Consider the following 55,695-nt stretch of genomic DNA (forward strand, 5'->3'; position numbering starts at 1 on the left):
GTAACCGGCCGATTGTTACCGCGGAGATTTCGCTTTGATGCGGGCGATGAGTTCTTTGTCGTCGACAAAGCTGTCGAGGAAGTCGTTCCACTCGTCGGTTGAGCGGCGAGCGTGGGAGAGCATCTGCTCCAGCTCTTCCATACCGTCGTCCGTCAGTGCGGTCATGGATTCATCGTCCCCGGTGTAGACGGAGATGATGCTGCCGTAGCTTAGATTATCATCGTTGGAGACGATGGCCTGAAGAAGCTCCACGTCCTCTTCGAGGATTTCGGCAACAAATTTGATCGTACGGACGTGGGTAACTGTCGCCATCACGCTGCCTTTGCGTCGATTGTGGTGATCTCCGACCAGTTCCACGGAAGCAATTCGTCTAACCGATTGATCTTGTGATCGTGGATACGATCGAGCACGTCAGCCAGATAGGCTTGCGGGTCAAGACCATTCATCTTGGCCGTCTCGATGATCGTCATGGCGCGTGCCAACGTTTCCGCTCCCGTGTCGGCTCCCGCAAAGAGCCAGTTGCGTCTTCCAACGCCTATCGGACGCAGGGCCCGCTCAGCGGCATTGTTGTCGATCGCAACGCGACCGTCTTCGAGGAACAGGCAGAGCGAAGCCCAGCGGCTCAAACCGTATCGGAAAGCTGTCGCCAGATCGCCTTTGCCTGGAATGCGGGTTAGTTGAGCTTCAGCCCAGTGGCGGAATGCATCGACCTTGGGCTTGCTCTGGACCTGACGCGCGGCAAGACGGATATCAGGAGGCTGGCCGTTGATGCCACGCTCTATGTCATAAAGAGCACCAATACGATCGAGAGCCTCCCGTGCGATCTCTGACTTGTTTGATGTCCAGATGTCGTGGAAGTCTCGTCGCCAATGGGCCCAGCAGGCCGCCTCTTTAAAGCGAGACGTTCCATTCTCTCCAGGTGAGTACAGCTTGCCGTATCCTTTGTAGCCGTCAGCCTGAAGGATGCCGCTTGATTGCCTGAGGTGAAGATGAACGTGCTCTTCTTTCCAGTCAGGAGCAAAATAGTAGACTGCACCGGGCGGGGAAGCGCCAGACCAGGGACGTTGATCGCGAACATACGTCCAGAGCCTGCCCTTCTTCACGCCTTTGCCCAATCCCTTGTCTCGCAGCGAGCGATCCAGCACCCGGATTGGCGTGTCGTCAGCATGAAGGAGATCACTTGCCATGATCGCCGTTTCGATCCGCTCGATGAGAGGCTGAAGCACCTGCATCGCACGACCACACCAATCGACCATCGTGCTGTCGGGAATGTCGGCACCCATGCGGGCAAAAATCTCGTTCAGACGGTATAGCGGCAAATGGTCGTCGAACTTCGAGACCAGAATGTACGCCAAGAGCCTAGCGCCGGCCATGCTGCCCGGGATCGGACGGCTGGGTGCTGCCACCTGCACCATCTTCTCGCAGCAGCGGCAGGACTTCTTCAACCGAGCAACCTCGATGACTTTCATCTGCGCGGCGATCATATCGAGGATTTCGCTGGTGTCCTCGCCGACAAGACGCAACTCTCCTCCGCAATCCGGGCAGCAGGAGCCGGGATCGAGTTCTCGGCGCTCGCGGACCGCCGTGTCCGACACGCGGGGGCGTCGGCGCATGGTCTTTTCGGACGGATCCGCCAGGGGCACTGTCGACGCCGCCTCATCAACTTCATCGATTGGGGCAGTAATGGCCTCAGCGGCGGCGATCAACAGATCCTCAAGCGCCAGTTCCAACTGCTCGATTTCACGCTCAATCTTCTCAGACGACTTGCCGAAGACCTGTTTCTTCAGCTTGGCGATGCGCAGCCGCAGTGTTTGGATTAACTGGTCATGCGCTTGCAATGTGGCCGACATCTTCGCATTTTCCGCCAGCAAAGCGGCAATCATTGCCTTGAGAAAGGCTGGATCGTCCGGAAGATTTGTCGTCGCGCGAGACATGATCCTGACTACCACACGCTAGGAGAAATTGCCATAAAAACCAGTGGTTTCAGTGGGATAAAATCACCCGACACGGGCCGGTGGTGCCCCCCAATCAGGACGACGCCAATCGATCCCTTCCCACAACATCGCCAGTTGGGCAGACGTAAGCCGGGCTGCCCCGTCGGCCGCAGAAGGCCATGGGAACCGCCCTTTCTGCAAGATCTTGTAATACAGGCAGAAGCCCTGGCCATCAAAATACAGCAGCTTCAAACGATCGCCACGTTTGCCGCGAAAGGCAAAGACCGCACCGCTCGTCGGCTTCTGGCGCAGGATATCCTGCGCAAGCGCAGCCAGGCCTTCTATTCCTTTGCGCATGTCCGTGATCCCGCACGCAAGATAGACCCGAACGCCGGTCCCAGGCCCGATCATGCTGCTTCCACCGCCCGGATAAGCTTCGTCAGGGCGCCAGTGTCCACCGCGCTCCCAAAGCGAAGGGTGCGGCCGCAGCTCAATCGCAGTTCGATCGTCCCGCAGCAGTTCTTCTTGTCTTCGGGGACATCGGCCTGCACGGCATTCATGTCGACGGGAACGAACAATGCATTCGCAGACGTCGAGAGCAGCCCCTTCTTTTTCAACTCGCTACGCCAAGCGTAAATCTGCTGTCGCGTAATATCGTGCTGATGAGCAACTTCGGTGATGGTGGTTCCGGCAACCTCAACCGACATCACAATCGCGAGCTTCTCATCATCGCGCCATCGACGCCGCCGTTCCTGCCCAAGAATCTCAACGCGCATCGCAATCTCCACCTAAGACACGTCGCTAACGACGTCGTTAAACACGTGTCTTAGGCCATCACGACGATGGCTGGCAGGCGGTAGCAATCGGGCGGTTACGGCGGCTCTTGCCCACTTCCATGGTTGTAAAGGAATCCGGATTTTCCTCGAGGACTGCTCACGACACCATCGATCTTGAAGTGGCCGAATAATTTTCGGAAATGGCAGCAGTTGCCGCTTAAGCGAGGCTTTAGAAACGCAGCATTTCCTGGCGCACCTTCTCAAGAAACCGCCCTCTGGTCTCGTCAGTCGAGCGGTTCATGTCGTAATGGGCGAGGAAGACGACCGGGGCGAAAGGCTTGATCTGCGCGCGCAGCACGCGTTTGACGATCTTCTTCGGCGGGTTGCCGGCAATGAAGGCACGGAATGGGTCGGCGCCATAGGTCAATACCGCGCCGAGCTTGCGGATATGCTGCAGCTTTGAGCGCACCTTGCCATCGACGAGTTCGAAGGAGACGCCCGGAAGCCAGACGCGGTCGAAATAGCCTTTGAGGATGGCCGGAAAGCCGAAGTTCCAGACCGGGGTGACGATCACCAGCGCCTCGGTGCGCTCAAGCCTTTCGACATAGAATTTGACCGCCTCGGTATTGTCGGGATAGTCGTGGTAGATCATGCGATCGCGACGTGAGAGCACGGGATCGAAGCCTTCCGCGTAAAGATTGCAATCATCGACCTCGTGGCCGGCGCTCTTCAGGCTCTCAATGGTTTGCCGGTGCAATGCTGCGCCGTAACTTTCCTCGACTGGATGAGAATGAAGGAGGAGAACCTTCATGAAGCCTCCATCAGCGCCGCAAGGCCGGGGAAGAGGTAGTTCTTGCCGGATTTGAAATCGAAATTCGGGTCGTCCCAGGCGATCATCTTGCCGGGATTGAGCAGGCCCTTCGGATCGGTCTCCTTCTTGAAGGCAAGCTGGATCGCATCGGTCTGCTTCATGCCGCCTTCCTCGAGCGTATAGCGATGCGGATTGAAGATCGGGCAGCCATGGTCCTGATGGATCTTGATGATCTCTTCAAGCCGCGCCTCGGAGGTATAGCGCACCAGCGGCAGGCCCGAACATTGAATCTGCCCGTCGAATTTGATGAATTCGAGATGGCCGGGCACCTCGTCTCCGAAGATTTCCACCATCTTCTGGACCTTGGCGACATGGTCCGGACCCGGATACTGCACCTGCAGATAGGTGATGGACGGATCGACTTTGAGGGCGCGCAGCGTCGTGTGGTTCCAGGCGAGTTCATAGGCGTGCGGGATGCCCTTCATGCTCTCCACCTTATCGGAGCGGAAGGTGATTTCACCCTTCTGCTGCATGGTAAAGGCGACGAAGGGGGCCATCGAATGCGGCGCGATCATCAGCGCCACGATCGACTGCCCCTGGCGGATATAGGGCCTGTGGCGGGTGAAATATTCGTACGGAATGGGGGCGGCGATCGGGGCGATTTCCTTGACCAGAATGCCGTTACACTTGGCGAGCGCATCGGAGAAGCGCACGGCATCCATGAAATCATCGTAGCCAACCAGCACGTCGACCCAGTCATAGGCCGGCGCCAGCGGCAGTTCGATTTCGGTGATGATGCCGTTGGTGCCATAAGCATGGCTGACCTTGGTCAGGTCCCATCCGGTGAGATCGAGAATGCGGGGTTCTGCTTCCATCGTCACGACGCGCAGGCGTAGGATATTGCCGAGATCGCGCAAGCCGCCCCAGGTAATCGAGCCGACACCGCCCGAGCCGCCGGCGATGAAGCCGCCGATCGTTGCCGTCTGCGCGGTCGAGGGATGGAAGCGCAGTTCCTGGCCTGAATGTGCTTTGGTCTGGCGGTCGAGTTCGGCAATGACGATACCAGGTTCGCAGATGACGCGGCCCGGATGGATCTCCTTGATCTTGTTCATGGCGGCAAGGTTGAGCACGATGCCGCCGGAGAGCGGCATCGCCTGACCGTAATTGCCGGTGCCGGCGCCGCGTGGCGTGACGGGAACGTCATGCGCATAGGCGACCTTCAGCGTGCGGATCACCTCTTCCTCGGTCTTTGGGGTGACGACGAGATCGGCGGTGACATTGTCGAGCTGGGCTTTCAGGATTGGCGAGTACCAGTAGAAGTCCCGGCTCTTCTGGCGCACGAGTGCTGGATTATCTTCGACGGCGATACCTTCGAGTTCTTTCTTGATGCGCTGGTAATCCGGCATGTCAGGCTCCAATGACGCTGTCGAGTTCACGATAGTCCGGCAGGCTGCGGTCGATCACCTTGCCCTTGCGAAGGACGACGCGGTCGGACTGCGGACGGGAAAGGAATTCGCTCCAGCGCCGGGCGCTGAAAAGCACGAGATCGGCCGGGTTGCCGACCGCTATACGCCCCATATCCGGGCAGCCGAGAATGTCGGCGGGAGAGGTGGTGACGACCCTTGCGGCCGTATCCAGCGGGTGATCAAGATGCAGGATACGTACGGCCTCGCGGAACACTTCGACGGGGTCGAGATCGCCATAGGCATAGAAGGGGTCGCGGGTATTGTCGGAGGCGACAGCGGTCGGCACGCCGGCGGCGGCAAGCTCATGCAGGAGGGTGACGCCACGCCAGCGCGGCGTGCGGCCTGGATGGCGGTCCTGCAGGTACATATTGCACATCGGCAGCGAGACGACCGAAATCCCCGCCCTGGCGACGAGATCGATGGTGGCAGCGGCGGCATCCTCGTCCTGACGCGCAAGAGAGCAGCAATGGCCTGCGGTGACCTTGCCAGTGAAGCCGTTGCGCAGAACTGCCTCGGCAATCGCCTTCAGCGTGAGAACCTGTCTGTCCTCTGTCTCGTCGACATGCAGGTCGATGTCCAGGCCGTTGTCCGACGCGGCGCGGATCAGCTTGTCGAGCTGACGGTCGACATCGGGGTTCATCTGCGTGACACCACCGATCAGGCCGCCGGCGTCGCGGATCACCATGAGGAGGTCGGCGAAGAAGGCGTCCTCGGCCATGGCATCCAGCGGAAAGAGGGCGACGGCCTGCAGCGCGATCTTGTCTTTCCAGGCTTCGCGCACCGCCGAGAACACCTCGAAAGAAATGCGGTGCTGCGGCGCCAGCGAATCGAGATGGGTGCGGATGAGGCTGGTGCCGTGGGCGTAGGCAGAGCGCAACGAAAATTCCATGCGCTTCCTGACATCGTCAGCCGACCAGTTGGCCTCGCGATCGGCTCGCACGGCGTCGAGAGCGCCCATGAAGCTGCCATCCGGATTGGCTCGGCGCTGCCAGATATGGCCCTTGTCGAGATGGGTGTGCATGTCGACGAAAGTCGGCCAGACCATGCCGTCCCTCATGTCGGCCTTGGCGAATTCCGCCGGCGCGCTGCCCGCCGGCAGGATATCCTTGATGAGGCCATCCGCAACGACGATGTCGGCCTTCATAAGGCCCTCGCTTGACGGGCCGGTGAAGCCGGCCACGGTCACGCCGGGAATGGTGGCGTTGCTCAGCACGAAGCGCGCGGCGTTCGGCGGGGACATGAAGGAGTAGGACATCAGTTCTCCCGCTTGAGGCTGCTTTCATGCCAGCGATGCAGGCTCAGCCATGAGATGAAGGAGGTGAGGGCGAAGATGGCAACGCCGAGTGCCGAGAGCAGCAGCAGGGCGGCGAACAGGCGCGGCATGTTCTGGCGGTATTGCGCCTCCAGCAGCCGGAAGGCGAGGCCGGAATTGGGGCCGCCGGAGCCGGCAGCGAATTCGGCGACGACCGATGCGATCAGCGACAGGCCGCCGCCGATCCTCAGCCCAGTCATGAAATAGGGTTGGGCGGCCGGCAGCTTCAGATGCAGCAATGCCTGCCAGCGCGAGGCGCCATAAAGGTCGAAGAGGTCGAGCAGATTGTGGTCGACGCTCTTCAAGCCCTGCACCATGTTGGAGAGGATCGGAAAGAAGGCGACGAGAAAGCCGCAGATCAAGAGCGCCGCCTCGCGCGTCGGCGCGTAGATCAGGATCAACGGTGCGATCGCGACGATCGGCGTCACCTGGAGGATGACGGCCAGCGGATAGAAAGCCAGCTCGATCCAACGGGACTGCACGAGGAAGATCGCGAAACCGACGCCGCCGATCAGCGCCAGGATCAGCGATATGAAGGTGATTTCGGTCGTCACCCACAGAGCCGGCCAAAGGATGCCCCAATCGGAAACCAGCGCCTTGGCGACGGCGATCGGGCTCGGCAGGATATATTGCGGAATGTCGGCTCCGACGACGAGAAGCTGCCAGAGGATGAGAAGCGCGATGACGGTCAGGATCGGCACAGATATGCCGAGCAGGCGTTCCTGACTGCGTTTCCTGCTGGCTGCGGCAGCGGGCACATCGGCGGATTCAACGGAAAGCTTGACGGGCAGGCTGGTGCTGTCGCTCATCAATGCGCCTCCCGCCAGCCAATGGCCTCGATCAGCGAACGAGATACCTGCTCGCAGACCTGCCGATATTCTTCCGATGAGCGGTAAAGGGGGTCGCGCTCGCCGCTGGTTTCCAAAGGAAAGTCGGTATGAACCCGGCCCGGCCGCGCCTTCATGACGACGATACGGTTGGAGAGATAGGCGGATTCGTAGACGGAGTGCGTGACGAAGATGACCGTGATGCCCGTCGTCTGCCAGAGGCGCAGGACGTCGTCATTGAGCTTCTGGCGGGTGATTTCGTCAAGCGCGGCAAAGGGTTCGTCCATCAGCAGCAACTTCGGTTTCGTTACCAGCGCGCGGGCGATCGAAACCCGCATCTTCATGCCGCCGGACAATTCGCGCGGATAGGCTTCGGCGAAATCTCTGAGGCCGACTGTTGCCAGTGTCTCCATGATCTGCTCGTAAGCTTCGACCTTCGACACTCCTCGCAATTTCAGCGGCAGATGGACGTTGCCGAAAACTGTCTTCCAGGGAAGCAGCGTCGGCTCCTGGAAGACGAAGCTGATATCGCCTTCCGGCAGACCCTTGGCGTTGATGCGCGAACTCGGCCAGTCGATCCTGCCGCTCGAAGCACCGCCAAGGCCGGCGATGATGCGCAAGGCCGTCGACTTGCCGCAGCCGGAAGGGCCAAGCAAGCTGATGAACTCGCCGCTCTCCACATCGAGCGACATGCCGGAAAGCGCCAGCGTGCCATTGGAGAAGACCTTGGAGACCTGCTCCATGACGACAAGCGGCCGCTTGCGCATTTCTGCGGGAGGGACAGTGGTCGCGTTGGATAAGGTCATGTCAAGCTCTCTGTCGATGTCGGCAATTGGGTTTGGAGCAAGAAGTGCCCCTCACCCTAGCCCTCTCCCCGCTTGCGGGGAGAGGGGATGATCGTGCTCGTGGTTGCCAACTACGATCGCAATAGCCTAGGCAGTTGCTGCTTTCGTGGTTTGGCGGTGGCGCTTCTTGCTCCGTCGTTCCCTCTCCCTGCGTGTGGGCAGAGGGCTAGGGTGAGGGGCTGCCTTGCTCGAATGTTACTTCTTCAACGTCATTCCAAAGCCTTTGCAGACGAATTGCGGATCGAAGGCCTTCTTGTAGTCGATGTCGGCATCGAAGACCTTGATCTGCACCATTTCATCGAAGAACTTCTTGTAATGGGCATCGGTGATGCAGCCGATACCCTTGTCGAGGGCGTCGCCGGATTCGACGATGCCATGTTCCTTTATCTGGGCGATGGAATAGGCGATCTGGCCATCCGTCATATCGGGATTATCCTTCTTGATCAGCTCATTGGCCGCCTTGTTGTCGCCGTAGAGATAGTTGTACCAACCCTCGATCGAGGCGTTGACGAAGCGCTGCACGAGATCCGGGTTCTTGTCGACCAGTGATTTCTGCGTGGTGATCATCGTCGAGTAGGGCGAATAGCCGGCATCGGCGATCAGGAAGATTTTCGGCTTCCAGCCGGCCTGCTTCTCGATCTCATAGGGTTCCGAGGTCACGTAGCCCTGCTGCGCGGACTGCTTGTCGGCGAGGAATGGCGCCGGACTGAAATTATAAGGCTTGAACTGTTCATCCTTGAAGCCCGGGAAGTTCGCCTTCATCCATTCGAAATAAGTGACGTAGCCGTCCTTGCTCAGGAAGAGCGTCGGCAGCTTGGCGAGATCCTCGAACTTCTCGACGCCGGCGTCCGGATGGGCGATCAGCACCTGTGGGTCCTTCTGGAAGATCGCTGCGACATCGACGATCGGAATGCCCTGCTTGACCGAATCGATCTCCTGCTGCGGGCTGCCCATGTAGAAATCCAGCTTGCCCGAGATCAGCAGTGCCTGGTTGGCAGCGTTGGGGCCACCCTGCACGATGGTGACGTCAAGGCCGTATTTTTTATAGGTGCCATCGGCGATGGCTTGATAGAAGCCGCCGTGTTCGGCCTCCGCAAGCCAGTTGGTGCCATAGGTGACTTTGTCGAGCGCATTTGCGGGCCCGGCCGCCATGATCGCGGCGGCGAGACCCATGGCGGCGAGGAATGTTTTTGTTTTCAATGCATTGATATACATGGCTGACTGTTCCCTTTATCTGCCATGGGACGCCATTGTTGGCGCCCATTTCCTGTATTTGAGCGGTTGCCTTGCGCTTTGAAAAGCATCAAAATTCGTGCGCATTGATGCCTTTTTGGCATCTCTTCCAGGGTCTGTGCCTAAATTGTGCGGTCTGGACAAAAATTAAGCAATGGGAACGTCGATGTTGCACTCGAGACGACTTCTTTACATCAACGAGATTGCCCGCTGCGGCTCGATCCGCAAGGCAGCGGCACGGCTCAATGTCGCATCATCGGCGATCAACCGCCAGATTCTGGCGCTGGAGGAGGAGATGGGGGCGCCGCTTTTTGAGCGTTTGCCGCGTGGTCTGCGGCTGACGGCGGCGGGCGAGCTCTGCATCGAACATATCCGCGAGGTATTGAAGAATTACGAGCGGTTGGAGGGCCGCATCCGCAGCCTCAAGATGCAGCAAGCCGGTAAGGTCCGTATCGTGGCGACGGTTGGGTTGGCGTCGGGACCTTTGCCCGAGATCATCGCGCGCTTTCTCTCCGAGCATCCGCGTGTTTTCATTCAGCTTCGCAACGATTCAGGCACGACGACCATGGCGCCGGTGGTCTCGGGTGAGGTCGATATCGGCCTCGGTTTCAACATACCGGCGACACCAGGCATCCGCTCGCTCGGCAATTTCGACATACCGATCGGCATCGTGCTGCCACCTGGTCATCCCCTGATCGGACCGGGTCCGATCAATCTTGCCGATGTCGTGGAGGAGCGGCTGCTGTTGGCGCAGCCCGGCACGAGCCTCAGGGAGGTTATCAATCTGACGCTGGCGCGTCTTGCGGTTCAGGTCGAACCGGTGCTTGAGAGTAACGCATCGGAAATGCTGAAGCAATTGGTCAAATGCGGAGCGGGGCTGACGCTACTCAATCCGCTTGATGTCATTACCGAATGTCGCCGTGGAGAGCTGGTATTCCGGCCGATCGCCGAGCCGCATTCGCGACCTCAGCCGATGAAGCTGTTTGCCCGCACGCGAGCGCCGCTCGACGCCGCCACCAGCCTCTTCGTCGAGTACCTGCTCGCAGAACTGGCCGGGATGGTCGAGGAACTGCAGGCGAAAGGGCATATCATCCTGCCTTCCGAACGCCGGCGTTCTGACGCCTATTTCGAATAAAGGTTGGAGAGCGGATAGTCGCTGAGGTCGCGCAGCATCTCGATGAAGCCGGCGATCTGGTGGCGGCAGATGAGCGCACCCTTCTCCGCCGTACCGTTGGCGGCATTGCCGACGACACCGTGCGGATTGAGGTCGTGGGCAATCCAGGCGAGCGAATGCGGCGGCAGCGGCTGCAGATACTTGGAATGCTCCTTCATCCATTCCGCCTTGGAGGCGAAATTCTCAGCCTTGTCCATCCGCACAAGCTCAGGCCGGAAATGCAGCATGAGCGAGGTTTCGACATCGCCGCCATGAATGCCGAAGCGCTGTTCATGCTCGTCGATCATCCCGTCCGGCGTGCCGAAGCGAGTCCATTGCGTGGCGACGACGGCCATCTGATGGCGCACGCGCAACTCGCGCGCGACAATGCCCATGATGTCGAGATTGCCGCCATGGGAATTGACGATCACCATCTTGCGGATACCGGCCTCGGCGACCTTCGCACCGATTGCGGTCCAGACCGGGATCAGCAGCTCCGCACCGAGCGATAGCGTGCCGGGACCGTAGATATGTTCGTTGGCCTTGCCGATTTCCTGCGTCGGCAGCACAAGGAAGTCGAGATCGTCTGGGCGCTGGACCTTCAGCTCCGCCAGCATGCCTGCTGCGATGGCGACGTCCGTTGCAATCGGCAGATGGGGGCCATGCTGTTCCGTCGAGGCGATTGGCAGGATCGCGATCGTGGTCTCGGGCGAGAGCTCGGCGAAATCATGCGTATTGAGTTCGTTCCAATAGAAGGGCTTTGCCATTGCCGTGTCTTCCCGTCTGCAATTCATCGATCAACGGATACGGCAAGGATGGTGGCGGTGGAAAGCATCAATTTGCGGGCGCGCCGCTGCCTTTTTGCGAGCGCTGACAATGCCGGCCCTTGCGAATTGGTAATACGGGATCCATGGTGTGCCATACTTCGCGGGCAGTTCTTTTCGACTGCGAATTCAGATCCCATCAAGAGCATCCATCTACAGCTTCTGTCAGGATTGAACGAATCTCGCCCGCCGTCTCCACCGCTCGCGAGCAAGAGCCTTCGACTACACGCGTTTGCTATCGCTCAAACGGCTCACCGAGCGAGGCGACACCATTGAGCTTGAGCAGGCGGCGATCCGCGGAGATGATGCCCAGGACGATAATCGTCACGAGATAAGGAAGGCATGCAAGCAGTTGCGAGGGCACAGCAAGTCCAGTCGCCTGGGCGGCAAGCCCCATAAGCGACACGGCACCAAACAGGCAGGCGCCCAGGAAAATCCTCGCTGTCAGCCAAGTCCCGAATACAACAAGGGCAATGGCAATCCAGCCGCGGCCGGCGATCATGCCGTCCGCCCAAAGCGGTGTGTATATCGTCGCGGCGTAGGCGCCGGCAAAGCCTGCCATCATGCCGCCGAATGCAACTGCGGCAAACCGGATCGCGATGATGGGATAGCCGATGGCGTGAGCGGCCTTCGGATTTTCACCGACGGCGCGAAGGACCAGGCCGATCTTGCCGTAGGCAAAGAGTACCCATATGCCAATCGTCACAACAAGTGAAATCCAGACCACAAGATCCTGATTGAACATCCCACCGATGACCGGAATTTGCGAAAGCCCGGGGACCGCAATCTTTGGCAGCGTGGTGACGGTCAGGCTTTCGTAGCTCTTGCCAAACAGCGCCGAGAGGCCCTGGCCGAGAATTCCGAGGGCAAGGCCGGTTGCGACCTGATTTGCGTTAAAGCCCAGAATGATCCCGGCAAAAATCATCGAAAGAAGAGCGCTCCCGAGCCCGGCCGCGATGAAAGCGAGCAAATGGCCGCCGCCGTGATAAACGACAATGAAAGCGATGACTGCGCCAAGTGCCATCAACCCCTCAACGCCGAGATTGAGGACGCCAGCGCGCTCGGCAACGAGCTCGCCTAAAGCAGCCAGCAGAAACGGCGTTGCGGCTGCCAGCATGCCAGCAAGAATGAACTCGATAGCGCTCATAGTGCGCTCCGGGCGGAAATGGGGCGCCATACGATGCGATAGCGCACGAAAGCCACAGCGATGAGATAGACGAGGAGCAAGCTGCCTTGGAATACGCGAACGGCGGCGATGGGCAGATTGGCAGAAACCATGGCATTATCGCCGCCGATGTAGAGTGCTGCCATGACGATCGAGGACACGACGATGCCGATGGGATTGAGACCACCAAGATAGGCAACGATAATTGCCGAGTAGCCATAGCCGGTCGAGATGGAACGCTGCAACTGACCAAGTGGTCCGGCAACTTCGGCAGCACCGGCAAGGCCTGCGGCGGCGCCTCCAATGATCAACGAGAGCCAAATTGCCCAACTCTCCTTGAAGCCGGCGTAGCTTGCTGCCCGGGGGGCCAGTCCGCCAACCTGCAATTTATATCCGATGAAGCTCCTCTGCATGAAGATCCACGCCGCGATGGACAGGCCGACGGCGAGGAGGAGCGAGATGTTGACGCGCGTTCCCTCGAACAGGATCGGCACCATCGCATCGTATTGGAACATCACCGACTGGGGGAAATTGTAGCCGTTCGGATCTTTCCAAGGGCCCAGAAGCAGATAATTGAGCAATTGTGCGGCGACGAAGCTCAGCATTAGCGAAACGAGGATTTCGTTGGCATTGAGCCTGACACGCCAGAAGGCGGTCAGAGAGGCCCATAACGCGCCACCGATGATGCCGAGCAACAGCATTGCCGGCCAGATCCATTGGCCCGTTGCCTGCGGCATCCAGATAGGTATGGCGGAGGCGAAAATTGCACCGAGGACGAATTGGCCCTCGGCACCAATGTTGAAGACCTTCGCACGAAAGCCGATCGCCAGGCCTTGTGCGATCAGAAGCAGGGGCCCGGTCTTCAGCAATACTTCGGAGAATGAGGCCCATGAGAAGAACGGCTCGATCAGCATGGCGTAGATCACGGCGACAGGATCGCGACCCATGGCGATATAGAGACTCAGATTGAGAGCGATGGTGACGATGAGGGCGATCGGCGGCGCGAGCAGCTTCGCGGCGAACGAGGCTCGATCGCGGCGGACTAACGTAGGCAAAGTGACGGAAAAGGAACTGCTCATGCGAATGCCTTCTCGCGTTGGGACTGTGCGCCGATCATGTATCGACCAACTTCTTCCGGTTGGGTGTCGCGTGTGACGAGTGGCGGGCTCAGCGTGCCGTGGTGCAGGACCTGAATGAAGTCGCTGAGTTCGAACAATTCCTCGAGTTCTTCCGATATGACGAGAATTGCCATACCTTGATTGCGCAGCTCGATCAGCCGCTTGCGTATTGCAGAGGCCGCGCCGACATCGACACCCCAGGTAGGCTGTGCAAGGAAGAGCAGTTTCGGTGCCAGCATGATTTCACGTCCGACGATGAATTTCTGCAGGTTTCCCCCGGAAAGCGAGCCTGCTTCCGCATCCGGACCGTGCGTGCGCACGTCGTAGTCCCGGATGCATTCGTTTGCGAAGGCTGTGGCCTTGGCGCCGTCGAGGAAACCATGTCTCACAAGCTTCTTGGGGTGGGCCGTCAGCAGGCCGTTGAGGGTTAGCGACATTTCCGGGACTGCGCCGTGCCCGAGCCGGTCTTCCGGGACAAAGGCAAAGCCCAGCCTTCGACGGCTAGCGGCATCGAGGCCACCCACATCCTGCCCCATCATGAAGAGCTGATCGCGCTGGTCCCGGGGCAGCCTCGTTTCCCCTGAGATCAGCGAGGCAAGTTCCTTTTGACCATTCCCGGAAATACCGGCAATGCCAAGAATCTCGCCGCTGCGCACGCTCAAGCTAATCGTGGAGAGCGGTACGGCGAAAGGATCGTCCGGCCGGTAGTCGAGGCCTATGATCTCGAGGCGCTTTTCGCCTTCGGCCAAGGGCATTGCGGGTATCGCTTCCGGCATGTCGCGGCCGATCATCATGCGCGCGAGATCGTGGGCGTCATGCTCGCGCGGATCCACGTGTCCGGTTACGCGCCCGCGGCGCAAGATCGTGGCACGGTCACACAATGACTGAATCTCCTCCAGCTTGTGCGAGATGAAAAGGATCGATACGCCGCCGTCGCGCAGCCGGCGCAGTGTCTCAAACAGCTTCTCGACAGCTTGCAGCGGCAGGACCGATGTCGGCTCATCGAGGATCAGCAGTTTCGGGTCGGTCATCAGGCATCGGATGATTTCCACCCGCTGCCGCTCGCCGACCGACAGCTCATGCACATGGGCCAGCGGATCGACTTCAAGCCCAAATTCATTCCCGAGGATGCGAATTCGCTCCGCAAGTTCAGCCCGTCGTCCGGGCACGATCAGGCAGATGTTTTCAACTACCGTCAGGCTTTCGAATAGGGAGAAGTGCTGAAAGACCATCCCGATACCGGTACGCCTCGCCGCCGCGGGGGAGGCAAGGCTTAGGGACTGCCCATTCCAGGCGACAGTTCCGTCGTCCGGCCGCTCGACGCCGTAGATCAACTTCATCAGTGTCGATTTGCCAGCGCCGTTCTCTCCGAGGATGGCATGGATCGACCGGGGAGCTACGTCCAAATCGATATGCTGGTTGGCATGGACCTGGCCGTAGCTTTTGGAAATGCCGCGCAGCGACAGCAGCGGGATGGTCATGGCTTACTTCGGCAGAGGTGTCTTTACACCTTTGACATGCCAGTCCATCGCGACGATCTGGGCATCGCTCAGCGTCGCGCCGGAAGCAGCGCCTTCGCTACCATCCGCCTTGGCGATCGGGCCGGTGAATGGCGAAAAGCCGCCGCTTGCGATCTTTGCCTCGATCTCTTTGATCTTGGCCATGGTGTCGGCCGGGATCGCCGGGCTCCAGTCGACGACTTCGACGACCTTGTCCGCAACGCCGAGGAAAGCGTTGGCGCCTTTGAAAGCGCCAGCAAAATGGGCATCGACGGACGCCTTGAAGAACGGCGACCAGTCCGTTGATACGCAGCCAAGGTAGGTCTTAGGCGCGTATTTCTTCATCGAGGAATTCAGGTTGAAGGCGTGAACACCGGCTTCCTCGCAGGCGGAAATGACAGAGGGTGTATCCTGAGCGTTCGAAAAGATCACGTCGCAGCCCTGCGAGATCAAGGCCTTGGCCGCCTCCTGCTCCTTGGCCGGATCGAACCAGGAATTGACCCAGACGACTGATACCTCGATGTCGGGCTTCACGGCCTGTGCGCCGAGTGTGAAGGCATTGATGGACGTGATCAGTTCGGGAATGGCAAAGGCGGAGACTGAACCGAGCTTACCCGTCTTGGAGACTGCGGCCGCCGCCATGCCGAGCAGGTACGTTCCTTGAAAGTACTTTGCGGCAAAGGGCGAGAAATTCGGTGCTACCTGGAAACCGGAGGCATGAAGGACTGTGACCTTGGGATTGCGCCGGGCAATCTGGAGCGCGCCGTTCTGATAACCGAACGAGCCGGCGATCAGGAAGTGGTTTCCATCGGCGACCGTCTTGTTCATGATACGGTCCGCATCCGGGCCTTCTGCGATGTTCTCGATGACGGTCACCTTGACCTTGTCGCCATAGGCACTCTTGATCGGATCCAGTCCGGCGGCCAGGGCGTGCCCCCAGCCGACATCGCCGATCGGCGAGGGTACGACAAGCGTTATGCCGAGCGGTTCGTTAGCGGCAAACGCGCGGCCGGTAAAGGCCGTTGCGAGGCCTGCTGCGGCCGCGCTCTTCATCAATGTTCTGCGGGTCAGATTCTTCTGCATCCCAGTTCCCCTTTTTTTGGTTTTCAGAATTCTACAGTTGCAAGAGCAGCCTCGGCCGCCGCAAACAGCGCGGCCTCATCCAGCCCGGTGAATTCACCGCCTTGCCAGACGATGCGTCCGTTAATCATGGTCATATCGGTGGGCATGCCGATCCCGACCTTGGCGATGAGGCTCAGCGGGTCATGCCGCGTCCCGACATAGTCCATCCGTCGCGTATCGATTGCGAAGAGGTCGGCCGCCATGCCCGGAGCAAGACGGCCGATATCGGTGCGCCCGAGCAGGCTCGCGCCTCCGTTTGTCGCATATTTCAGAAAGTCGAGCGGGGCGGGAACGGGGTGCACACGCGTGGAAGCCGTCAAGCACTGCAGCATGTAGGCGGAATGGATGCAATGCATGAGGTTCGAGTTGTCGTTCGATGCGGCTCCGTCGCAACCAAGGCCAATACGCAGGCCGAAGGCCTGCATCGCCGGGATGTCGGTCACTTCCGCGCCGACCAGGTAAACCGGCTCGGGGCAATGGGAGACGCCGGTACCGCTTGCCGCCATTTTGCGCAATTCGTCATGCGTCAGCTCCCAGCAATGGGCATAGAAGGTGTCGGGGCCTGCAAAACCCAATTCGGCGCAGTAGTCGACCGTGCGCATTCCATGCCGCGCCTTGATGACAGGGCTTTCACCTTCGCCGACATGCGTGTGCAACTGCACGCCACGATCCCGCGCCAACGAGACCGACTCGACGAAGGTTTCGCGATAACAATTGACCGGCTGGCAGGGAGCGACCACCACTTGGCGCATGCTGAAAGAGCCGGCATCGTGATAGCTATCGATCAATCGCGCGCAATCGGCGATGAATTCGTCCGTGGTTTCGAGCATGGCATCCGGGATCGTCGACCCCTCGGACTTCGGCAAGGTGTTGCCGCCGCGTCCTGCGTGAAAGCGCATCCCTAGAACTTCCGCCGCCTCGAATTGACGATCGATCAGCCGTTTTCCCGCATGTCTTGGAAAGCAATATTGATGGTCGAAGGCTGTAGTGCATCCATGCTTGATCATTTCCGCCATCGCGGTGACCGAGGTGTGATAGAAGCAGTCCTCCGTCAGCCGTGAGAAGATTGGATAGATACGGTCGAGCCATTCGATGACGGACAGCTTCGTCCAGTCAAGGTCGGCCCGATTGCGCACGAAGCACTGAAAGAAGTGGTGATGGGTGTTGACGAGCCCCGGATAGACGAACCAGCCGGAGGCATCCTGGACAACGGTGCCCTCGGGCAACAGGTTTAGCGACAGGTTCTCCCCAATCGCCTGGATCGCCGGACCTTTGGTCAGCAGGTCCACGTTTCGGCGCACGCTCGGTCCATTGCCCTCATCGACGATAACAGCCGCACAGTTTTTCAGAAGATAACCGGTCATCCCATCATTTCTCCCCTGCAAGGAGAGGATCGGGTTTCAACTCGTGCAGGCGGTGAATGCCGGGCATTTCGATGAAACCGTTCAGGCTGCGGATGGCGCGCAGCCAGAGCCTGATTAAGGGATAGGGATCAAGTGAGAGGCCACCATCGGGCGCAAGGGCCACATAGGGGAAGCAGGCGATGTCCGCGATGGTTGCCTGGTTTGCCGCAAGGAAACGCATGCCGCGCTCGCCCCGTTCGAATAGGCCTGCTTCCAGCTCGCGCAACGCCGCGATCCCTTGAGCCTGCAAAGCCTTTATGTCTCCGGGGCGCAGGAGCATCTCGTGGAGCCGCGCACCGCCAAGATTCGCCGTCAGGCGATGCGAAAAGGAAAGCCATTGCTGCACGCGCGCCGTCTCCTGCGGCGAACCGTGGCCCAGCCATTCCGGCGCATTGTTGGCGGCGAGATAGGCAAGCATTGCCGACGACTCGGTAAGCACAAGATCGCCATCCTCGAGGATCGGGATGGATCCCGCCGGATTGAGCGCGAGAAGCTCCGGGCCCCGATGCTCCGCACCGGGATGGAAGTCGACCGACCGGATGTCGAGCTTAATGCCCAGGATTGCGGCCATGAGCCGTACCTTGTAGCAGCTCGGCGATAAAATATAATCGTAGAGCTTCATTGTGCGACCAATTGTGCGCCGTAGGTATAGTTATGTCGCTTGAGCCACCGCCTATAGGCGACCGATGTCAGGTCCGCCCTTGTCGGAATTTCCATGCCGGGATCAAGCGGAAGAAGGGTGGGTATCTGGTTTTCGAGGATCGAACGATCCTGCAGGAAGATCATCTGTTGAAAGTGGATGAGATCGGTCATTGGCGTATCATCGTCGAAGAGAGCCATCCACGGCCAAACGTCGCAAAGGTCTTCCGCGAGAGGCTGCACGAACAGCGTAATGACGTCCCATTCACCCGGTCGCGGAGGGCACGTCTTATAAAGCACCGAACAGGTAGGTGCCGGCACACGGTACATATATTCGGTCGTAATGCCGCCAGTCGCCGACTTTGCGGCCTGCGGCTGGTAGAATTTCACTTGCGTTGCCCAGACTTCATCTTCGTTCTCGCGGATCTCGACCTTGTAATTTTCGACCTCCGTATGCGGTTCCGCACCGAGGATGTCGGTGTGAACGAAGGGAAAATGAGCGATGTCGAGAAAATTCTCGACGGCACGGAGCGGCGAGCAGCGCACGCGGATCACGCCGACATCGACGAAACGGCGACCTGGCTGATCGGCCTCTGGAATGGCAAAAAGCTCCTTATCCGGGTTCCCGAGGGAAGACCAGACATGGCCATACCGGACGCGGACGGGGAGGGTTTGCCCATTGCCTGTCACCACCTGCGCATTTCCATTGTGATCGCGCGCGACCTCGATCGCTTCGCCCATTAGATAGGTGTTGCTCCCTTTTTCGCTGAGCTGGCTGAAGAGGCCGACTGGATACCATTCGTCGATCATTGCGCCGCCTGTCATTATGCATTCTCCCTTTGGCGCTCTTCCGCCTGGCGACGGAGGGATTCGGCAATGCGGGAAGCCGTCAGGCGGTCTGCCGAGCCGCGGTCTGGTTCGATCATGAGATGAATGAGCGTACGCTTTTCCTGTGGTGCCAGCAGCAGCCTGATCCATGGGAATTCAAGCACGCGGATGAGCCCGTTCGCGTCGGTCTTTGCTCTCGCCGCCCGCTCGACCGCCGTAACATCTGTTTCCGCAGTCAACGAGCGTAGCGGTATAAGCCTGTCAAATCGTGGGGGCTGCATCGCCGGTTGCCCAACTGCGACCCACAAAATACCGCCGGATTCTTCGACCTGCTGAACAGCGACACGGATGGTTTCCGGAGGCGTCAGATCTGGATGAGCCGGAATGCGAATGCATCCGCCCGATGGAGAATAGCTCCATCCGTGATAGATGCAGGACAGCGCTTCGCCACGCACGAAGCCGTGCGACAGCCTCATTCCGCGATGCGGACAGCGATCTGATGATGCCGTCACGCCGCCCGACTGACTGCGCCATAGAGCAATCGGGCCGACCGATGTCCGGGCCGGTATGACGGTTCCTGGTGGTAGATCAGAAGAAAGGGCAACTGGCACCCATGATCCGGCCCCATCAGATGGCATAGCCTTGACTCTCTTAATTTTACCAATGACTTGGCGTCATTGGACATGAGCAGGTGCTGATCCCTGCATCCCCTCAGCTTTTAGAGGTTTGCATAAATAATTCGCATTGGCAACATTGATGAAATAAAAGGCAATATATCAGAGATTTCTAAGATGCGATGATTCCGGACCATCCATGATCCTGCGCTGAATCTCTTCGACCCAGACATCAATCGGACCGAGCGAGCAGGCCATTTCCAACATGTCGATCAGTTCCATGGGGCCTGTTACTTCAAGCTCGATCCGGTCGGTATCAGAATAGAAGAAGGTCTGGGAGAGTCCGAGCTTGTTAGCATGGCGCCGAATCCACGGAACGAATGAGGCCGAGTTGACATTGCCCAGGATTGTCATGCGTTCTCGAAACTCGCCCTGCTGCAACTGCATCTGTAAATGCCTCTTGTTTCAAATCGGGGTGAAAGAATAGCTGTATGGCGAGTTTGCGAAAGAGCCTGAGCCAATTAAACATATCATTCGTCAATGTTGCCTGGGAATTGCCTCAAGATTCAAGTTGCATCATTGGCTTGGGTTTAGAGGTATATTCCATACCAACGCTTCAGCCTTGACCCCCTCCTTGGATTTGCTCAACGCGAGTCGGCAGGTCGAACTTGCTTTTCCCGGCAATCCCGATTGTTCATTCCATCGTCATCTTTCACTGAGCGATGCCCACAGAGCATTCCGGTTCGAGTGGTTTGTTCCAACCCTGACGTGTTGATTCCGCCAGGAAATGGTCCTCCGATGATGGATGCTGATAGCTTCGAAATAGACATGAGAATGTGTCAGTCGCTGAGGTACGGAAGTTGGCGAAGTTTTGGCCCTTTCGATAGCAACGGTGAGGTGGTCACCATCTCGATATGTAGAGGAAATCTCATTCCGTCGACACGCCAAGGTGACGTGTCGATCCTGCATCGCGCGAAAATGATCAAACCGTTGTCAGCATTCTTAAAGCGACGCCACCGGCCGGCATCGTCGGAGAGGATCGCCATGCGATGGCAGAGACACGAAGATCTGACGATCTGGCTTTAGCATGGTCGGAGGCGTGGGGAAGAGGTGACGCGTGGCGTGAAGCACTCGCGAAGGGTTTAGAGATGATGCTGAAAAAGTTCGCCGCGGTCGTGCACGGTGCCCTCTTGGGCGGCTTCGGTCGGATAAAGGAGACTCCGAAAAAATTCGGGTTCTACTGAAAGGATTTTAAGCGAAAATAGGCCCCATAATAGTCTAACAGGCCACACAGTCTGAGTGAAATCAGATGCCTGTCCAATTTCCCGCACATGCCGGCGGTTCAAATCCCATCAAGACCAACATTTGCGGCCCACCGGAAATTTCGTGGGGCAATAACATGGCGGGTCTGAAGTTAAGCCCGTTTTTAACGAGCCATGCTCTCAGATATCGGTACTGCATCCTTCGATGCGAGCTAGGACCCGATCCAATGCCGACACCAGCGTGGCGCGCCCACCCTTCGTCTCAAAATCCGACAGGACCTGCGCATTCAGCCCGCCCTTCGTTGCGAATTCTTCGCTGAGCGTATGAAACGAATGGACGTGTCCTTCATTGGCCCGCCGTGCGAGGCTTTCAAACAGCGGCGCAATATAAGCTTGCCCCTTTGATCGATCGAGCCCGTTGTTTTCCAGCCAGTCGGTCGTGAACTCCATGACCCCGAAGAAGGTCGACATCATGGCGCTGGCAGCAGCAAGAAGATCATATTCCTTTCGGGATTCGCATTGAACAGCCGTGCCAAGCGCATCGAAGAGGGCAGCTATTTCAGGATTGGGAGGGTAGATGGCGGTCACGCCCCGGCGATCTGCGACGAAAGGCAAGGGGATTGCCTGCACGAGGTCTATCTCGGCCCGGATCCAGTCGAGCAAGTTTTGGCGCTCCATCGTTGCGACGACGCTGACGACGCTCTGTTCATTCCTGAAACGAAGCCCGCGTATGACCTCTTCGGCGATCTGCGGACGTATGGCCAGGACCGCAATGTCGCTGCGATCGACCACCGTCTGGTTGTCCGCCGCCACAGTTACCCTGTCGAATTTGGCGGCAAGTCTTGCTGCGATGTCCGCGTTGCGAGGCGAGACATAAACCTCAGATATATGCGCTGGTTCGGCAAGGAGGCCTTGCACCATGGCTTCGGTGATCGCACCGGTTCCGACAAAGCCGATAGTCTTCATATCTGCCATCTACTCTGCGGCTCGTGCGGGTCCGAGCGGGACATCGGTTGTATAGTTCTCGCGCATGAAATTGATGAAGTTATCCTGGAACTGGCGCGTGTGAGCATGGGCGAGCTCATCTGCCAAGTCGACATTCTTATCCCGAATTGCCTCCAGCATCAGGCTATGCTCGTCCGTGAGGAGATATCCCTCGTGGGTGCGTTCCAGATATTCGAAATGCAGGTGCAGCATGCGCTGGCCCTGCGACAGGAGCTTCTCATAGAAAGATGCGAGATAGTGGTTCTTTCCGGCATAGGCGATCGCCATGTGGAATTCCTTGTTCGCCTCCGACATCGCCAGATGATTTCCGACTTTCACGGCGGTCGCGAATGCCTTTTCCCGTTTGGCAATTAATTTGAGGTCGGTATCGGTTCGAAGCGCTGCCGCCAGGCGAGTGTTCATCCGCTGCGCGATGTCGAGCGCCTCCACATACTTCGGAAAGCTTCCCACTTCGATGGGTGCGACGATCGTGCTGCGGTTGGACAATGTGACGACGAGTTCGTCCGCGCCCAGGCGGATCAAGGCTTCGCGCACCGGCGATCGCGACATGTCGAAGCGCTCGGCCAGGGTTGTTTCATCGAGAAGCTGCCCCGGCGGCAGAGTGAGAGCCAGGATCTCGTTCCGCAGCGTTTCATAGACGCTTTTCCAGCCGGTTCCCCGGACCCGTTTCACTTCAGTCTCGTCAGACACTTAAGTCCCTTTCATTCGCACATATGACATTGGGCCAGAAAAACAGTGCATCGGCAATGTAATTTTTTCGCTTGACTTTGTCGACACGCTGTTGACATAAATTTGCTAGTCGACACGTAGCCGACAGAAAAATCGAAAAGAAACGGCCAAAGCCGACGAGTGGAACCGCGCTTCGCGCACAGCAAAAGAGGAATGCCGATGCTTTCGAAGTTGATCACGTCCGCCTTGCGGGCGTTGCCTGCGCTCGCCCTTATGGCAAGCGTTTCCGCAACCAGCACCTATGCCCAGACCGCTGATGGCTATTGGCAAGGCGTGCAGAAGGCCGGTGTACTGAGATGCGGCGCGGCGGTCGCTCCGCCCTACGTTATGCGCGACCCGGCAACCGGCGAATACTCGGGTTTCTTTGCCGATCTCTGCAAGGAGTTCGCCGACGTTCTCAAGGTGAAGCCGCAATTCGTCGACACGACCTGGGACAATATCGTTGCCGGTCTTCAAGCCGGAAAATGGGATGTGTCACTGGCGCTGAACCGGACGGCGGCCCGCGCCATGGCGGTCCAATTCTCGATCCCGGCGATGGAGTATCAGATCTCGCTCGCCTACAATAAGAACAATCCGAAGATCCCGGCGACTGCAGTCTCCGTCTCCGACATCGATAAGGCTGGCGTCACGATCGCAGTCATGTCCGGCACGGCTCAGGACAAGGCGATCTCTGCAGCCGTGAAGAGCGCAACCATCATGCGCCTTCCGGGCAATGACGAGACGCGGCTGGCCCTTACCTCGAAGCGAGCCGACATTCTGGTCGACGCATCCGATACCAACCAGCTTCTCACCCAGGCAAATCCCGATTGGGCGGTGGCCCTGAACCCGAAGCCTGCGCTTGCCAAGCAAGGCGTCTCCTTCGGACTGCCGCACAACATGTCGGCCTCGGATGTCGAAGTCGCTAACATCTTTCTCGAGGAGAAGGTTGCCACCGGTCATGTCGAAGAACTTATCCGCAAGGCCGTCGGCGAAGTTCTCAAGGGAGCAAAATAAGTCCCGCCCGGCGTCGGCGCTTTTCCGCCGACGCACTCTCTCGCTGTTCAGACAAACCGAGATCGGCCATGACCATGTCCTTCAGCCTTCCCCTCGTCAAAATGCAGGCGCTCCACAAGAGCTATGGCAATGGAGCCATCCAGGTGCTGAAAGGCATCGACATCGAAATGAAGCCCGGCGAACGCGTCGTGGTCATCGGCCCGAGCGGCGGTGGCAAGAGCACGCTGCTCAGGGTGATGATGGGTCTCGAGCAGGTTGACAGCGGGTCGATCAGCTTTGATGGGAAAGCCTATATTTCGTCCGAAAGCCTCGGCAAAAAAACCCTCATCGATACGGAAGTCCGCCGGTCGATCGGCATGGTCTTTCAGCACTACACGCTCTTTCCGCATCTGAATGTGATGCAAAACCTCGTTCTTGCGCCATGCAAGGTGCGTGGGGAAGCCAAGGCGCATGCGGTGAACCGCGCCCAGGCTCTCCTCGAGCGGTTTGGTTTGGGAGCAAAGGCCAAAGCCTATCCGGCCCAGCTCTCCGGCGGTCAGAAGCAGCGCGTCGCCATCGCCCGCGCCTTGATGCTGGACCCCAAGCTGATGCTTTTCGACGAGGTCACGTCGGCACTGGATCCCGAGCTTGTCAGCGAGGTCGAGCAGGTGATCCTTCAGCTGGCATCACAGAACATGCCGATGATGATCGTGACGCACGACATGTGGTTTGCGAAGAATATTGCCTCGCGCGTGATTTTCTGTGCGGGTGGCGTCGTCGTCGAGGACGGTCCTCCCGAGCAGGTGCTCGGCTCCCCCAGGGAAGAACGCACCAAGGAATTCATCGATCGCGTCTTCCACATCAAGCAGCAGGGGGCGGTTGCGTGAATTACACGTTCGACTTCAACGCTGTATCGATCGCGCCGCTGCTGCAGGGGTTGTGGGTTTCTCTGGAGCTGACGGCGGCGGCTAATGTCATCGGCATCGTTATGGGCTTTGGCCTGGCTCTTCTGATCATGAGTCCGTACAGGCCAGTTCGCTTGCCGTTTATGCTGTTTGTCGAATTTTTTCGCTGCACGCCGGCCATCGTTCAGATCGTCTGGATATTCTACTGCGTTCCGATGATCTTCGATGTCTTCCTGGACCCGATCACCATGGGTGTGCTGGCGCTCGGGCTGAACCTCATGGCCTTCAACGCCGAGGCCTATCGAGCAGCGATCCAGGCGGTTCCGCGCGAGCAGCTCGATGCTGGCATCGCGCTCGGCCTGTCGCCGTTGCAACGCGTACTCTACATCGTCTTTCCAACTGCATTCCGTGCCTCGATCCCCGTCCTGCTAACGAACGGCATCGTTATCTTCCAGCAGAGTGCGCTGGTAGCGATCGTCGCAATCCAGGACCTCATGTACCAGGGAAAGACGCTCGCGACCGAAACGTACCGACCGATCGAGACATTCACGGTCGTGGCGCTGATCTATTTCGCCGTATCCTTTCCGATCACGCAGATCGTCGGCTTCCTTGAACGCCGCCGGCAGCTTCTCGTCAGCTAGGAGGCCACGATGGCCCTCGATTTCTCGATCCTTCTCCGTTTCGAGCATGCGCTTTTGCTCGGTCTCTGGATGACCGTCAAATTGACTGTCATGTGCGTCCTGCTCGGATGCTCTCTCGGCTTTATGGTGGGTCTTGCCAGAACCTCCCGCAATGTCGCGATGCGGGCCATCTCCGGCGTCTATGTCGAATTCTTTCGCGGAACGCCGGTGCTCATCCAGCTCTTCTGGATCTTTTTCTGCCTGCCTCTGCTGCTCGGTGTCGAGCTGTCGAACCTCGCATCAGGCGTTATTGCCCTGACCCTTTATATGGGGGCGATCACCAGCGAAACGTTCCGGGCGAGCCTGAAGTCGATTGGATCGGAGCAACTGGATGCCTGCGTTGCGCTCGGGCTTCCGCGAAGCGTTCAGATTGTCAATGTCGTGCTTCCGCAGGCCGTGCTGCGCGCGATCCCGACATTGCTGTCGAACTGCGTTAGCCTGTTCAAGGAAAGCGCCCTGGTTTCGGCCGTCGGCATGGCCGATCTGATGTTCGTTGGTCAGAACATCTCGAACAATACCGCGCGTCCCGTTGAGGTGCTGACCGTCGTCGCGCTGATCTATTTCGTCATCGCATTTCCGCTGACGCGAGCCGTCTCGCTCGTCGAGGTGCGCATACTCAAGAAACTCGCCATCTAAACGCAATTGCCTCACATACAGGAGACTTCCATGAAACTGTCCGGCGTCATGCCCGCGCTCATCACCCCCTTTGATGCGAACGGCAGGGTCGATTTCAAGGCCTTCGAAAAGCATCTCATCGCGTTGCGCGCTGCCGGCGTGACCGGATGGGTGCCCATGGGCTCGACGGGTGAATACTCGGCAATGTCGAACGCCGAGCGCGACGACGTGTTGAGGTTCGTCAGGGATTTCGCAAGAGAAGGCGAAGCGCTGATTGCCGGCACGAATGCGCCTGCAAGCCGGGAGGTCATCGAGAATACGCTACGGGCGAAGGAGATCGGCTACGATACCGTTCTGCTGGCGACGCCCTTCTACACGCGCCCGACGCAGGACGAACTGCTTGCGCATTTTCGCAACGTGCTCGATGCCACCAATATCAACCTCGTACTCTACAGCTATCCCTATAAGGACGGCGTCGAGATCGGTTTCGGCATCCTCGACGCGCTTGCTGACGACCCTCGTGTTTTGGGCATCAAGGAAAGCTCCGGCTCCCTCCAGCGTGCGATCGATATCCACTCACGCTACAAGGGCCGCATCGACTTGATCTCCGGGTCGGACGACATCGCTCTCGACTTCATGTTCTGGGGTGCTGACGCCTGGATCTGCGGGCCGGCCAACTGCATGGCAAAGGCATGCGTCGATCTTGATCGAACCTTCCGCTCCGGTGATCTTGCAAGCGCACGAGAGAAGATGATCGTGCTTTATCGCGCGATGAACATTCTCGAGAGCGGCAAGTTCGTGCAGAAGGTCAAGTATGGCTGCGAGCTACAAGGCCTGCCGGTCGGCAACTGCCGCGCGCCGCTGGGCGAACTGACGGCTGATGAAAAAGCTGAATTCAAGGTCGCGATGCAACCCATCCTGAATTGGTAACCAAATTGGTATCGAGGTGCGGTGGTGCCTCGATGCACATTTTCTGAGGAAGTGAAGTGGCTTCAATCATCGTTGTCGGCGCCGGCATAATCGGAACCAGCCTTGCTTATGAGTTGCAGCGCCGCGGCCAAACCGTCATGCTCATCGATAAGAGTGCGCCGGGGCAGGGTGCTTCCTATGGGAATATGGCCAGCATCGCTGTGACGGAATTCATGCCCGCCTCGCGTCCCGGTATCTGGGCGCAGATGCCCAAATGGCTTCTTGATCCCGAAGGACCTGTTCGCATCCGGCCCGCCTATGTGCCGCGGCTGATCCCCTGGTTTCTGCGTTTCATGGCCGCAAGTCGCCCATCGAAGTTGAGAGAGCTCGAGGAAGCCGGTGCGACGCTGTGCGCGCGCGTTCACGAGGATCTGGAGGCGTTCCTCAGGACGACCGGCCTTCAGCACATGCTGAGTACCGAAGGGTGTCTCAGCCTCTATGCAGACGAGGCGGAGTTTCGGGCCGATCGCGAGCATATCGAAATTCTGGAACGCTTTGGCTTCCGACACGAAATCCTTGGCAACAACGCGATCCGCGATCTTGAACCGGCACTGACGACGAAGATCGGCAAAGCTGTCCTGTTCCCAGACAATCGTTCGATCGCGGACCCCTATAAGTTCGTGCTTGCTATTGCCGACAGGTTCAAGGCTTTGGGGGGCGTCATCGAGCAAGGGGCAGTAATTGGCTTCGAACATCGCGAAGACCGCATATCTGCCCTTCGGCTGAACGATGGCCGAGTGTTCGCCGCAGACAGGTTTGTTCTCGCCGCGGGAGCCTTTACGGCAAGGCTCTCGATCATGCTGAGGGAGCATATCCCGCTTGAAACCGAGCGCGGTTACCACACCCAAATCATGGATCCCGGTGTTTCGATGCGTCATTCGATCATATGGCCTGCACGCGCCTTTATGGTCACGCCGACAGCCGGTGGCATCAGGGTCGGCGGGACGGTCGAGATGGCCGGCCTTGATGCGCCGCCCGACTACCGTCGGGCAAAAGTGCTGGTGAAGCGAGCGAAGGAAGCGTTGCCCGATCTGCAAGTGCGTCAGGCAACAGAGTGGATGGGACACCGCCCGGCGCTTCCCGACACGGTTCCCGTAATGGGGCCGTCAGCCAAGCGAAGAAACGTCTGGTACGCGACCGGTCACGGCCATTTGGGCCTGACCTACGCGGCAACGACCGCCCGGCTGATGGGAGATATCATTACGGGCCTCAAACCACCCGTGGACATGAAACCTTATCGCGTCGACCGGTTCTAGAACCGAGGCGACCTGTGGCAGCAAGGAATTGAAGATGCGAAGCGAACTCTACATAGACGGCAAGTGGGTCAAGTCTCTCAAGGGTGGCGTCTGTGAGGTGATCAATCCGGCGACGGAAGAGGTTATACAGACGATCGCCGCGGCAACGGCTGAGGATGTCGACATCGCGGTCAGGGCGGCCAGGCGCGCCTTCGACCAAGACGGCTGGCCGAAGCTTTCCGGCGGACAGCGCGCGAAATACCTGCGTGCGATTGCTGACGGTATTCGCGCCCGTCAGGCGGAGATCGCTCGACTGGAGGTCATCGACAACGGCAAGCCGTTGCCGGAGGCCGATTGGGACATTGCCGATGCTGCCGGTTGCTTCGATTTCTATGCAGGCCTCGCCGAGCAGCTCGATAATAATCCCGAGGAGGTCATCTCTCTTGCCGACGACCGCTTCGTTTCCAAAGCAGTCAAGGAGCCCATCGGCGTCGCCGGTGCGATCATTCCCTGGAACTATCCCCTGCTCATGGCCGCCTGGAAGGTTGCTCCCGCTCTGGCCGCAGGCTGCACGATCGTCCTCAAGCCCGCCGAGCTGACGTCGCTCACCGCGTTGGAGCTCGCCGCAATCGCGGATGAAGCTGGACTTCCGCCTGGTGTCCTCAACATCCTCACGGGTTCGGGTTCGATCGCCGGACAGGCAATCATCGACCATAAGGGCGTCGACAAGCTGGCCTTCACAGGCTCCGGCCCGGTGGGATCGAAGATCATGGCGGCCGCCGCCCGCGACATCAAGCGCGTCAGTCTCGAGCTTGGCGGCAAGTCGCCATTCGTCGTGTTCGAAGATGCCGATATCGACGCGGCCGTCGAATGGATCATGTTCGGCATCTTCTGGAACCAGGGCCAGGTCTGCTCGGCGACTTCGCGCGTGCTCGTTCATCAGGACATTTATGAGCGCCTGTTAGCGCGCCTCGTCGAGGAGACGGGCAAGATCAGGATCGGCAACGGTCTGGACGACGGTGTCCTTCTCGGCCCTTTGGTGTCGAAGCGCCAGTACGAGCAGGTCGTCGCTGCGATCGAGGGCGCACGGAAGGCCGGAGCGACGATTGCATGCGGCGGAACGCGGCCGGAAGGGTTCGACAAAGGCTATTATTTGCGTCCGACTGTGCTTACGGATGTTCCGCTCGATAGCGAAGCCTGGGTTGAGGAGATCTTCGGTCCTGTCGTCTGTATCCGGCCCTTCGAGAGTGAGGCGGAAGCGATCGAGCTTGCCAACGACTCCCGTTTCGGCCTTGCCGCCGCCGTCATGTCGAAGGACGATTCCCGAGCAGAGCGCGTCGCAGCGGCCTTCCGGGCAGGTATCGTCTGGATCAACTGCTCTCAGCCGACATTCACCGAGGCGCCATGGGGCGGATACAAGGAATCCGGGATTGGTCGCGAGCTCGGCCGCTGGGGTCTCGAAAATTATCTCGAGACCAAGCAGATCACCAAATATGTCTCCGATAAGCCCTGGGGCTGGTACATCAAGTAAGGGGTCGATCGGATGCGTTTTGACAGATCTCTCGAACTGCTGCTTGTTCATTGTCAGGGCGAGCTCGGCCACGTCCTCGTCGATGGTGCGCCTGAGGTGCCCGGTGCGACCATGCTCGACAAGATGAACCACATCAACAATGTTGACGACAGTCTCCGTCGTTTCGTCACTTTCGAGCCACGCGCCAATGTCGCCATGTCCGTCAATCTGCTCGTCGCTCCGACGCGCGATGATGCGGATGCCGGATTCATCGTTCTGCAGGCCGACCGGGCACATCCGATGTCGGGCAGCAACTGCATCTGTGTGGTCACGGCTCTTCTGGAAAGTGGCCATGTACCGATGACCGAGCCGGAGACCACCGTTCGACTGGACACCCCGGCCGGTCTGATCGTCGCCCGTGCACGGTGCGAGAGCGGCCGCTGTGTCGGCGTGAGCCTCGACAATGTGCCGAGCTTCGCGGAATTGCTTGACCACGACATCAATACGCCCGCCTGGGGACGGATCAAGATCGATGTCGCCTTTGGCGGCGTCTACTACGCACTGGTCGATGCGAACCAGATCGGACTTAAGATCGAACCGAGAAACGCCCGCGCGCTTGCCGAGGCTGGCATCGAATTGAAGCGTCTGGTGGGGGAGCTCGTCAAGGTCGCTCATCCGACGTTGCCGGGCCTCGCCGAGATTGCCTATGTCATGTTCCGTGAAATGGAACCGGACGGGGCCATTCGAACCTGCACGACGCTACGGCCGGGCCGTGTCGATCGCTCGCCATGCGGAACCGGCAGTTCCGCCAATCTTGCGGCCCTTTACGCACGAGGCGTCGTCTCTGTCGGGGACATCCGCACATCGCGTTCCATTATTGGTGGGGAATTCAAGGCCGAAGTCATCGGCGAAACGGAAGTCGGTGGCCGTAAGGCGATCCTTCCTCGCATCACGGGACGCGGCTATGTTTACGGCCGCTCGCAACTGCGCCTTTCGGAAGACGATCCATTTGTGGCCGGCTTCGCGCTCTCCGATACATGGGGACCGCAAGTCGACCTGTTGAGGTGAGGGCAATCATGGACAGATGGCTTCAAGGACAGACCATATTGGTCACTGGGGCATCCGGCGGAATAGGCGCCGCGATTGTCGAGCGGCTTGCTGCCGAAGGCGCAAGGCCGATCATTCACTTCAGCCGGGACAAGGCCGGCGCGAAAGCCTTGCTGGCGCGCATCGGCGGTCACGGCTGGATCATCCAGGCCGACCTCTCCACGCCGGAAGGGCCGTTCGAGCTATGGCGACGGACAGTCGAAGTCGCTGGACGCGTCAACGGGCTCGTCAACAATGCTGGAATCCGGACGGAAGTGCCCATCGAACTCTCTGCCGCTGACTGGAGAGCGGCGTGGCAGAAGGAGTTTCAGATCAACTTCTTTGCCGCTGCCGACCTTTCCAGGGATGCGATCCTCCATTTCAAGGCAAATGGCGGCGGCCGTATCGTCAACATCGCCAGTCGGGCCGGGCAGCGCGGTTACGCGGCCGACGCCATGCCCTATGGGGCGACCAAGGCGGCACTCGTCAATCTGACGAAGTCGATCGCCCGCAGCTTCGGTGGCGAAGGTGTGACTGCAGTTGCGATCGCTCCCGGCTGGGTGCGCACGGACATGGCGGAGGATTTTATCGCCGCGCATGGAAAAGCAGCAGCCGTCGCGGACATTCCGATCGGCGAAATGGCCGCGCCGTCCGAGGTGGCCGAACTTGTCGCATTCGTTCTGCGGCCCAGCCAGGCGTCGCTGAATGGAGCTACTCTCGATGTCAACGGCGGAAGCTATATTCGGTAATAAGGAGGTGGTTCTCATGAAGCGTTTTGAGGGAAAGGTTGCGATCGTCACGGGAGCGGGAGGCGGGATCGGCTCGGCGATCGCCAGGCGCCTGTCGAGCGAAGGGGCATTTGTCATCGTGACGGACGTGAACGTCGAGGCCGCCACGCAGGTCGCCAGCGACATCCGGTCTGAGGGCGGCAATGCGACTGTAATCTCAGCAGATCTTTCGAGGAAAGACGCATGCTTCAGCCTCGTGGAGCAGGCATTCGGCTTGCATAATCGCGTAAATATCCTCGTAAACAACGCAGGCATCAATCGCCGCGGCAATCTGCTGTCGCTGTCTGATGAGGACTGGGACATCAGCTTCACCGTCAATCTCGATTCTATGTTCCATCTGTGCCGAGCAGTTCTTCCGCACATGATTGTGGCTGGCGGCGGCGCGATCGTGAATACGGCTTCGCAATGGGGGCTCTATCCCGCGCCCAATCATATTGCCTATAACACTACCAAGGCAGCCGTTGCGGCATTTACCCAGAATTTGGCTCGTGACTACGCACCCGACAAGATTAGGGTCAATGCAGTCTGCCCGGGCGAGATCCACACGCCAATGCTGGAAGCGGGGGTCAAACGCTCCGGTCGGACGATCGCTGATCTGGATAGGCTCGTGCCATTCGGGCGCATCGGCAAGCCCGAGGAGGTTGCCGCGCTTGTTGCCTTCCTGGCGTCGGACGAAGCTGCCTTCATGTGTGGGTCCCTGGTCGAGGTTACCGGTGCTCAGGCGGTGGCTTAGGATGCTGAAAACTCGGATCCGCATCCGGCTCCGAACTTTCCACCTATCTTTGAAAACGACCTCTGCCGGATTCCGCAGTTGTAGCATCCGCACAGTAAGTGTTCGGTGATCTCCTAATGGGAGGCAAGGTCCGCGGCAACCAGCAACGTCTTGCCGTGGTTGCCAAGCCATTCGTCGCTTACAAGATTGTATTCAAGGGCGTGCCGATGGTCGTGAAGAGGGCGCTAAACTCCTTCGACACCGGCCAGGCGGATGCAGCCTACTCGCTCTGCTACAAGAAGAGCCAGCTCTTCCGCCGGAGTCGATGCTCCTTAAGAACAGCGGTCTCAGGCTGGAGGCGGACTTTGCTCGTCTCTTCATGAAATACGCCGCTCTGGGTTGCGGGACCATTCAGGAGGGCGATCGGGCGCAAGCGCTAGCCCGCATTCTTTGAGAAACCACGTGCGATGTAGCTGTTCTTAAAAAGCCCCGGCTAAGGAGGTTTTTACGCGACTCGCTCGAACTCAATAATCCACGATCCGGTCGTCGGTCGGATCCGCCCAGCGCGTATTCGGCACGGTGGAGAACCAGCCGGGCCGGGCCGGATCGCGATCGTAGAGATAGCCGCCCAGCGATTTATAGAGATCCGAATATTTGCCCAATTTCTCGCGGTCTATTTCCACGCCGAGGCCTGGGCCGGTGGGCACTTTGATCGCGCCGTCAGTATATTTCATCGGACCTCCGACGATGATGTCGTCGGTCAGCTGGTGATAATGCGCGTCTGCAGTATAGACGAGGTTCGGTAGCACGGCGCCGAGATGCAACATGGTTGCGAGCTGAATGCCAAGCTCTCCGGAGGAGTGGACGGCTACCCCCAACTGGAATGTCTCGCACACGCCTGCCGCCTTGATGCAGGGCCGGATACCGCCCCAGAAGGTGGTGTCTAGCAGGATCACGTCGACGGCCGGGTTCAGGACGTTGGTCGCAAGCTGCTCGAAGTTGATGACGATGGTGTTCGTGGCGAGCGGCATGTGCGTGTTTTCCCGCACGCGGCGCATGCCGTTGAGACCCCAGGTCGGGTCCTCGTAGTAGTCGTTGTTGAGGTCCTCGATGCCCTTGGCAAACCGTATTGCCTCTTCGACGCTGAAGGCGGCGTTCGGATCATAGCGGACGGAATCGGCACCGACCGCCTTTGCCAGCGCTCGGAAGACTTCGAGCTCGTAATCCGGCGCAAAGACGCCGCTTTTCAATTTGTGAGCCTTGAAGCCGTGGCTGCGCTTGAGTTCCAGCGCCTGCTCGATCAGCTGGTCGGCGGTTCGGATTTCGCCCTTGCCGGTATCCTTGTTAGGCAGGCGAAAGAAGAGATAGCTCGCAAAGCCGACCTCATCGCGCATTTTTCCGCCAAGGAGGTCATAGGCAGGCACACCGAGAAACTTGCCGATAATGTCGATGCAGGCAAATTCGATGGCCGCGTGCATTTGTGTGCGGTTGTTGTAGAGGCTGGCGGTGGGATTGCAGATTTTGAAGCGCAGTTGCTCGAGCTCGAACGGGTCGTGTCCGACAAGATAAGCCTTAAGCGAACGGAACGCTGCTTCGGCACTTTCGCCACCTCCACCCATTTCGCCGAGGCCGACGATACCGACATCCGTCTCGATCTCGATGATCGTGCGCACGAAGCGACCCCAATGCGCGCCGTTGGAGTGCCGCAGCGGCGCTTCGAGCGGCACGGTCACGGTTGTCGCGCGGATGTCGATGATCTTGGGACGCTTCATGCCAGTCTCCGTTGATTAAATGCCGTCGGTCACTCGGGCAAAACGATACCGAGCTTGGCCATGGTGCCGCCGTCGATCTTCAAGTCGGCGCCGGTGATGAAGCGGGCCTTGTCGCTGGCTAAAAATGCCACCAGATCGGCCACTTCTTCCTGCCTGCCGACGCGGCCTATGGGATGTGCCTTGCCCCATTGAGCGATCATCTCTTCCTGGGTCAGGTCACCCTTGTAAAGGTCCGCCGCCCAGCGCAGCATCGGCGTATCGATCGAAGCGGGGCAGACGGCATTGACCGTGATGTTGTCGGCGGCATGGTCGAGCGCCATGGCGCGCACGAGCGCGTTGATGCCGCCTTTGCTTGCGGTGTAGGCCGCGACGTTCGTCTGCGATGCGTAAGACTGTATGGAGGAAATGGCGACGATCGCGCCGCCGCCGCGCTTCTTCATTTCGGGGATGGCATATTTCGACGCGAGATAGACGCCCTTCAGATTGATATCGAGCACATCGTCCCAGATGTCCTCCGGCGTGTCGACCACCGTGCCATAGCGCTGGATGCCGGCGCAGCAGACGAGAATGTCGATGCCACCGTGCCTCGTTGCAGCCTGCTCGACGGCAGCTTGCATGTCGGCAGCGTTGCGGACATCGCCGACAAAGCCGCTCGTCTTGCCGCTGATCTCTTCCACGGCTCTCTCGATCGATTGCGGGTCGTTGGAAACGATCAGGACGTGTGCGCCGGCATTCGCAAAACGTTCTGAACAGGCGCGTCCCATGCCCAAGCTACCGCCGGTGACGATGATGCTCTTCCCGTCGAATTCCATTTTCGGCACTCCTCCACGCAATAGGGCTTATTAACATTCTACCATACCAGTATGTCAATATCCGAATTTCGGCTCGTCTACGCCGCGAAACTCTGTTTCGATCGCGAGAAGGCTGCCTTCGAGCGGATGAGCACGAAGGTGTTCTGCCGTCATCGTGAAACGCGCCGAGGTGACGAAGAGCGTGGAAAGATCCGCACCGCCGAATGTGCAGCTGGTCGGCCATGAAACCGGCAGTTCGACGAGATCGAGTAGCGCGCCTTCGGCGCTGAAACGCGCGACAGCGGAGCCACCGACCACTCGGCAGTTCCAAAGATGATCATCCGCATCGAGGCAGGAACCGTCCGGCAGCCCCCGTTCGAACCCGCTGACGATAGTGCGGCGGTCGGAGATAGTCTTTGCCTCTGGATCGTAGGCGAAGGAGTAGATTTCATTGGCAAGTGTATCGGCGAACAGGAAGCGGTCATTGCGGGTCCAGCCCATGGTGTTGGTGATGCCGTATTCGTTCGGCGTAAGCTGTTTGACGGTGCCCGACGGATCGATGCGGTAGATCGCGCCCGCATTTGCCATCATCTCTTTCGGCGTGCCGTCCGCATTGAGATTATTCTGCATTGTGGAAACCCAGAAGGAGCCGTCAGGTGCCACGCGGCCCTCGTTCAGCCGATTGCCGGGCTTATCCGGTTCCGGCCTGGCGAAAGTCTCGAACCTCCCGCCGGGTCGCCAGAGGCAGACGTCGCGAGCCAGTCCGACGATAAAGCCGCCGTTCCGGCACATCCCGATCGACGTCGGGAAATCTGGAGTTGACCACGTCTCATGCCGGCTCGTCTTCACTTCCAGCCGATGGATGCGTTTGCCGCCAATATCGACCCAGTAGAGCGCGTTCTCCTCGCTCGACCAGATGACGCTCTCGCCGACGACGTCTTGTGCTTCGAAGAAAATGCCGACCTGCATGTGTCTCCCCAAGGGCTCCACGAAACTGAAGCTTGACAATAGGTAATCGGCAATCTAAATCAAGCTTAAATTATACCTATCATACAGGTTGGGGAAGAGCTTGATGGAACTCTCTTCTGATACGAGGGATGCCGGAGTGCAGCAGGGCGGGGCCGAAGGATTGCTCGGCAGCGTCATGACGTCGGTCAAAGCCTATATCCGCGACAATGGCCTGCAGGTTGGCGATGAATTGCCGAGCGAAGGTGCCTTTGCCGATCTGACGGGCACATCGCGGACGATCGTGCGCGAAGCCTATCGCTCGCTTGCTGCGTTGACGCTGATCGATATCGGCAACGGGCGGCGGGCGCGGGTGGCGGCGCCGAAGGCCGATGTGCTGGCGATGATCACCGACCATGCGGTTCACACGAACCAGGCGACGATCCAGCAGATCTTCGATGTGCGTCGAACGATCGAGAGGCGGACGGTTGCGCTTGCCGCATTGCGCCGGACTGACCGCGAGGCCGCGGAAATCTACGCGCTTGCTGAAGCAATGCAGCGCGATTTCAATGATCCGCAGAAAGTCATGGAGCATGATATCGCCTTTCACGAGGCGATCGGTGTCGCTTCGAAGAACCCGATGTTTTCGCTGATTGTCGGCTCCTTCCATGTCGTGACACGCCACACCTGGCCGATCGGCTGGGCGAGCCGCGGCAGCAACGAGACGCGGCAGGAGAGTATCGACGGTCACTTCGCCATCGCCAAAGCAATCGCCAACGGCGATCCGGCCAAGGGCGAGGCGGCGATGGTCGAGCATTTCGATCTCACCGTGAAAGCCCTGTTGGCGGCGGGTGTCTATTGATGAAGATCACCGCATTCGAAACCGTTCGCGTCAAGGAATTCCCGAATATCCTTTGGGTGAAAATCCATACCGACGAGGGCTTCGTCGGACTTGGCGAGACCTTCTTCATGGCCGAAACGGTGGAAGCCTATATCCATGAGGTCGTTGCGCCGAAGCTGCTTGGCCGGGATCCGCTTCAGATCGACAAGATTTCAAAGGATCTGACTGGTTACCTCGGCTTCCGCTCTACCGGCGTTGAAATGCGCGGCAATTCGGCTGTCGATATCGGTCTGTGGGATCTGTTCGGAAAGGTCACGAACCTGCCGATCGCGCAATTGCTCGGCGGTTTCTCGCGCCGCGAAATCCGGACCTACAATACCTGCGCGGGCAACACCTATATGCGTGAGGCAAGCGGCCAGCAGACCGGCAATTACGGGCTCGGCGGTCCTCGTCGCGATTATGATGACCTGAATGGCTTTCTCGAACGGGCCGACGAACTGGCTGAAGATCTGCTCTCCGAAGGTATTTCGGCGATGAAGATCTGGCCGTTCGACATCGCGGCGGAGGCAAGCGGAGGCCAATATATTTCCGGGCCTGATCTAAGCAAAGTGCTCGAACCTTTCGAGAAGATCCGCAAGCGGGTCGGCGACAAGATGGACATCATGGTGGAGTTCCACTCGATGTGGCAGCTCACGCCGGCGATCCGGATCGCGCGTGCGCTCGAACCTTTCGGCACCTTCTGGCATGAAGACCCCATCAAGATGGATTCACTATCCAGTCTGAAACGCTATGCGGCCGCGAGCTCTGCACCTTTGTGTGCCTCCGAGACGCTAGCCACCCGCTGGGCTTTTCGCGATCTGCTGGAGACCGACAGCGCCGGCATCGTGATGCTCGATCTCTCCTGGTGCGGCGGCATCTCCGAGGCAAAGAAGATCGCAACGATGGCCGAGGCCTGGCATCTGCCCGTAGCGCCGCATGATTGCACCGGACCGGTGGTTCTTTCTGCGTCAACGCATCTGTCGCTCAACGCGCCGAACGCGCTCGTGCAGGAGAGCGTGCGCGCCTATTACCGCACCTGGTATGCCGATCTCACGACGCAGTTGCCGACGGTGACCAACGGGATGATCACCGTTCCGCCAGGACCCGGTCATGGGGTCGAGCTGGCCGAAGATCTTGATAAAAAGTTCAATGTTTATCGGCGCATGGCGAAGGTCGGCGCTTAGATCCGGCAAAAATGCTTGACTTGTATGGTAGTAGGTTAGTACACAATCCACATTAGACCGATATCGGGAGGGAGAGCAGCTGCATGCCGAACGCCAAACCTGCCAAAGTGGTTGCGATAGGCGAATCCGTAGGGCCGCAGGTCTATCGCATCCTGCGCGAGCGGATCATTCAGGCCGAGCTTCTGCCGGGAGAACGGCTGTCGGAATCCGATGCCGCAAAGTCTCTATCGGTCAGCCGCCAGCCGGTGCGTGAAGCTTTCATCAAGCTCTCGGAGGAGGGGCTGGTGCAGGTGCTGCCGCAGCGAGGCACCTTCGTCACCAAGATTTCCGTGGCTTCGGTCATGGACGTGCGTTTCGTGCGCGAGGCGATCGAGGCCGATATCGTCCGCCTGGTTGCCGAAGGCCATGCGCCGGAAACGATAGCGGAGCTGCGTCGGCAGTTGGCCGAGCAGAGGAAGGTCCCGCATGATGATCGCGCCGCCTTTCTGAGGCTCGACGAACTCTTCCATCACACGCTCGCCGCCGCCGCCGGCAAGGCCTATGCCTGGAGCGTGATCGAAAGCGTCAAGGCACAGATGGACCGCGTACGCTTTCTCTCCGTCGACGACCTGCATATCGGTCGATTGATCGAACAGCATGAAAGAATAGTCGACGGTATTGCTGCCGGCGACAAGGCCGCCGCGGAGGAGGCGATCCGGCTGCATCTGAGAGAGATACTGACGTCCTTGCCCGAAATCGCCCGCTCGCGCGCGGAGCTGTTCGACGACACGGAGTGATCGCAGCACAAATTACTGCAAAACAAGGGAGGAAAGCATGCTTAAGAAAATGATCGCCGGCACGGCGCTCGGCCTGTCTTTGATGGCATCCGGTGCTTCTGCGGCAGGACTGAACGTCACATTCATCAGCCACTCTTCGGCCTCCAATACATTCTGGCAGTCGGTCAAGAAGGGCTTTGACGATGCTTGCACGCGCGTCGGTGCCAACTGCCAGCTTGTGCTGACGCAAACTGAAGGGTCGGTCGAACAGGCGGTCGCCAACCTGCAGGCGGCAATCGCCACCAAGCCGGACGCGATTTTCGTCGCCATCGTCGATGACAAGGCTTACGACGCCGCGATCAAGGAAGCCATCGATGCCGGCATTCTCGTGCTTGCCGTCAATGTCGACGACAGTCAGGGCGCGAAGGGCAACGCGCGCAAGGCCTTCATCGGCCAGGGTTTCGTTGCGGCCGGCTACTCGCTTGCCAAAGCCCAATCGCTGAATTTCCCGAAGGACGGCCCGCTCAATCTGCTAGTAGGCGTCAACGCTCCCGGCCAGACATGGTCCGAACAGCGCGCTGCCGGCGTCACCAAATTCCTCGAGGAATACAAGGCCGAGCACAAGGATCGCGAGATCAACATCTCGCGCATCGACTCTGCTACTGACCTCGCCATCACCGCCGATCGCATTGGCGCCTATCTTAATGCCAATCCCAATACGACGGCTTATTTCGACACTGGCTATTGGGATGCAGGTGTCGCCAAGGTACTGAAGGATCGCAGCATCAAGCCGGGCAAAGTGCTTCTCGGCGGTTTCGATCTCGTGCCGGAAGTCCTGCAGCAGATGACGGCAGGTTATGTGCAGGTGCAGGTCGACCAGCAGCCCTATATGCAAGGCTTCATGCCGGTCATGCAGGCCTATCTATGGAAGACTGCCGGCTTGACCCCTTCGGATATCGACACCGGACAGGGCATCGTCACGCCCAAGGATGTTCCGATAATCATGGAAATGTCCAAGCGCGGCTTGCGTTAACCGAACCGTCCAATGACCACCGGCGTCTTGCTCTGTGGAGTAGGGCGCCGCACCATCGCGAGCGATATGCTGATGAAGCGGTTTCTAAAAGTCTATCTCGACAAGCCGGAGTTGGCGGGGCTTGCTCTGCTGATTATCCTGATCGTCCTGTTCCAGATCAAGTCAAACGGCGTGCTGCTGTCGTTTGAGAATATACGTGGCATCATGGGGCTGCTGCCGGAGATGGCGCTCGTTGCCATCGGCGTTACGATATTGATGATATGCGGCGAGTTCGATCTTTCCGTCGGTTCTGTTTTTGCATTGATGCCTATGTCCATGGCAGTCATGTTGAACGACGGCATTCCATTCAGCCTCTCTTTGCTGTTAGGGCTGTTGATCTGCGCATTCATCGGCCTCATCAACGGCTATATCACGCTGCAGTTCTCGATCCCGAGCTTCATTACCACGCTCGGCATGCTGTTTATTGCCCGTTCCCTCACGATCGTTATTTCTGGCGGTTTTCCGCCGCTTCTGCCAGATGATCTGCCGACCTGGCTCTTCACCGACTATATCTGGCAGGGGGCGATCCTGCGCGTGTCCTTCCTATGGTTTGCGCTGATAGCAATTCTCACCGCCGCCTTCCTGTCTCTGACGAACTTCGGCAACTGGATCCGGGCGGTGGGCGGCTTTAATGAAGCGGCGGCATCGATGGGCATCCCTGTCCGGCGTGTGAAGATCGTCTGCTTCATGCTTTGCTCTATGCTGGCGGGCTTTGCGGGCCTGCTGCAAGTACTGCGCCTTGGCTCGCCGCTGCCCTCGATCGGGGAGGGGTTGGAGCTGCAGGCGGTGGCAGCTGCCGTTATCGGCGGGACGGCCCTGGCAGGCGGTATCGGCACCGTGTTCGGCGCGATCATCGGCACGTTGCTCATCCGCACTATCGACAACGGCCTGGTGCTCTCGCGTGTCGATGCCAACTGGTTCAAATTCGCGATTGGCATGCTCACCATGTTTGCCGTCATCGCCAATGCCTGGATGGGCAAGATATCCCGCAAGATCAAGGTGGAGGCACATAAATGACACTGCCGATCATCGAATGCCGCAACTTGCAGAAGTGGTATAGCGGCGTGCATGCGCTGAAAAACGTTTCGCTGACCATCAAGCGCGGCGAATCCGTCGGCCTGGTGGGCGATAATGGCGCGGGAAAATCGACGCTTATCAAAATCCTCTCGGGCGTCCATCACCAGGATGAGGGTCAGATCCTGATCGAGGGCAGGCAGGTCAATTTCCGCTCGCCAAAGGATGCCATGCATCATGGGCTGGAGACGATTTATCAATACAATTCCATGGTCCCGACGATGTCGATCGCTCGCAACCTGTTCATCGGCCGCGAGCCGATGAAGTGGTGCATGGGTAATTTCGGCATCATGGACCAGAAGCGCATGCGAGACGAAAGCATCAAGGCGATCGCCGATGTCGATCTGCATCTGCGCTCGCCGGATGCGCTCGTGGGCGAGCTTTCGGGCGGTCAGCGGCAGGGCGTGGCAATAGCGCGAGCGATGCATTTCAAATCGAAGGTGCTGATCCTCGACGAGCCAACCAACCATCTCTCGGTCAAAGAGACGAACAAGGTCATCGGTTTTGTCCGCGGCCTGAAAGCGCAGGGTCTAACCGGCATCTTCATCTCCCACAACATGCAGCACGTCTTCCAATCCTGCGATCGGATCGTGGCGATGGCGCGCGGGGAGGTCGTTTTCGATCGGCCGACTGCGGAAACCTCGATCGACGAAGTCCACGATCTATTATGAGGCTGAGATGCTGACGCTATCGGGTAAGACAGTTCTGCTGACCGGTGCACTCGGGACATTGGGGCGCGCTCAGGCCAGCCGGTTGGCGGGTGCCGGCGCACGGATACTCATGCTTGACCGCGCTGACGCCGATGCCGGCGAGCCCCTTGCTTCCAGGATTGCAGCGGAGAGCCACGGCGAGGTTCTCTATATCAAGCAGGATCTGGGTAATCTCTCGGCGAGCGAGAAGAACGTGGTAGGGCTTTCCGACGCGCATGGAGGTATCGATATCCTGATCAACAACGCTGCGCTGATCATCAACAAACCCTTCGAAGAGTTTTCGCTGGACGAGTACGAGGAGCAGTTGCGGGTCAATTCTTCGGCAGCCTTTGCGCTCACACGCGCCGTTACACCTAAAATGAAGGAAAAGCGCTACGGCAAGATCGTCAATTTCTGCTCGCTGACGCTCAACGGCCGTTGGGATGGCTATGTACCCTATGTCGCGTCGAAGGGCGCGATATATGGCCTGACGAAGTCGCTTGCGCGGGAACTGGGACCGCATGGCGTTCGTGTCAATTGCGTCTCGCCCGGCGCCGTGGTGTCAGAGGCGGAGGAACGGGTCTTCGGCGATCGGCTGCAGCAATATAACGACTGGATTCTTCAAAATCAGTCGATCAAATCACGTATCCAGCCCGCTGACATCGCCGAGCTGGTGCTGTTTCTCGTGTCTCCCGCGTCAGACATGGTTTCCGGTCAGAACATCGGGATCGACGGCGGCTGGTGACGTCCATCGATGTGGTCGTTGTACGCGCTTCCATGGACGGTATCGTTGCCGCCCAAGGCGTTGACGGTCCACCCTACCTGCGTTGCTGGCCAGCGAGCGAGCGGGGTGGAGGTCTCATTGCGCAAGTCTATGGGTCGCTATATCTCGATTTCCGTTCCGAACTCGATCGCTTGCCTTGCCGGTACTTTGAACCAGACGGCGCTTCGCTCCGAATTGTGCTGTACGAATGCGAATAGGATTTCGCGCCAATAAGCCATCGTGTGCGGATGTCCAGACGGAATGATCGTCTCTCGCCCGATAATATAAGAGATCGTTTCCGGATCGAAACCATCCAAACTTCTATCGAAAACGGCTGCGCGAATTGCCTTCGGGACATCCGGCTGTTCCGTAAAACCGTAGCTTATGACGACGCGGCTTACGCCGAAGCCGAGATCGGACACCTGCGTCCGCGTCTCGTCTGTCACTCTAGGCTGTTCGCTCGATTCCACGGTCACGAGAAGAATGCGCTCATGGAGGGCGTGGTTATGCCGCAGGAAATTTGCCATGGCCAGCGGCATGCCGGTCTTTGCGGACGTGAGGAAGGTCGCGACTCCCGGCAAACGGATGAGTTTCGGATTTGCGATCTTAAGGCGCATCTCCTCTTCGGGGTGTCGCAGCCCCATTCGCATTTTTTCCACGATCTGTTCGCCCCGCCGCCAAGTGAGCATGATGAAGGCGATAAGGGCAGCGAGCAGGAGCGGGAACCAGCCGCCTTCGAACAATTTCATGCTGTTCGCGGAGAAAAAGACGGCGTCGATAATGAAGAAAGTGCCGTTTACGGCGATGACAGCGAACAGATTGTAACCCCATTGCCGCGCGATCAGGGCCGCCAAAATGGTCGTAATGATCATAAGTGCGGAAACCGCAATGCCGTAGGCCCCGGCAAGCGCATCCGACGAACGAAACACGAGCACCGCGGCGATCGTACCGATTGCCAGGAGTGTATTGACGAAGGGAATGTAAATCTGTCCGATTTCGTGCGCAGCCGTATATTTCACATGCATGCGCGGCAAGAAGCCAAGCTGAATGGACTGCTGAGTGAGAGAGAACGCACCTGAGATGATCGCTTGGCTGGCGATGACAGTCGCGGCAGTCGCAAAGAACACCATCGGATAGTGCGCCCAATCCGGTGAAAGCTGGAAGAACGGATTGTCAATCGCATTCGGATCGGCGAGCAGATGACCGCCCTGGCCAAAATAGTTGAGCGCCAGGGCTGGAAGAACGACAGCGAACCACGCAGTACGGATCGGCCCACGTCCGAAATGCCCCATATCCGCATACATCGCTTCGCCGCCAGTTACGGCGAGAAATGCGGCGCCAAGAATCGCAAACCTGCCGCCCCAACTCACCTGCATCATGAACTCCAAGGCATTGAACGGGTTTGCCGCAGCGAGGATCGAGGGGCCTTCCAGCAGGCCCTTGAGGCCGAGCAACCCAATGACGATGAACCAGAGGAGCATAATCGGGCCGAAGATACGGCCGATAGAGGAGGTTCCGTATCGCTGGACGGCAAACAAGCCGACGAGGACGATAATGGTAATCGGAACGACATAGGCGTTAAGCGAGGGTGCATCGACCTTCAGGCCTTCGACCGCCGAAAGGACCGATACTGCAGGTGTGATCGTCCCGTCACCGTAGAGGAGTGCTGCACCCACGAGCCCCACGACCAGCAGGGCCGCCCGTGGTGAGCGGGCGGGAGCTTCGCGGGCGTGCAGAAGAGCCAGCATCGCTACAATTCCGCCTTCACCGCGGTTGTCGGCGCGGAGGATGAGCACGGCGTATTTCAGCGAGACGATGAAGATCAAGGCCCATAAGATCAGGGACACGGCTCCGATCACTGCCTGAGCGTCCGCCGGCGCGCCGTTCGTGGCGGCCTTGACCGCCTCTTTCAGAGCATAGAGAGGACTTGTGCCGATGTCGCCGTAGACGATACCCAGCGCAGCAAGGGGCATCGCAAGGGATTTGCCGGGCTGGTGTTTCAGCGATTTGATATCTGTCGTCGCAGCCATCAATCCCCCTTAGTTATTTATGCTGAGACTATAGTCGCGAACATGGTTTGGGAAGGGCTGATGCTGCGTTACTGAACATCGTTCTGCTTGTTGATGCTTGGCGAGCTGAATAACCCGTTCATTGATCTGACGCATTGCGTCACACTTGAACTCTTTGATGAAAATCGAGGGACTATTCAAAATGGGTCGAAAAAGTCTGGCCAAAACCGGTTGAGTTTAAAGGGTTCAAGTGGGTGAATTGGCGAAGGCGGCTGGTATGTCGCGGGCCACGTTTGCGCTTCACTTCAAAGCTGCCGCAGGTGTCGGCCTGGTCGGTTATCTGACAGAGTGGCGGATGCTGCTGGCGGACCGTGCTCTTCGTCAAGGCAGAGTCTCGCTGGCAAATTTGGCTCAGTCACCCGGTTATGCGAACGAGAGCGCCCTCAGCCATGCGTTCAAACGTGTTATCAGCCGTTCGCCCAAACGGGCGCGCGGTACGCGGTATTGGCCGGATGGGATGTCGTGACGGCGATGCGGAAAAGGCTTGCAATAGGATGACGGGTTGAGACGAAGCGCTGAAGCCGCAGTGCGGCGAGCAGTGCGCGTCAAGTTAAGCTCGCTCCTGGCATTGATCAGCCGCAAGGCGGGTCTTTCCAATGAAGACGTCGCCGATTTACAAGGTGTTTGCGACAAAGCGACCACCGAGCCGATGAGTTTCGAATGATATTGATAGACACGAACGTCATCTTAGAGCCACCAAGGCGGCTGTTGCGATGGCGGTGGCGGCACACGCAGATCCCGGCAGGTCGAGGCGCTGCCGCAAAGTACAGGCTTAGCAGACACAAGGTGAGAAGCTCTTTGGACGGGCTTCTCTCCCCAATAGCCCGGACTTGCGACTATCCTGGAAAGGCTGAGAGCGAGACGTGTACGCTCTTTAGCTCGGAATATTCGTCGAAACCGTGCTTGCCGAGTTCGCGACCAACACCGCTCTGCTTGTAGCCGCCGATCGCTAGCTGCGGAGCGCCATCTCCCATGCCGTTGATCCAGGTGCGCCCCGCTTTGATGCGACGGATAGCCTGGAAGGCCGTCGAAATATTCCTCGACCAGACGCAGGCAGAGAGGCCATAGGGTGTGTCGTTGGCCATGCGGATCGCTTCTTCTGCGGTCTTGAAGCGGAAGGTGGTCAAGACGGGACCGAAGATCTCGTCCTGGGCAATGGTCATCTGTCGCGTGACATCGGTGAAAATCGTCGGGGCATAAAAGGCGCCGGCCTTGCCCAAGGTGTTGCCGCCGACCAGCAGCTGCGCGCCGTCAGCCTTGCCCTGCTCGACATAGCCTGCAACCTTGTCCAGATGCCCCTGGTGGATGAGGGCGCCGACATGGACCCGATCATCCAAGGGATCTCCCGTGACGATCTGCGCAGCGACCGCTTGAACCTTTTCCAGAAGCGCATCGGCGACGCTCTCATGGACGATCAGGCGGCTGCCGGAGATGCAGACCTGCCCGGAACAATGAAAGACGCCGCCCGATATCTTTGCGGCCGCTGCATCGAGATCCGCATCTGCAAAGACCACCTGTGGTCCCTTGCCGCCGAGCTCCAGCCCGACCTTCTTGATATTCTGCCCGGCAATGGCGCCGATCAGGCGCCCGACGCGCTGCGAGCCGGTGAAGTTGACGACATCGACATCCGGATGCTCCGCCAGAATCTGGCCGACATCGGCTCCATATCCGGTGATAACGTTCAGCACGCCCTCGGGCAATCCGGCCTGAAGCGCAAGTTCGGCCATGCGGATCGTCGAGCCCGATGTGAATTCGCTCGGCTTGATGACAACGGTGCAACCCGCGCCGATCGCCCAGGGGATGCGCTCCGAGCCGATCAGCAGTGGAAAATTCCATGGCGTTATCAGGCCGACGACGCCGGCGGGCTCCCGAAGGATGAGGCCGATCGTATTCGGGCCGAGATCATTATGGGCTTCGCCCTCCAGCCCTTGGACATGGCCGGCGGCATAGCGCCAAAGACTGACGGAAAAGCCCATCTCTCCGCGAGCCTGGCTGATGGCCTTGCCGACCTCCAGCGCTTCGATGATAGCCAATTCCTCTATATTCGCCTCGATCAGGTCGGCGACGCGATTCATGATGCGGGCGCGCTCACCGCCGGTCATCCTTGGCCAGGGGCCGTTGTCGAATGCTAGACGTGCAGCGGCGATTGCCGCCTCGGCATCGTCGCGGCTGCCTTTCGGGATGATGCTGACGATGTGGCCGGGATGGGCCGGGCTTTCACGCGCAATCGTCTCTCCTGAAAGGGCGGGAACGGATTTACCGTCGATCACCATGCCATAACGGCGCTCCTGCAATAGCCGCGGATCGTCGAGACGAGGTGTGATGAAGGGGAATGCGGACATCTGTCTATCCTCACGATATGAAATCCCAGGCGGTCTGCGCGTCCGGCATCTCATGCCTGGTAGCGCAGTCCCTCCAAAGTCAGCTTGTGTTGCAATGGGTCGCCAGCGACGAAGCGTTCGATCTCGTCGGTAATCAGTCGGCCCAGGCGTTGCCGCTCATTGCCGATCGCGCCGGCGATATGCGGGGTTAGAACAACATTCGGCAGCTCGTAGAGCGGCGATGTCGGAGCAAGCACCTCCGGCTCCGTAACATCGAGAATGGCAGACAGCCTGCCGCGCGAAAGCTCGGCTTCCAGCGCCGCCTGATCAACAAGGCCGCCGCGCGCGGTATTGATCAGCGTTGCGCCATCCGGCATTCGGGCGAGCATTTCGGCATCGATCATATGCTGCGTCGCCGCCAGCAGTGGCGCGTGCAGCGACACGGTCTGGCACTCGGCCATGAGTTCGAGAAGAGACGCTAGCCGAGTACCCAATTGCTCGGCTTCGGCGGCACTGATGAGCGGATCGTAAAGCAAAATGTCCATATCGTGCGGCCGAAGGAACTCGAGGACCCGACGGCCAATTCGAGAGGCGCCGACAATGCCGACCTTCTTGTGCCAGCTGCCGCTATCGCCGTCGAAGGATTGATGCATCTCGAGCGAGCGCCGCTGCTGCGCGTAGAGTTGCCGGAAGCGGAAGACATCCTTATTGGCGAAGAGGATCGCAGCCAGCGCAAACTCCGCGACGGGAACCGCGTTGGCGGCCGCGGCATTCGTCACCGCGATCCCCCTTTCGAAGAGGGCAGGCCCGATGAGGTGTTTCACTGAACCCGCCGCATGCGCTACGAGCTTCAGAGACGGTGCAGTTTCCAAAACGGCAGCATCAATGGCAGGGCAACCCCAACCGGTGATTAGGATATCCGTATCGGCGAGCTGTGCTCTCGCAACCTCACTATGAAACTCCCTGAGAGGTTCGCCGGCAACGATGCGGCAGAAGTTTTCAAGCCGATTGAGGTCCGCATGAGAAAACAACTTCTCTATCCCGAGCGGGCCGAAAGCAAAGCTGAGCTTTGGCGAGGGTCTAATCAGTCGGGGCGATGTCAACAGCGAACTCCTGGCGGAACAAAGCCCGCAAATGCCGAATGGCAGTTAGGCCATTCGCGCTAGGAGATCGCATATAAACGCAAATTGCGCAATATAAGAACGAATATTTCTCTATTTTACGCAAATTGCGCAATTGTCGCGCCGGGCTGCAACGTGACGGCGCATTCCAGCTGAACGGGCATGACGTCAGGCTCTGCGATCCGCCGCTGCGCCAGAAGAATAGCCTGATGGGCCATTTCGAAGCAGTTGACCCGCATAGTCGTCAGCCGGGGATGCATCATCGCCGCATAGGGCAGATCGTCGAAGCCAATGACCGAAATTTCTCCCGGAACGCTGAGACCTGCGGCTTCGAGTGCACTCATCAGTCGGAATGCACCCATATCGTTGGCGCAGAACACGCTGGTCCAGTCCGCTTCGCCCTTGGCTCGTCGTTCCACTTCCGCCAGGAGTGCCGTGTCAACACCGTTAGCGACCCCGATCGCCGTGCAAGAAGCGTCGGGAAAGTCCTCCAGTGCTGCGTAGAAACCACGGCGGCGCTGAGTCGTCGTCCAACGCGTATGATCATGAATATAAAGCAGTTTTCTATGGCCGGCCTGAAGCAGCGCCCGACCAGCCATACGTGCGCCGTAAAAATTATTGGGTGCGACACAGTCGAAGCGCATCTCGGGATCATATCCGTTGACGAGGATCGCGCGGTGACTTCCGTTGAGAAAATATCCGGCCAGCTCATCGGTGAGGTCGATGCCGACGAAAATCGTCACATTGGCCTCTTCCTTTTCCTGATCACGCTGCATCCGTTCTGGTCCGAGCGAAGTTTCATCCACCATGCGGATCGAAAGGCTGTAGCCACCATCGTGCGCCTTGTCGCGCAACCCCGCGATAACGGCCTCATAGAAGGGTGCCAATCCTCCTGTCGCCAGGCTGCCGGTCACATAGGCCCGCAGGTGGCTCGTCGGCTGAGCCGCAATTCGAGGCCGGCCGAGATAGCCGGCATCCTCCGCAATCTTGCGAATTTGCATGCGCCGCTCATCGCTGATCCCACGCGCATCCGAGAGTGCGCGCGACACGGTGCTGACGGAAACTCCGGCCGCCTTGGCAATTTCAAGCTGATTTGCGTTGGACTTAGGTGAACGAGTCAAATGCCTACCCTTCAATTTATCCCCGATAATCACGGGATTCCCGGGAGAAATCCATCCCCGCACATCGATATCAACGGCGTTGTTGTCGCTGCATATACGAAATTTGCGACATATTTCGCACATGTCCGCAAATTGCGCAATTGACAACGCAAATTGCGCGTGATGAATTGCGCGTCATCACGAAAGAACCGATCCGGAAGGGGCGGTTTCGTTGAATGTGGGAGGACATGCAATGACCAACGACATGAAAAGGGACGCCATCCAGATCGCCTTGAGCCGTCGTCAGCTGCTGCAGGCGGCTGGCGTAGGCGCAGCTGCCGCCGCATTTTCCGGCATCGGCTCATCCGCCGCCGCGCAAGAGAAGGTCGAGCTGACGATGTGGGCCTGGACCCCGAATACACAGGCGGAGATCGATCTGTTCACCAAGGCTTTTCCGCATATCAGCGTCAAACTCGAGAATGCCGGGCAGGGGCCTGACGAATATGTCAAGCTGCGCAATGCGATCCAGGCAGGCACGGGCCTGCCTGACGTTGGCCAGGTCGAGTTTACCAATATCCCCGGCTTCCGGCAGCTCGAGGCGCTCCTCGATATGGGCCAGCACGGCGCGAATGACGTCAAGAACAAGTTCATCGACTGGACCTGGGCTTCCGCCTCCGACGGCAATGCGGTTTTCGGTATCCCGTGGGACTCCGGCCCGATGGGCATTCTCTATCGAGCCGACGTGCTGGAGCAGCATAAAATCGAGGTGCCGAAGACGTGGGCCGCCTTTGCCGAAAGCTCGAAAGCGCTGAGCAAGGCATCGCCGGATACCTACCTCACCAATTTTGGCGGTACTGCCGACGGCGGCTGGGTCATCGCGCTTCTGGCCCAGGCGGGCTGGAAGCCGTTCGAGCTCAAGGGCACCGATCTCAAGCTCAATCTGAACGATGCGATCGCGAAGAAATGGGCCGCCTTCTGGCAGGATCTGATCGATGCCAAGGCCGTCGGCGTCAAAACTCCGGTCTGGACCACAGACTGGTTCACCGGCCTCGACGAAGGGACCTATGCCTCATGGATGACCGGTGCCTGGGGCGCGGTGTTCATTCCGCAATTCGCCAAGAAGAGCAACGGTCACTGGCGTGCGGCTCCCCTGCCGCAGTGGGATGAGGGAAAATACGTTTCCGCCAATCTTGGTGGTTCCACGTTCGCGGTGTTCAAGACGACGAAACATCCGAAGGAAGCGACGCAGCTTGCGATGTTCCTCGGTGCTGATCCCGAAGCCTCACGCCTCTGGAACACCAAGCAGTTTCTCTTCCCCGTGCTCAAGGAGCTCGTCGCGGATCCCGAACTGATCAATCACAAATACGATCTCTACGGTGGCCAGGCGGTCAACGCGGTCTTCGTCGAAGCGGCCAAGCACGTCGACTCCTCGTTCCAATATGCGCCGTTCCAGGACTATCTCGCTGGTCAGGTGCAGCAGGAGCTTTCCGCCTCCATCGGCGGCAAGGGATCGCTTGGCGACGCCTTCGATCGCCTGCAGGACGTCGTCAGCGCTTATTGCTCCGATCAGGGTTACACCGTTTCCAAGGGGTGAGTACCGGCATGCGGGCTGCAGGCACCCGCATGCTCATTCGCAAGCCCGCGCTTCGGCGCGGGCACATTTCGCAGCCGGAGATAAAGCAGATGGCCGGTCCTATCAGCCGCAAACGCCGCCGCCGCGTGGGCAAGAGACTGGCACCTTTCCTCTTTCTTGCCCCCTTCGCGCTGCTGTTCGTCGCCTTCCTGATCGCGCCGATGCTCTATGCGCTTAACCTGGCGGTCTACAAGACGACCGTGGTCGCCGGCACCAAGTTCGTCGGGGCGGATAACTTCGTCCGTGCCCTGGGCGATCCGAAATTCTGGCAGGGCGTCATCGTTCTCCTGAAATTCGCCGCCATCCAGATCCCCGGAATGGTCGCGATCGCACTGCTGATCGCACTTATCCTCGACAGCGGCACCGTCTATGCCAAGAGCTTTTTTCGCGTCAGCCTGTTTCTGCCCTATGCCGTGCCTGCCGTCATCGCGACCCTCATATGGGGCTACTTGTACGGCCCGGCTTTTGGTCCGTTCACGCAACTGGCCAATGCCATCGGCCTTCCGGCGCCAAACTTCCTCGGGCCGATCACAATCCTCCCGTCGATCGCCAACATCGCAAACTGGGAATATACCGGCTACCAGATGATCATCTATTTTGCCGCGCTGCAGGCGATCCCAACGGATCTGGAAGAGGCAGCGTCGATGGATGGTGCCAGCAGCTTTATCTACGCGCTGCGCGTCAAGCTTCCGCTGATCGCACCGATGGTCGTCGTCACGATCATCTTCTCGATCATCGGTTCGCTGCAGCTCTTCTCGGAACCCTATCTGTTGCGCAATCTGGCACCGCTCAGCATCACCAATTCCTATACGCCGAACTACTATGCCTACACGCTCGCCTTCGCCAATCAGCAATATAATTATTCCGCTGCCGTTTCCTTCGTCTTAGGCGCAGTGACTGCCGTGATTTCCTATGCCTTCATGCTGATCGTCAACCGCAGGGGCAACGCATGACCATCGTCGGCAAGTCCAAGCGCTCCCCCTCGTTCCGGCGCAATCGCTGGATGCTGTCCGCCATTCTGCTGGTCATATGGTTCTATACGGCTTTGCCGCTCTTCTATGTCCTGGTATCGGCGTCGAAATCCAATAACGATCTGTTCACGACATTCGGCCTCTGGTTCACAAGCGACTTCAAACTGGTGGAAAATATCGGGCAGGTCTTCAGCTTCCAGGGCGGCATCTTCGCCCGTTGGCTGCTCAATACCATCATCTATGCGACAACCGCCGGCATCGGTGCCGCTCTGTTTTCGACGATGGCCGGATATGCGCTTGCCAAATACGACTTCCGTGGCAAGCGCCTGATCTTCGCCATCATCCTCGGCGCAGTCATGATCCCGCAAACGGCCCTTGTCGTGCCGCTGTTCCTGCTGATGTCGAAGGTCGGTATCGTCAATACGCCCTGGGCCGTCATTCTTCCGTCTCTCGTCTATCCGCCCGGCGTTTTCCTGATGCGCGTCTATGCCGATGATGCGATACCGAACGAGCTGATCGATGCCGGCCGAGTCGATGGTGCGGGCGAGCTGCATATTTTCTTCTCATTGGCGCTGCGCCTGCTGATGCCCGGCTTTGCCACTGTGCTCATCCTGTCCTTCGTTGCGACCTGGAACAATTACTTCCTGCCGCTGGTCGTCCTGAGTTCGGCCGAATATTTTCCGGTCACCGTCGGTCTGGCGCAATGGTATGCGACGGCGACGGTTGGCTCCGGCGGCGGTGCTGCGCTCTTTACCCTCGTGCTGGCCGGTGCGCTGATCAGCATCGTTCCCGTCATCATTGCTTTCATCGTCATGCAGCGTTTCTGGCAAGGCGGCCTCGGTGCCGGCGGCGTCAAGGCTTGAAGCTGCGGAGAGATCGACATGGCCGTTATCGAATTGAAAAACGTAAGAAAATCCTTTGGCGCACTGGACATCATCCGCGGGCTCGATCTGCGGATTGAAGATGGAGAGTTCGTCGTCTTCGTCGGCCCCTCCGGCAGCGGGAAATCAACGCTGCTGCGCCTCGTCGCCGGTCTGGAGGAAGTCACCTCCGGCCAAATCCTGATCGGCGGCGAGGATGTCACCGAGCTTGGGCCGGCGGACCGGGCCTTGTCCATGGTATTCCAATCCTACGCTCTCTATCCGCATAAGACTGTGCGCGCCAACATGGCCTTCGGCCTTGAGGTCGCGCGGACGCCACGCGCCGAGATCGAGCGTCGTGTCCAGGCGGCGGCAGCGTCCTTGCGTCTCGAAAACTATCTCGACCGCAAGCCGAAGGAACTGTCCGGCGGCCAACGCCAGCGTGTCGCGATCGGCCGCGCCATCGTCCGCGATCCGGTGGCGTTTCTCTTCGATGAGCCGCTTTCGAACCTCGATGCCGCCCTGCGTGCGGAAATGCGCATCGAAATCGCCCGGCTGCATCAGCGGCTTGGCGCAACGATGATCTATGTTACCCACGATCAGGTTGAGGCGATGACGCTTGCCGACAAGATCGTAGTGCTCAAGGACGGCGCGATCCAGCAAATCGGCTCGCCGATCGAACTCTACGAGAAGCCGGCCAACCTCTTCGTCGCACAGTTTCTCGGTTCGCCGAAGATGAATGTCTACGACGTCGAGCCGACGGCGGAAGGGTTGAAGATCGCTTCCGGTGGCCTGTTGCAACTGCCTTCGGTGCCTTCCGAGGCTGCCAAACTCGGTGCGCGCCCGGAGCATATCGGCATCCTGGCGTCGGGGCAGGGCAATCTCGAAGGCAGGATCGACGTCATAGAGCGGCTCGGCTCCGACACCTATGCCTATGTCGCGCATGACGGCAATCAACTGACGACTGTCCGTCTGCCCGGCAACGTCCAGCTGCGCGTCGGCCAAGCCGTCAGCCTTGCCATCGATCTAGAGCAGTTGCACCTTTTCGACAGAGAGACCCGCTGCATTTTGAATGGCGGCACTGGCACGTCATTGCCGGGTTAGCGATCGGGCAGACCTCGCTCCCGACCCCGTTAGCGCAGCGGATAAGACTTGCGTTCAAATCGATGCCTATTTCCCTTCAACAAAAACCTGGGCTCCACGCATGATTTGACGCGCCGCATTGCGAAGCATGCCCTGATCCGAAGACACGATGAAGGAGGAGACGCCCTTTGCCGCCAGCGGCGCCATGTCCTCCACGCTATCGACCATCATCCACACGGACGTATTGGTCTTGCGGGCAGCATCGATGATCGTGTCGACTGCGCTGACGATCGCCGGATCGTCTCTTGTGGCCGCGCCGAATGCGACGGTCAGATCGCCTCGCCCGATGAACACTGCATCCAACCCTTCGACGGCGACGATATCCTCGATATTCTCGACCCCGGCAGGATCCTCGATCATGGCGATCGCCGCGACGCCGCCATCGGCTTCATCAATATGTTTCCACATGGATTTTGCACCATAGTCGCCAGCGCGCGTGACGGCGGAGAACCCACGGCGGCCACCTCTATAGCGACACGCTTCGACCAGCTTTTCTGCTCGATCCACGCTGTCGATATGCGGCGCAAGAATGCCTGTAGCTCCGCAGTCGAGTGCCGAAAGTATGCCGTCGGGGGTCAAGGCGGGCACCCTGACAATCCCCGATATGGCTGAGGCTTTACAGGCGAGCAGGGCTATGTCGGTGGCCATGCGATCGAACACGCCATGTTCCTGATCGATCACGACGAAATCGAAGCCCGCGCTCGCCAGTATTTCGATCGATGACGGGCTGGGGATTTTTACGAAGCTGCCCGTCAGTCTTTGACGGTCCGCAACTCGCTTCCTTAGAGGAAGATGAGGGTTACGTTCACCCATTCTCGCTCTCCTATATGGCGTCAGGCCTACGATCTCTTGGAGGGCAGCAATACATCTCCCGGCCACGCATCGTTTCGGTTTCTGGTCGCGTTTCAGTAGCTGAAACGATTGGATTCTGAACTTGTCCCGAAATTTCGTCTTGCATAGCGTCCGGCGAAACGGTGCAGAACGTCGATCGATCCAATCGCGGCATGCGCTCCGATCTTCGTGAGATCGCCGCGCAACTCGGGCACCGTGTCAGCTGGAGAGTTTCTTATGCCCAATACCGAGCCCGTCTTTGTCGACATCGCGCTAAAGACCTACAAAAGAGGCATCTTGAACGCGATCATCGCCCCAAGACCGATAGGCTGGATGAGTACGGTGGATAGCAAAGGGAATGCCAATCTGGCCCCTTATTCCTATTTCAACATCATGTCCAATGAGCCGCCGATCCTGGCATTTTCGTGCAACACGCCAGAAGATCGCCCTACCAAGGACACACTGAAAAACGTCCGGGAAACCGGCGAGTTCGTGTTCAACCTGGTCAGTTACGACCTGGTCAAAGAGATGAACATGACCTCTGCGCCACTCCCCGCCGGGATGGATGAATTCGAATATGCCGGACTGGAAAAGGCGGAATGCATCTATGTGAAGGCGCCACGTGTCGCTCGGTCTCCTGCTGCACTGGAATGCAAGGTCGTCGAGATCGTCCGGTTGACCAACGAATTGGGCGGCGCAAACGTAAACGTCACTTTTGGAAAAGTCGTCGGCATGCATATCCAGCCCGACTTCCTTGAAGACGGCGGATATTTCAACACCGCCCTTGCCCAACCCGTCACGCGCCTGGGCGGCGCCGAATACGCTATCTCCCAGCCAAGCTTCGAGCTGCAGCGGCAGTTCACGCGCGCCGATGAAAGCACCTATTGAGGTCTGAACGATGATTTTACGCCCGGTTTCGCTTTCCTACTTTTCCAAGGACCCTGCCAGACGCTCCGTCATTCGCGGCCAGAATTTCTCCGTCGAATGCGTCAGAGGCGCAAACGCCACGGAGCATATGATCCATAGCGATCGGGAGACAATCCTCATCCTTGCCGAAAGCGCCGCGACGCTGATAACGGATTTCGAGACGGTGGATGTCGCGTCCCGTTCTATAGCCATCGCACCGGCCGGCACGCTCAGGCTTCGCCTGCCGCAAGCTGCAAGATGCTTCGTCTTGACGACTGGCCGCACCGACATCGACCCTCGCGATATCATCAATGCGAGCGATTACGACACGCTCGATGAACGTGTCCTGCCTGTCGTAAAGCCCATGGAGCGGCTCGCGAAGGATGCCAAGCGCGTCCATACCTACCAGGTGGATGAGGTCCCGTTCCCGGACGGCAACCCGAGACTGAAGTTCTTTCAAAGCGAGACGATGAGTATCAATTGGGTCGAATACGACGGGCAAAGGGACCGAACGAAGCTGTCGCCACATGCGCATGAGGATTTCGAACAAGGATCCCTCGCGATCGCAGGCGACTTCATGCACCATATCCGCACCCCATGGGCGTCCAATGCAGAACACTGGCGCGATGATCAGCACATAAAGGCGTCGGCGGAAAGCATGCTGATCATTCCGCCCGAGCTTATTCACACGACGGAGGGCGTCGGCACCGGGCAGCATATTCTCATCGACGTGTTCGCGCCGCCGAGAACGGACTTCATCGCTAAAGGCTGGGTGTTC

Annotated in this window: 56 protein-coding genes (1 of these 56 only partly in view); 26 read left to right on the plus strand and 30 right to left on the minus strand. The window is 58.9% G+C overall.

Annotated features, from left to right (window positions below; all coding sequences use genetic code 11):
- Positions 1–15: 15 nt before the first annotated feature.
- The 10 genes from GA0061102_RS18740 to GA0061102_RS18785 all read right to left on the minus strand — a co-directional run bounded on the left by GA0061102_RS18740 (position 16) and on the right by GA0061102_RS18785 (position 9,186).
- Positions 16–312 (minus strand): hypothetical protein, encoded by a 297-nt coding sequence (locus GA0061102_RS18740; protein ID WP_092852021.1) that lies wholly within the window; start codon positions 310–312, stop codon positions 16–18.
- A complete protein-coding gene (gene tnpC / locus GA0061102_RS18745; RefSeq protein WP_092852023.1) occupies positions 312–1,934 on the minus strand; it encodes an IS66 family transposase in 1,623 nt (540 codons plus the stop codon). Before tnpC ends, GA0061102_RS18740 begins: the two co-directional genes overlap by 1 nt.
- 63 nt (positions 1,935–1,997) lie before the next feature.
- Positions 1,998–2,345: an IS66 family insertion sequence element accessory protein TnpB gene (gene tnpB / locus GA0061102_RS18750; protein WP_092852025.1), complete on the minus strand. Its 348-nt coding sequence runs from the start codon at positions 2,343–2,345 to the stop codon at positions 1,998–2,000.
- Positions 2,342–2,722, minus strand: coding sequence for an IS66-like element accessory protein TnpA (gene tnpA / locus GA0061102_RS18755; RefSeq protein ID WP_245298060.1), 381 nt, complete (start codon positions 2,720–2,722; stop codon positions 2,342–2,344). Before tnpA ends, tnpB begins: the two co-directional genes overlap by 4 nt.
- Before the next feature lie 217 nt (positions 2,723–2,939).
- Complete coding sequence (locus GA0061102_RS18760; protein ID WP_092852029.1) at positions 2,940–3,521, minus strand: NAD(P)H-dependent oxidoreductase; 582 nt, start codon at positions 3,519–3,521, stop codon at positions 2,940–2,942.
- The gene (locus tag GA0061102_RS18765; RefSeq protein ID WP_092852031.1) at positions 3,518–4,927 is read right to left on the minus strand and encodes an FAD-binding oxidoreductase; all 1,410 of its coding nucleotides are present in this window, start codon (positions 4,925–4,927) and stop codon (positions 3,518–3,520) included. Before GA0061102_RS18765 ends, GA0061102_RS18760 begins: the two co-directional genes overlap by 4 nt.
- Position 4,928: 1 nt before the next feature.
- Complete coding sequence (locus tag GA0061102_RS18770) at positions 4,929–6,242, minus strand: cytosine deaminase (protein WP_092852033.1); 1,314 nt, start codon at positions 6,240–6,242, stop codon at positions 4,929–4,931.
- Complete coding sequence (locus GA0061102_RS18775; RefSeq protein WP_092852035.1) at positions 6,242–7,108, minus strand: ABC transporter permease; 867 nt, start codon at positions 7,106–7,108, stop codon at positions 6,242–6,244. The genes GA0061102_RS18770 and GA0061102_RS18775 overlap by 1 nt, the downstream gene beginning before the upstream one ends.
- Positions 7,108–7,932 (minus strand): ABC transporter ATP-binding protein, encoded by an 825-nt coding sequence (locus GA0061102_RS18780; RefSeq protein WP_092852037.1) that lies wholly within the window; start codon positions 7,930–7,932, stop codon positions 7,108–7,110. The genes GA0061102_RS18775 and GA0061102_RS18780 overlap by 1 nt, the downstream gene beginning before the upstream one ends.
- Before the next feature lie 234 nt (positions 7,933–8,166).
- Positions 8,167–9,186, minus strand: coding sequence for an ABC transporter substrate-binding protein (locus GA0061102_RS18785; RefSeq protein WP_092852039.1), 1,020 nt, complete (start codon positions 9,184–9,186; stop codon positions 8,167–8,169).
- Between the two features lie 184 nt (positions 9,187–9,370).
- Between GA0061102_RS18785 and GA0061102_RS18790 the strand changes: the two genes are divergently transcribed.
- The gene (locus GA0061102_RS18790) at positions 9,371–10,339 is read left to right on the plus strand and encodes a LysR family transcriptional regulator (RefSeq protein WP_092852041.1); all 969 of its coding nucleotides are present in this window, start codon (positions 9,371–9,373) and stop codon (positions 10,337–10,339) included.
- On the opposite strand, the gene GA0061102_RS18795 is transcribed toward GA0061102_RS18790, so the two are convergent.
- The 12 genes from GA0061102_RS18795 to GA0061102_RS18855 all read right to left on the minus strand — a co-directional run bounded on the left by GA0061102_RS18795 (position 10,327) and on the right by GA0061102_RS18855 (position 22,526).
- Positions 10,327–11,124, minus strand: a complete 798-nt coding sequence (locus tag GA0061102_RS18795) for a creatininase family protein (protein WP_092852043.1) — start codon at positions 11,122–11,124, stop codon at positions 10,327–10,329. The genes GA0061102_RS18790 and GA0061102_RS18795 overlap by 13 nt on opposite strands.
- A gap of 292 nt (positions 11,125–11,416) precedes the next feature.
- The gene (locus GA0061102_RS18800; RefSeq protein ID WP_092852045.1) at positions 11,417–12,328 is read right to left on the minus strand and encodes an ABC transporter permease; all 912 of its coding nucleotides are present in this window, start codon (positions 12,326–12,328) and stop codon (positions 11,417–11,419) included.
- Positions 12,325–13,425 (minus strand): ABC transporter permease, encoded by a 1,101-nt coding sequence (locus GA0061102_RS18805; protein WP_092852047.1) that lies wholly within the window; start codon positions 13,423–13,425, stop codon positions 12,325–12,327. The genes GA0061102_RS18800 and GA0061102_RS18805 overlap by 4 nt, the downstream gene beginning before the upstream one ends.
- Entirely contained in the window at positions 13,422–14,945 is a 1,524-nt protein-coding gene (locus GA0061102_RS18810; protein ID WP_092852049.1) for an ABC transporter ATP-binding protein, read from the minus strand. The genes GA0061102_RS18805 and GA0061102_RS18810 overlap by 4 nt, the downstream gene beginning before the upstream one ends.
- Before the next feature lie 3 nt (positions 14,946–14,948).
- Complete coding sequence (locus tag GA0061102_RS18815; protein WP_092852051.1) at positions 14,949–16,046, minus strand: BMP family ABC transporter substrate-binding protein; 1,098 nt, start codon at positions 16,044–16,046, stop codon at positions 14,949–14,951.
- Between the two features lie 23 nt (positions 16,047–16,069).
- Positions 16,070–17,449: an amidohydrolase gene (locus tag GA0061102_RS18820; RefSeq protein WP_092852053.1), complete on the minus strand. Its 1,380-nt coding sequence runs from the start codon at positions 17,447–17,449 to the stop codon at positions 16,070–16,072.
- A gap of 4 nt (positions 17,450–17,453) precedes the next feature.
- Positions 17,454–18,110, minus strand: coding sequence for a glutathione S-transferase family protein (locus GA0061102_RS18825; protein WP_092852055.1), 657 nt, complete (start codon positions 18,108–18,110; stop codon positions 17,454–17,456).
- Positions 18,107–18,952, minus strand: coding sequence for an aromatic ring-hydroxylating oxygenase subunit alpha (locus GA0061102_RS18830; protein ID WP_092852057.1), 846 nt, complete (start codon positions 18,950–18,952; stop codon positions 18,107–18,109). The genes GA0061102_RS18825 and GA0061102_RS18830 overlap by 4 nt, the downstream gene beginning before the upstream one ends.
- On the minus strand, positions 18,952–19,593 hold the full coding sequence (locus tag GA0061102_RS18835; RefSeq protein WP_092852059.1) for a Rieske (2Fe-2S) protein: 642 nt from the start codon (positions 19,591–19,593) through the stop codon (positions 18,952–18,954). Before GA0061102_RS18835 ends, GA0061102_RS18830 begins: the two co-directional genes overlap by 1 nt.
- Positions 19,594–19,731: 138 nt before the next feature.
- A complete protein-coding gene (locus GA0061102_RS18840) occupies positions 19,732–20,016 on the minus strand; it encodes an acylphosphatase (RefSeq protein WP_092852061.1) in 285 nt (94 codons plus the stop codon).
- Between the two features lie 995 nt (positions 20,017–21,011).
- Positions 21,012–21,806, minus strand: coding sequence for a pyrroline-5-carboxylate reductase (locus tag GA0061102_RS18850; RefSeq protein WP_425348545.1), 795 nt, complete (start codon positions 21,804–21,806; stop codon positions 21,012–21,014).
- A complete protein-coding gene (locus GA0061102_RS18855; RefSeq protein ID WP_004119315.1) occupies positions 21,807–22,526 on the minus strand; it encodes a GntR family transcriptional regulator in 720 nt (239 codons plus the stop codon).
- A 198-nt stretch (positions 22,527–22,724) separates the two neighbouring features.
- On the opposite strand from GA0061102_RS18855, the gene GA0061102_RS18860 reads away from it, so the two are divergent.
- The 11 genes from GA0061102_RS18860 (at position 22,725) to GA0061102_RS18910 (ending at position 32,420) form a co-directional block, all read left to right on the plus strand.
- A complete protein-coding gene (locus GA0061102_RS18860) occupies positions 22,725–23,558 on the plus strand; it encodes a substrate-binding periplasmic protein (protein ID WP_092852065.1) in 834 nt (277 codons plus the stop codon).
- 68 nt (positions 23,559–23,626) lie between these two features.
- Positions 23,627–24,424 carry an amino acid ABC transporter ATP-binding protein gene (locus GA0061102_RS18865; RefSeq protein ID WP_092852067.1) on the plus strand — a complete coding sequence of 266 codons (798 nt, stop codon included), beginning with the start codon at positions 23,627–23,629 and terminating at the stop codon, positions 24,422–24,424.
- Positions 24,421–25,083, plus strand: coding sequence for an amino acid ABC transporter permease (locus GA0061102_RS18870; protein WP_092852069.1), 663 nt, complete (start codon positions 24,421–24,423; stop codon positions 25,081–25,083). The genes GA0061102_RS18865 and GA0061102_RS18870 overlap by 4 nt, the downstream gene beginning before the upstream one ends.
- Before the next feature lie 9 nt (positions 25,084–25,092).
- Positions 25,093–25,758: an amino acid ABC transporter permease gene (locus GA0061102_RS18875; RefSeq protein WP_092852071.1), complete on the plus strand. Its 666-nt coding sequence runs from the start codon at positions 25,093–25,095 to the stop codon at positions 25,756–25,758.
- Positions 25,759–25,788: 30 nt separating this feature from the next.
- Positions 25,789–26,667 (plus strand): dihydrodipicolinate synthase family protein, encoded by an 879-nt coding sequence (locus GA0061102_RS18880; RefSeq protein ID WP_092852073.1) that lies wholly within the window; start codon positions 25,789–25,791, stop codon positions 26,665–26,667.
- Between the two features lie 56 nt (positions 26,668–26,723).
- Positions 26,724–27,962, plus strand: a complete 1,239-nt coding sequence (locus GA0061102_RS18885) for an NAD(P)/FAD-dependent oxidoreductase (protein ID WP_092852075.1) — start codon at positions 26,724–26,726, stop codon at positions 27,960–27,962.
- A 34-nt stretch (positions 27,963–27,996) separates the two neighbouring features.
- Positions 27,997–29,472, plus strand: coding sequence for an aldehyde dehydrogenase family protein (locus GA0061102_RS18890; protein WP_092852076.1), 1,476 nt, complete (start codon positions 27,997–27,999; stop codon positions 29,470–29,472).
- A gap of 12 nt (positions 29,473–29,484) precedes the next feature.
- Positions 29,485–30,519: a proline racemase family protein gene (locus GA0061102_RS18895; protein ID WP_092852077.1), complete on the plus strand. Its 1,035-nt coding sequence runs from the start codon at positions 29,485–29,487 to the stop codon at positions 30,517–30,519.
- Positions 30,520–30,527: 8 nt separating this feature from the next.
- On the plus strand, positions 30,528–31,286 hold the full coding sequence (locus GA0061102_RS18900) for an SDR family NAD(P)-dependent oxidoreductase (RefSeq protein WP_092852079.1): 759 nt from the start codon (positions 30,528–30,530) through the stop codon (positions 31,284–31,286).
- A gap of 16 nt (positions 31,287–31,302) precedes the next feature.
- Positions 31,303–32,058, plus strand: a complete 756-nt coding sequence (locus GA0061102_RS18905; protein WP_092852081.1) for an SDR family NAD(P)-dependent oxidoreductase — start codon at positions 31,303–31,305, stop codon at positions 32,056–32,058.
- Positions 32,059–32,174: 116 nt separating this feature from the next.
- Complete coding sequence (locus GA0061102_RS18910; protein ID WP_092852083.1) at positions 32,175–32,420, plus strand: hypothetical protein; 246 nt, start codon at positions 32,175–32,177, stop codon at positions 32,418–32,420.
- Between the two features lie 141 nt (positions 32,421–32,561).
- Here GA0061102_RS18910 and GA0061102_RS18915 read toward each other — a convergent pair whose 3' ends face one another.
- The 3 genes from GA0061102_RS18915 to GA0061102_RS18925 are packed head-to-tail and all read right to left on the minus strand — an operon-like array spanning position 32,562 to position 35,569.
- On the minus strand, positions 32,562–33,809 hold the full coding sequence (locus tag GA0061102_RS18915) for an enolase C-terminal domain-like protein (RefSeq protein ID WP_092852085.1): 1,248 nt from the start codon (positions 33,807–33,809) through the stop codon (positions 32,562–32,564).
- Between the two features lie 29 nt (positions 33,810–33,838).
- The gene (locus GA0061102_RS18920; RefSeq protein ID WP_092852087.1) at positions 33,839–34,621 is read right to left on the minus strand and encodes an SDR family NAD(P)-dependent oxidoreductase; all 783 of its coding nucleotides are present in this window, start codon (positions 34,619–34,621) and stop codon (positions 33,839–33,841) included.
- Between the two features lie 54 nt (positions 34,622–34,675).
- A complete protein-coding gene (locus GA0061102_RS18925; protein ID WP_092852089.1) occupies positions 34,676–35,569 on the minus strand; it encodes an SMP-30/gluconolactonase/LRE family protein in 894 nt (297 codons plus the stop codon).
- A 103-nt stretch (positions 35,570–35,672) separates the two neighbouring features.
- Here GA0061102_RS18925 and GA0061102_RS18930 point away from each other — a divergent pair, with 103 nt between their 5' ends.
- The 7 genes from GA0061102_RS18930 to GA0061102_RS18960 all read left to right on the plus strand — a co-directional run bounded on the left by GA0061102_RS18930 (position 35,673) and on the right by GA0061102_RS18960 (position 41,944).
- Positions 35,673–36,407 (plus strand): FadR/GntR family transcriptional regulator, encoded by a 735-nt coding sequence (locus GA0061102_RS18930; RefSeq protein WP_167668017.1) that lies wholly within the window; start codon positions 35,673–35,675, stop codon positions 36,405–36,407.
- On the plus strand, positions 36,407–37,609 hold the full coding sequence (locus GA0061102_RS18935) for a mandelate racemase/muconate lactonizing enzyme family protein (protein ID WP_092852091.1): 1,203 nt from the start codon (positions 36,407–36,409) through the stop codon (positions 37,607–37,609). Before GA0061102_RS18930 ends, GA0061102_RS18935 begins: the two co-directional genes overlap by 1 nt.
- Before the next feature lie 83 nt (positions 37,610–37,692).
- On the plus strand, positions 37,693–38,385 hold the full coding sequence (locus GA0061102_RS18940; RefSeq protein WP_092852093.1) for a GntR family transcriptional regulator: 693 nt from the start codon (positions 37,693–37,695) through the stop codon (positions 38,383–38,385).
- Between the two features lie 37 nt (positions 38,386–38,422).
- Entirely contained in the window at positions 38,423–39,397 is a 975-nt protein-coding gene (locus tag GA0061102_RS18945) for a sugar ABC transporter substrate-binding protein (protein ID WP_167668019.1), read from the plus strand.
- A gap of 72 nt (positions 39,398–39,469) precedes the next feature.
- Positions 39,470–40,453, plus strand: coding sequence for an ABC transporter permease (locus tag GA0061102_RS18950; protein WP_092852206.1), 984 nt, complete (start codon positions 39,470–39,472; stop codon positions 40,451–40,453).
- Complete coding sequence (locus GA0061102_RS18955) at positions 40,450–41,181, plus strand: ATP-binding cassette domain-containing protein (protein WP_092852095.1); 732 nt, start codon at positions 40,450–40,452, stop codon at positions 41,179–41,181. Before GA0061102_RS18950 ends, GA0061102_RS18955 begins: the two co-directional genes overlap by 4 nt.
- A gap of 7 nt (positions 41,182–41,188) precedes the next feature.
- Positions 41,189–41,944 (plus strand): SDR family oxidoreductase, encoded by a 756-nt coding sequence (locus GA0061102_RS18960; RefSeq protein WP_092852097.1) that lies wholly within the window; start codon positions 41,189–41,191, stop codon positions 41,942–41,944.
- 137 nt (positions 41,945–42,081) lie between these two features.
- Here the strand turns inward: GA0061102_RS18960 and GA0061102_RS18965 are convergent, their stop codons facing one another.
- Positions 42,082–43,992, minus strand: coding sequence for a potassium transporter Kup (locus tag GA0061102_RS18965; RefSeq protein WP_092852099.1), 1,911 nt, complete (start codon positions 43,990–43,992; stop codon positions 42,082–42,084).
- A 229-nt stretch (positions 43,993–44,221) separates the two neighbouring features.
- Between GA0061102_RS18965 and GA0061102_RS18970 the strand changes: the two genes are divergently transcribed.
- Positions 44,222–44,497 carry a helix-turn-helix transcriptional regulator gene (locus GA0061102_RS18970; protein WP_280949830.1) on the plus strand — a complete coding sequence of 92 codons (276 nt, stop codon included), beginning with the start codon at positions 44,222–44,224 and terminating at the stop codon, positions 44,495–44,497.
- A gap of 370 nt (positions 44,498–44,867) precedes the next feature.
- Here the strand turns inward: GA0061102_RS18970 and GA0061102_RS18975 are convergent, their stop codons facing one another.
- From GA0061102_RS18975 to GA0061102_RS18985, 3 genes are all read right to left on the minus strand, one after another.
- On the minus strand, positions 44,868–46,373 hold the full coding sequence (locus tag GA0061102_RS18975; protein WP_245298061.1) for an aldehyde dehydrogenase family protein: 1,506 nt from the start codon (positions 46,371–46,373) through the stop codon (positions 44,868–44,870).
- Positions 46,374–46,423: 50 nt separating this feature from the next.
- Positions 46,424–47,440: a hydroxyacid dehydrogenase gene (locus GA0061102_RS18980; RefSeq protein WP_425348547.1), complete on the minus strand. Its 1,017-nt coding sequence runs from the start codon at positions 47,438–47,440 to the stop codon at positions 46,424–46,426.
- Positions 47,441–47,571: 131 nt separating this feature from the next.
- Positions 47,572–48,741, minus strand: coding sequence for a LacI family DNA-binding transcriptional regulator (locus GA0061102_RS18985; RefSeq protein ID WP_139115072.1), 1,170 nt, complete (start codon positions 48,739–48,741; stop codon positions 47,572–47,574).
- Between the two features lie 85 nt (positions 48,742–48,826).
- Between GA0061102_RS18985 and GA0061102_RS18990 the strand changes: the two genes are divergently transcribed.
- From GA0061102_RS18990 to GA0061102_RS19005, 4 genes are all read left to right on the plus strand, one after another.
- Positions 48,827–50,167 (plus strand): ABC transporter substrate-binding protein, encoded by a 1,341-nt coding sequence (locus GA0061102_RS18990; protein ID WP_092852105.1) that lies wholly within the window; start codon positions 48,827–48,829, stop codon positions 50,165–50,167.
- 89 nt (positions 50,168–50,256) lie between these two features.
- Complete coding sequence (locus tag GA0061102_RS18995) at positions 50,257–51,159, plus strand: carbohydrate ABC transporter permease (protein ID WP_092852212.1); 903 nt, start codon at positions 50,257–50,259, stop codon at positions 51,157–51,159.
- Positions 51,156–52,040: a carbohydrate ABC transporter permease gene (locus GA0061102_RS19000; protein ID WP_208858664.1), complete on the plus strand. Its 885-nt coding sequence runs from the start codon at positions 51,156–51,158 to the stop codon at positions 52,038–52,040. Before GA0061102_RS18995 ends, GA0061102_RS19000 begins: the two co-directional genes overlap by 4 nt.
- 18 nt (positions 52,041–52,058) lie before the next feature.
- Positions 52,059–53,141, plus strand: coding sequence for an ABC transporter ATP-binding protein (locus tag GA0061102_RS19005; protein ID WP_092852107.1), 1,083 nt, complete (start codon positions 52,059–52,061; stop codon positions 53,139–53,141).
- Between the two features lie 66 nt (positions 53,142–53,207).
- On the opposite strand, the gene GA0061102_RS19010 is transcribed toward GA0061102_RS19005, so the two are convergent.
- Complete coding sequence (locus GA0061102_RS19010) at positions 53,208–53,993, minus strand: HpcH/HpaI aldolase family protein (protein WP_092852109.1); 786 nt, start codon at positions 53,991–53,993, stop codon at positions 53,208–53,210.
- A gap of 255 nt (positions 53,994–54,248) precedes the next feature.
- On the opposite strand from GA0061102_RS19010, the gene GA0061102_RS19015 reads away from it, so the two are divergent.
- A complete protein-coding gene (locus GA0061102_RS19015; RefSeq protein WP_092852111.1) occupies positions 54,249–54,899 on the plus strand; it encodes a flavin reductase family protein in 651 nt (216 codons plus the stop codon).
- A 10-nt stretch (positions 54,900–54,909) separates the two neighbouring features.
- Positions 54,910–55,695, plus strand: partial view of a cupin domain-containing protein gene (locus GA0061102_RS19020; protein ID WP_092852113.1) — the 5' portion only. 24 nt of this gene lie beyond the right edge of the window; the window shows 786 of its 810 coding nt (coding positions 1–786); it begins with the start codon at positions 54,910–54,912; the stop codon falls past the right edge of the window.

The sequence above is a fragment of the Martinezella miluonensis genome, assembly GCF_900094545.1.
Lineage (GTDB): Bacteria > Pseudomonadota > Alphaproteobacteria > Rhizobiales > Rhizobiaceae > Rhizobium > Rhizobium miluonense.

What these genes read in the sequence shown, in the direction of transcription:
- GA0061102_RS18740 (WP_092852021.1), bottom strand. Translation starts at nt 312, where the DNA reads ATGGCGACAGTTACCCACGTCCGTACGATCAAATTTGTTGCCGAAATC.
- tnpC (WP_092852023.1), bottom strand. Translation starts at nt 1,934, where the DNA reads ATGTCTCGCGCGACGACAAATCTTCCGGACGATCCAGCCTTTCTCAAG.
- tnpB (WP_092852025.1), bottom strand. Translation starts at nt 2,345, where the DNA reads ATGATCGGGCCTGGGACCGGCGTTCGGGTCTATCTTGCGTGCGGGATC.
- GA0061102_RS18760 (WP_092852029.1), bottom strand. Translation starts at nt 3,521, where the DNA reads ATGAAGGTTCTCCTCCTTCATTCTCATCCAGTCGAGGAAAGTTACGGC.
- GA0061102_RS18765 (WP_092852031.1), bottom strand. Translation starts at nt 4,927, where the DNA reads ATGCCGGATTACCAGCGCATCAAGAAAGAACTCGAAGGTATCGCCGTC.
- GA0061102_RS18770 (WP_092852033.1), bottom strand. Translation starts at nt 6,242, where the DNA reads ATGTCCTACTCCTTCATGTCCCCGCCGAACGCCGCGCGCTTCGTGCTG.
- GA0061102_RS18775 (WP_092852035.1), bottom strand. Translation starts at nt 7,108, where the DNA reads ATGAGCGACAGCACCAGCCTGCCCGTCAAGCTTTCCGTTGAATCCGCC.
- GA0061102_RS18780 (WP_092852037.1), bottom strand. Translation starts at nt 7,932, where the DNA reads ATGACCTTATCCAACGCGACCACTGTCCCTCCCGCAGAAATGCGCAAG.
- GA0061102_RS18785 (WP_092852039.1), bottom strand. Translation starts at nt 9,186, where the DNA reads ATGTATATCAATGCATTGAAAACAAAAACATTCCTCGCCGCCATGGGT.
- GA0061102_RS18790 (WP_092852041.1), top strand. Translation starts at nt 9,371, where the DNA reads ATGTTGCACTCGAGACGACTTCTTTACATCAACGAGATTGCCCGCTGC.
- GA0061102_RS18795 (WP_092852043.1), bottom strand. Translation starts at nt 11,124, where the DNA reads ATGGCAAAGCCCTTCTATTGGAACGAACTCAATACGCATGATTTCGCC.
- GA0061102_RS18800 (WP_092852045.1), bottom strand. Translation starts at nt 12,328, where the DNA reads ATGAGCGCTATCGAGTTCATTCTTGCTGGCATGCTGGCAGCCGCAACG.
- GA0061102_RS18805 (WP_092852047.1), bottom strand. Translation starts at nt 13,425, where the DNA reads ATGAGCAGTTCCTTTTCCGTCACTTTGCCTACGTTAGTCCGCCGCGAT.
- GA0061102_RS18810 (WP_092852049.1), bottom strand. Translation starts at nt 14,945, where the DNA reads ATGACCATCCCGCTGCTGTCGCTGCGCGGCATTTCCAAAAGCTACGGC.
- GA0061102_RS18815 (WP_092852051.1), bottom strand. Translation starts at nt 16,046, where the DNA reads ATGCAGAAGAATCTGACCCGCAGAACATTGATGAAGAGCGCGGCCGCA.
- GA0061102_RS18820 (WP_092852053.1), bottom strand. Translation starts at nt 17,449, where the DNA reads ATGACCGGTTATCTTCTGAAAAACTGTGCGGCTGTTATCGTCGATGAG.
- GA0061102_RS18825 (WP_092852055.1), bottom strand. Translation starts at nt 18,110, where the DNA reads ATGAAGCTCTACGATTATATTTTATCGCCGAGCTGCTACAAGGTACGG.
- GA0061102_RS18830 (WP_092852057.1), bottom strand. Translation starts at nt 18,952, where the DNA reads ATGACAGGCGGCGCAATGATCGACGAATGGTATCCAGTCGGCCTCTTC.
- GA0061102_RS18835 (WP_092852059.1), bottom strand. Translation starts at nt 19,593, where the DNA reads ATGCCATCTGATGGGGCCGGATCATGGGTGCCAGTTGCCCTTTCTTCT.
- GA0061102_RS18840 (WP_092852061.1), bottom strand. Translation starts at nt 20,016, where the DNA reads ATGCAGTTGCAGCAGGGCGAGTTTCGAGAACGCATGACAATCCTGGGC.
- GA0061102_RS18850 (WP_425348545.1), bottom strand. Translation starts at nt 21,806, where the DNA reads ATGGCAGATATGAAGACTATCGGCTTTGTCGGAACCGGTGCGATCACC.
- GA0061102_RS18860 (WP_092852065.1), top strand. Translation starts at nt 22,725, where the DNA reads ATGCTTTCGAAGTTGATCACGTCCGCCTTGCGGGCGTTGCCTGCGCTC.
- GA0061102_RS18865 (WP_092852067.1), top strand. Translation starts at nt 23,627, where the DNA reads ATGACCATGTCCTTCAGCCTTCCCCTCGTCAAAATGCAGGCGCTCCAC.
- GA0061102_RS18875 (WP_092852071.1), top strand. Translation starts at nt 25,093, where the DNA reads ATGGCCCTCGATTTCTCGATCCTTCTCCGTTTCGAGCATGCGCTTTTG.
- GA0061102_RS18880 (WP_092852073.1), top strand. Translation starts at nt 25,789, where the DNA reads ATGAAACTGTCCGGCGTCATGCCCGCGCTCATCACCCCCTTTGATGCG.
- GA0061102_RS18890 (WP_092852076.1), top strand. Translation starts at nt 27,997, where the DNA reads ATGCGAAGCGAACTCTACATAGACGGCAAGTGGGTCAAGTCTCTCAAG.
- GA0061102_RS18895 (WP_092852077.1), top strand. Translation starts at nt 29,485, where the DNA reads ATGCGTTTTGACAGATCTCTCGAACTGCTGCTTGTTCATTGTCAGGGC.
- GA0061102_RS18900 (WP_092852079.1), top strand. Translation starts at nt 30,528, where the DNA reads ATGGACAGATGGCTTCAAGGACAGACCATATTGGTCACTGGGGCATCC.
- GA0061102_RS18905 (WP_092852081.1), top strand. Translation starts at nt 31,303, where the DNA reads ATGAAGCGTTTTGAGGGAAAGGTTGCGATCGTCACGGGAGCGGGAGGC.
- GA0061102_RS18910 (WP_092852083.1), top strand. Translation starts at nt 32,175, where the DNA reads ATGGGAGGCAAGGTCCGCGGCAACCAGCAACGTCTTGCCGTGGTTGCC.
- GA0061102_RS18915 (WP_092852085.1), bottom strand. Translation starts at nt 33,809, where the DNA reads ATGAAGCGTCCCAAGATCATCGACATCCGCGCGACAACCGTGACCGTG.
- GA0061102_RS18920 (WP_092852087.1), bottom strand. Translation starts at nt 34,621, where the DNA reads ATGGAATTCGACGGGAAGAGCATCATCGTCACCGGCGGTAGCTTGGGC.
- GA0061102_RS18925 (WP_092852089.1), bottom strand. Translation starts at nt 35,569, where the DNA reads ATGCAGGTCGGCATTTTCTTCGAAGCACAAGACGTCGTCGGCGAGAGC.
- GA0061102_RS18930 (WP_167668017.1), top strand. Translation starts at nt 35,673, where the DNA reads ATGGAACTCTCTTCTGATACGAGGGATGCCGGAGTGCAGCAGGGCGGG.
- GA0061102_RS18935 (WP_092852091.1), top strand. Translation starts at nt 36,407, where the DNA reads ATGAAGATCACCGCATTCGAAACCGTTCGCGTCAAGGAATTCCCGAAT.
- GA0061102_RS18940 (WP_092852093.1), top strand. Translation starts at nt 37,693, where the DNA reads ATGCCGAACGCCAAACCTGCCAAAGTGGTTGCGATAGGCGAATCCGTA.
- GA0061102_RS18945 (WP_167668019.1), top strand. Translation starts at nt 38,423, where the DNA reads ATGCTTAAGAAAATGATCGCCGGCACGGCGCTCGGCCTGTCTTTGATG.
- GA0061102_RS18950 (WP_092852206.1), top strand. Translation starts at nt 39,470, where the DNA reads ATGAAGCGGTTTCTAAAAGTCTATCTCGACAAGCCGGAGTTGGCGGGG.
- GA0061102_RS18955 (WP_092852095.1), top strand. Translation starts at nt 40,450, where the DNA reads ATGACACTGCCGATCATCGAATGCCGCAACTTGCAGAAGTGGTATAGC.
- GA0061102_RS18960 (WP_092852097.1), top strand. Translation starts at nt 41,189, where the DNA reads ATGCTGACGCTATCGGGTAAGACAGTTCTGCTGACCGGTGCACTCGGG.
- GA0061102_RS18965 (WP_092852099.1), bottom strand. Translation starts at nt 43,992, where the DNA reads ATGGCTGCGACGACAGATATCAAATCGCTGAAACACCAGCCCGGCAAA.
- GA0061102_RS18975 (WP_245298061.1), bottom strand. Translation starts at nt 46,373, where the DNA reads ATGTCCGCATTCCCCTTCATCACACCTCGTCTCGACGATCCGCGGCTA.
- GA0061102_RS18990 (WP_092852105.1), top strand. Translation starts at nt 48,827, where the DNA reads ATGACCAACGACATGAAAAGGGACGCCATCCAGATCGCCTTGAGCCGT.
- GA0061102_RS18995 (WP_092852212.1), top strand. Translation starts at nt 50,257, where the DNA reads ATGGCCGGTCCTATCAGCCGCAAACGCCGCCGCCGCGTGGGCAAGAGA.
- GA0061102_RS19000 (WP_208858664.1), top strand. Translation starts at nt 51,156, where the DNA reads ATGACCATCGTCGGCAAGTCCAAGCGCTCCCCCTCGTTCCGGCGCAAT.
- GA0061102_RS19005 (WP_092852107.1), top strand. Translation starts at nt 52,059, where the DNA reads ATGGCCGTTATCGAATTGAAAAACGTAAGAAAATCCTTTGGCGCACTG.
- GA0061102_RS19010 (WP_092852109.1), bottom strand. Translation starts at nt 53,993, where the DNA reads ATGGGTGAACGTAACCCTCATCTTCCTCTAAGGAAGCGAGTTGCGGAC.
- GA0061102_RS19015 (WP_092852111.1), top strand. Translation starts at nt 54,249, where the DNA reads ATGCCCAATACCGAGCCCGTCTTTGTCGACATCGCGCTAAAGACCTAC.